At 56.6% G+C, this 57,524-nt stretch carries 51 protein-coding genes, 3 tRNA genes and 1 pseudogene (1 of these 55 cut by a window edge); 43 read left to right on the top strand and 12 right to left on the bottom strand.

Annotation, left to right across the window (positions count from 1 at the left end):
• From flgC to secF, 16 genes are all read left to right on the top strand, one after another.
• On the top strand, positions 1-172 hold the 3' end of the coding sequence (gene flgC / locus EDB94_RS13680; protein WP_014576884.1) for a flagellar basal body rod protein FlgC. Its footprint begins 278 nt before the window's first position; the window shows 172 of its 450 coding nt (coding positions 279-450); its start codon lies off the left edge, out of view; its stop codon occupies positions 170-172.
• Positions 173-190: 18 nt separating this feature from the next.
• Entirely contained in the window at positions 191-868 is a 678-nt protein-coding gene (locus EDB94_RS13675; protein WP_108018868.1) for a flagellar hook assembly protein FlgD, read from the top strand.
• A gap of 27 nt (positions 869-895) precedes the next feature.
• Positions 896-2,794, top strand: coding sequence for a flagellar hook protein FlgE (locus tag EDB94_RS13670; RefSeq protein WP_014576886.1), 1,899 nt, complete (start codon positions 896-898; stop codon positions 2,792-2,794).
• Positions 2,795-2,870: 76 nt separating this feature from the next.
• On the top strand, positions 2,871-3,623 hold the full coding sequence (locus EDB94_RS13665; protein ID WP_014576887.1) for a flagellar basal body rod protein FlgF: 753 nt from the start codon (positions 2,871-2,873) through the stop codon (positions 3,621-3,623).
• An 82-nt stretch (positions 3,624-3,705) separates the two neighbouring features.
• Positions 3,706-4,494: a flagellar basal-body rod protein FlgG gene (gene flgG / locus EDB94_RS13660; protein WP_014576888.1), complete on the top strand. Its 789-nt coding sequence runs from the start codon at positions 3,706-3,708 to the stop codon at positions 4,492-4,494.
• A gap of 28 nt (positions 4,495-4,522) precedes the next feature.
• The gene (flgH, locus tag EDB94_RS13655; protein WP_373274848.1) at positions 4,523-5,215 is read left to right on the top strand and encodes a flagellar basal body L-ring protein FlgH; all 693 of its coding nucleotides are present in this window, start codon (positions 4,523-4,525) and stop codon (positions 5,213-5,215) included.
• A complete protein-coding gene (locus tag EDB94_RS13650; RefSeq protein ID WP_014576890.1) occupies positions 5,212-6,309 on the top strand; it encodes a flagellar basal body P-ring protein FlgI in 1,098 nt (365 codons plus the stop codon). Before flgH ends, EDB94_RS13650 begins: the two co-directional genes overlap by 4 nt.
• Before the next feature lie 8 nt (positions 6,310-6,317).
• Positions 6,318-7,304 carry a flagellar assembly peptidoglycan hydrolase FlgJ gene (gene flgJ, locus EDB94_RS13645; protein WP_108018869.1) on the top strand — a complete coding sequence of 329 codons (987 nt, stop codon included), beginning with the start codon at positions 6,318-6,320 and terminating at the stop codon, positions 7,302-7,304.
• 5 nt (positions 7,305-7,309) lie between these two features.
• On the top strand, positions 7,310-9,340 hold the full coding sequence (gene flgK, locus EDB94_RS13640) for a flagellar hook-associated protein FlgK (RefSeq protein WP_062784675.1): 2,031 nt from the start codon (positions 7,310-7,312) through the stop codon (positions 9,338-9,340).
• A gap of 18 nt (positions 9,341-9,358) precedes the next feature.
• Complete coding sequence (flgL, locus tag EDB94_RS13635; protein WP_108018870.1) at positions 9,359-10,582, top strand: flagellar hook-associated protein FlgL; 1,224 nt, start codon at positions 9,359-9,361, stop codon at positions 10,580-10,582.
• An 82-nt stretch (positions 10,583-10,664) separates the two neighbouring features.
• Positions 10,665-10,751: transfer RNA gene (locus EDB94_RS13630), tRNA-Leu, on the top strand.
• A gap of 35 nt (positions 10,752-10,786) precedes the next feature.
• Positions 10,787-11,890, top strand: coding sequence for a tRNA preQ1(34) S-adenosylmethionine ribosyltransferase-isomerase QueA (gene queA, locus EDB94_RS13625; protein WP_108018871.1), 1,104 nt, complete (start codon positions 10,787-10,789; stop codon positions 11,888-11,890).
• A 14-nt stretch (positions 11,891-11,904) separates the two neighbouring features.
• Positions 11,905-13,026 (top strand): tRNA guanosine(34) transglycosylase Tgt, encoded by a 1,122-nt coding sequence (gene tgt, locus EDB94_RS13620; RefSeq protein ID WP_108018983.1) that lies wholly within the window; start codon positions 11,905-11,907, stop codon positions 13,024-13,026.
• A gap of 29 nt (positions 13,027-13,055) precedes the next feature.
• The gene (gene yajC / locus EDB94_RS13615; RefSeq protein ID WP_053115014.1) at positions 13,056-13,418 is read left to right on the top strand and encodes a preprotein translocase subunit YajC; all 363 of its coding nucleotides are present in this window, start codon (positions 13,056-13,058) and stop codon (positions 13,416-13,418) included.
• Positions 13,419-13,513: 95 nt separating this feature from the next.
• A complete protein-coding gene (gene secD / locus EDB94_RS13610) occupies positions 13,514-15,388 on the top strand; it encodes a protein translocase subunit SecD (RefSeq protein WP_014576897.1) in 1,875 nt (624 codons plus the stop codon).
• Entirely contained in the window at positions 15,381-16,334 is a 954-nt protein-coding gene (gene secF / locus EDB94_RS13605) for a protein translocase subunit SecF (protein ID WP_108018872.1), read from the top strand. Before secD ends, secF begins: the two co-directional genes overlap by 8 nt.
• An 83-nt stretch (positions 16,335-16,417) precedes the next feature.
• On the opposite strand, the gene EDB94_RS13600 is transcribed toward secF, so the two are convergent.
• On the bottom strand, positions 16,418-17,218 hold the full coding sequence (locus tag EDB94_RS13600) for an inositol monophosphatase family protein (RefSeq protein WP_053115017.1): 801 nt from the start codon (positions 17,216-17,218) through the stop codon (positions 16,418-16,420).
• A 183-nt stretch (positions 17,219-17,401) separates the two neighbouring features.
• Here EDB94_RS13600 and trmJ point away from each other — a divergent pair, with 183 nt between their 5' ends.
• The 13 genes and pseudogenes from trmJ (at position 17,402) to der (ending at position 30,122) form a co-directional block, all read left to right on the top strand.
• The gene (gene trmJ / locus EDB94_RS13595) at positions 17,402-18,265 is read left to right on the top strand and encodes a tRNA (cytosine(32)/uridine(32)-2'-O)-methyltransferase TrmJ (protein ID WP_014576900.1); all 864 of its coding nucleotides are present in this window, start codon (positions 17,402-17,404) and stop codon (positions 18,263-18,265) included.
• Positions 18,258-19,031: a serine O-acetyltransferase gene (gene cysE / locus EDB94_RS13590; protein WP_053115569.1), complete on the top strand. Its 774-nt coding sequence runs from the start codon at positions 18,258-18,260 to the stop codon at positions 19,029-19,031. Before trmJ ends, cysE begins: the two co-directional genes overlap by 8 nt.
• Positions 19,032-19,109: 78 nt before the next feature.
• Positions 19,110-19,607, top strand: a complete 498-nt coding sequence (iscR, locus tag EDB94_RS13585) for a Fe-S cluster assembly transcriptional regulator IscR (protein WP_008174321.1) — start codon at positions 19,110-19,112, stop codon at positions 19,605-19,607.
• Positions 19,608-19,629: 22 nt separating this feature from the next.
• The gene (locus tag EDB94_RS13580) at positions 19,630-20,778 is read left to right on the top strand and encodes an IscS subfamily cysteine desulfurase (protein ID WP_062784577.1); all 1,149 of its coding nucleotides are present in this window, start codon (positions 19,630-19,632) and stop codon (positions 20,776-20,778) included.
• A 68-nt stretch (positions 20,779-20,846) separates the two neighbouring features.
• Positions 20,847-21,275, top strand: a complete 429-nt coding sequence (ndk, locus tag EDB94_RS13575; protein ID WP_008174325.1) for a nucleoside-diphosphate kinase — start codon at positions 20,847-20,849, stop codon at positions 21,273-21,275.
• Between the two features lie 63 nt (positions 21,276-21,338).
• Positions 21,339-22,451, top strand: a complete 1,113-nt coding sequence (gene rlmN, locus EDB94_RS13570) for a 23S rRNA (adenine(2503)-C(2))-methyltransferase RlmN (RefSeq protein WP_108018874.1) — start codon at positions 21,339-21,341, stop codon at positions 22,449-22,451.
• 74 nt (positions 22,452-22,525) lie between these two features.
• Positions 22,526-23,299, top strand: a pseudogene (gene pilW / locus EDB94_RS13565) (type IV pilus biogenesis/stability protein PilW).
• Positions 23,289-24,326 carry a RodZ domain-containing protein gene (locus EDB94_RS13560; RefSeq protein ID WP_108018875.1) on the top strand — a complete coding sequence of 346 codons (1,038 nt, stop codon included), beginning with the start codon at positions 23,289-23,291 and terminating at the stop codon, positions 24,324-24,326. Before pilW ends, EDB94_RS13560 begins: the two are co-directional and overlap by 11 nt.
• Before the next feature lie 35 nt (positions 24,327-24,361).
• Complete coding sequence (gene ispG, locus EDB94_RS13555; RefSeq protein ID WP_008174332.1) at positions 24,362-25,480, top strand: flavodoxin-dependent (E)-4-hydroxy-3-methylbut-2-enyl-diphosphate synthase; 1,119 nt, start codon at positions 24,362-24,364, stop codon at positions 25,478-25,480.
• Between the two features lie 49 nt (positions 25,481-25,529).
• Positions 25,530-26,810, top strand: coding sequence for a histidine--tRNA ligase (gene hisS, locus EDB94_RS13550; protein ID WP_108018876.1), 1,281 nt, complete (start codon positions 25,530-25,532; stop codon positions 26,808-26,810).
• 52 nt (positions 26,811-26,862) lie between these two features.
• Positions 26,863-27,519: a tetratricopeptide repeat protein gene (locus EDB94_RS13545; protein WP_108018877.1), complete on the top strand. Its 657-nt coding sequence runs from the start codon at positions 26,863-26,865 to the stop codon at positions 27,517-27,519.
• Complete coding sequence (gene bamB / locus EDB94_RS13540) at positions 27,519-28,691, top strand: outer membrane protein assembly factor BamB (protein ID WP_014576907.1); 1,173 nt, start codon at positions 27,519-27,521, stop codon at positions 28,689-28,691. Before EDB94_RS13545 ends, bamB begins: the two co-directional genes overlap by 1 nt.
• 9 nt (positions 28,692-28,700) lie before the next feature.
• Positions 28,701-30,122, top strand: a complete 1,422-nt coding sequence (gene der, locus EDB94_RS13535; protein WP_041645184.1) for a ribosome biogenesis GTPase Der — start codon at positions 28,701-28,703, stop codon at positions 30,120-30,122.
• 21 nt (positions 30,123-30,143) lie between these two features.
• Here the strand turns inward: der and pta are convergent, their stop codons facing one another.
• From pta to EDB94_RS13520, 3 genes are read right to left on the bottom strand one after another with little or no spacing between them, the layout of a single operon-like run.
• On the bottom strand, positions 30,144-32,306 hold the full coding sequence (gene pta / locus EDB94_RS13530) for a phosphate acetyltransferase (protein ID WP_108018878.1): 2,163 nt from the start codon (positions 32,304-32,306) through the stop codon (positions 30,144-30,146).
• A gap of 27 nt (positions 32,307-32,333) precedes the next feature.
• Positions 32,334-33,530 (bottom strand): acetate/propionate family kinase, encoded by a 1,197-nt coding sequence (locus EDB94_RS13525; RefSeq protein WP_108018879.1) that lies wholly within the window; start codon positions 33,528-33,530, stop codon positions 32,334-32,336.
• Positions 33,531-33,556: 26 nt separating this feature from the next.
• Entirely contained in the window at positions 33,557-35,968 is a 2,412-nt protein-coding gene (locus EDB94_RS13520) for an EAL domain-containing protein (protein WP_041646184.1), read from the bottom strand.
• 239 nt (positions 35,969-36,207) lie between these two features.
• Here EDB94_RS13520 and ccoM point away from each other — a divergent pair, with 239 nt between their 5' ends.
• Positions 36,208-36,360 carry a cytochrome c oxidase subunit CcoM gene (gene ccoM / locus EDB94_RS21020; RefSeq protein WP_169702149.1) on the top strand — a complete coding sequence of 51 codons (153 nt, stop codon included), beginning with the start codon at positions 36,208-36,210 and terminating at the stop codon, positions 36,358-36,360.
• Positions 36,361-36,411: 51 nt separating this feature from the next.
• Here the strand turns inward: ccoM and EDB94_RS13515 are convergent.
• The 3 genes from EDB94_RS13515 to EDB94_RS13505 form a co-directional block, all read right to left on the bottom strand.
• Positions 36,412-36,487: transfer RNA gene (locus tag EDB94_RS13515), tRNA-Glu, on the bottom strand.
• A gap of 115 nt (positions 36,488-36,602) precedes the next feature.
• Entirely contained in the window at positions 36,603-37,529 is a 927-nt protein-coding gene (locus EDB94_RS13510) for a TIGR01777 family oxidoreductase (protein WP_108018880.1), read from the bottom strand.
• A gap of 53 nt (positions 37,530-37,582) precedes the next feature.
• Positions 37,583-37,957: a sirohydrochlorin chelatase gene (locus EDB94_RS13505; RefSeq protein ID WP_108018881.1), complete on the bottom strand. Its 375-nt coding sequence runs from the start codon at positions 37,955-37,957 to the stop codon at positions 37,583-37,585.
• A 103-nt stretch (positions 37,958-38,060) separates the two neighbouring features.
• Between EDB94_RS13505 and EDB94_RS13500 the strand changes: the two genes are divergently transcribed.
• The 6 genes from EDB94_RS13500 to EDB94_RS13475 all read left to right on the top strand — a co-directional run bounded on the left by EDB94_RS13500 (position 38,061) and on the right by EDB94_RS13475 (position 43,215).
• Entirely contained in the window at positions 38,061-38,663 is a 603-nt protein-coding gene (locus tag EDB94_RS13500) for a DUF924 family protein (RefSeq protein WP_108018882.1), read from the top strand.
• A gap of 145 nt (positions 38,664-38,808) precedes the next feature.
• The gene (locus tag EDB94_RS13495) at positions 38,809-39,525 is read left to right on the top strand and encodes a murein L,D-transpeptidase catalytic domain family protein (protein WP_108018883.1); all 717 of its coding nucleotides are present in this window, start codon (positions 38,809-38,811) and stop codon (positions 39,523-39,525) included.
• A gap of 58 nt (positions 39,526-39,583) precedes the next feature.
• Positions 39,584-39,659, top strand: a tRNA-Gly gene (locus EDB94_RS13490).
• Positions 39,660-39,794: 135 nt separating this feature from the next.
• The gene (locus tag EDB94_RS13485; RefSeq protein ID WP_108018884.1) at positions 39,795-40,589 is read left to right on the top strand and encodes an MOSC domain-containing protein; all 795 of its coding nucleotides are present in this window, start codon (positions 39,795-39,797) and stop codon (positions 40,587-40,589) included.
• Between the two features lie 8 nt (positions 40,590-40,597).
• On the top strand, positions 40,598-42,550 hold the full coding sequence (locus EDB94_RS13480; RefSeq protein ID WP_108018885.1) for an ATP-binding cassette domain-containing protein: 1,953 nt from the start codon (positions 40,598-40,600) through the stop codon (positions 42,548-42,550).
• Positions 42,547-43,215: a DUF6901 family protein gene (locus EDB94_RS13475; protein ID WP_108018886.1), complete on the top strand. Its 669-nt coding sequence runs from the start codon at positions 42,547-42,549 to the stop codon at positions 43,213-43,215. The genes EDB94_RS13480 and EDB94_RS13475 overlap by 4 nt, the downstream gene beginning before the upstream one ends.
• Before the next feature lie 61 nt (positions 43,216-43,276).
• On the opposite strand, the gene EDB94_RS13470 is transcribed toward EDB94_RS13475, so the two are convergent.
• The 3 genes from EDB94_RS13470 to EDB94_RS13460 all read right to left on the bottom strand — a co-directional run bounded on the left by EDB94_RS13470 (position 43,277) and on the right by EDB94_RS13460 (position 44,965).
• Positions 43,277-43,708, bottom strand: a complete 432-nt coding sequence (locus tag EDB94_RS13470) for a universal stress protein (RefSeq protein WP_008174363.1) — start codon at positions 43,706-43,708, stop codon at positions 43,277-43,279.
• Positions 43,709-43,860: 152 nt separating this feature from the next.
• The gene (locus EDB94_RS13465) at positions 43,861-44,679 is read right to left on the bottom strand and encodes a hypothetical protein (protein ID WP_008174364.1); all 819 of its coding nucleotides are present in this window, start codon (positions 44,677-44,679) and stop codon (positions 43,861-43,863) included.
• 70 nt (positions 44,680-44,749) lie between these two features.
• Positions 44,750-44,965, bottom strand: coding sequence for a hypothetical protein (locus tag EDB94_RS13460; protein WP_008174365.1), 216 nt, complete (start codon positions 44,963-44,965; stop codon positions 44,750-44,752).
• Between the two features lie 150 nt (positions 44,966-45,115).
• On the opposite strand from EDB94_RS13460, the gene fadB reads away from it, so the two are divergent.
• The 3 genes from fadB (at position 45,116) to topA (ending at position 51,387) form a co-directional block, all read left to right on the top strand.
• The gene (fadB, locus tag EDB94_RS13455) at positions 45,116-47,263 is read left to right on the top strand and encodes a fatty acid oxidation complex subunit alpha FadB (RefSeq protein WP_008174367.1); all 2,148 of its coding nucleotides are present in this window, start codon (positions 45,116-45,118) and stop codon (positions 47,261-47,263) included.
• Between the two features lie 33 nt (positions 47,264-47,296).
• Positions 47,297-48,472 carry an acetyl-CoA C-acyltransferase FadA gene (gene fadA / locus EDB94_RS13450; protein WP_062784509.1) on the top strand — a complete coding sequence of 392 codons (1,176 nt, stop codon included), beginning with the start codon at positions 47,297-47,299 and terminating at the stop codon, positions 48,470-48,472.
• A 272-nt stretch (positions 48,473-48,744) separates the two neighbouring features.
• Positions 48,745-51,387, top strand: coding sequence for a type I DNA topoisomerase (gene topA / locus EDB94_RS13445; protein ID WP_108018887.1), 2,643 nt, complete (start codon positions 48,745-48,747; stop codon positions 51,385-51,387).
• A gap of 60 nt (positions 51,388-51,447) precedes the next feature.
• On the opposite strand, the gene EDB94_RS13440 is transcribed toward topA, so the two are convergent.
• Both EDB94_RS13440 and gltA read right to left on the bottom strand, forming a co-directional pair.
• On the bottom strand, positions 51,448-52,320 hold the full coding sequence (locus EDB94_RS13440; protein WP_108018888.1) for an NAD(P)-dependent oxidoreductase: 873 nt from the start codon (positions 52,318-52,320) through the stop codon (positions 51,448-51,450).
• Between the two features lie 116 nt (positions 52,321-52,436).
• Positions 52,437-53,711: a citrate synthase gene (gene gltA / locus EDB94_RS13435; protein ID WP_008174375.1), complete on the bottom strand. Its 1,275-nt coding sequence runs from the start codon at positions 53,709-53,711 to the stop codon at positions 52,437-52,439.
• Between the two features lie 478 nt (positions 53,712-54,189).
• Between gltA and sdhC the strand changes: the two genes are divergently transcribed.
• The 4 genes from sdhC to EDB94_RS13415 are packed head-to-tail and all read left to right on the top strand — an operon-like array spanning position 54,190 to position 57,400.
• Complete coding sequence (gene sdhC, locus EDB94_RS13430; protein WP_014576924.1) at positions 54,190-54,567, top strand: succinate dehydrogenase, cytochrome b556 subunit; 378 nt, start codon at positions 54,190-54,192, stop codon at positions 54,565-54,567.
• On the top strand, positions 54,558-54,905 hold the full coding sequence (sdhD, locus tag EDB94_RS13425) for a succinate dehydrogenase, hydrophobic membrane anchor protein (RefSeq protein ID WP_014576925.1): 348 nt from the start codon (positions 54,558-54,560) through the stop codon (positions 54,903-54,905). Before sdhC ends, sdhD begins: the two co-directional genes overlap by 10 nt.
• A 3-nt stretch (positions 54,906-54,908) precedes the next feature.
• Positions 54,909-56,681 carry a succinate dehydrogenase flavoprotein subunit gene (sdhA, locus tag EDB94_RS13420; protein WP_008174382.1) on the top strand — a complete coding sequence of 591 codons (1,773 nt, stop codon included), beginning with the start codon at positions 54,909-54,911 and terminating at the stop codon, positions 56,679-56,681.
• 14 nt (positions 56,682-56,695) lie between these two features.
• Positions 56,696-57,400, top strand: a complete 705-nt coding sequence (locus tag EDB94_RS13415) for a succinate dehydrogenase iron-sulfur subunit (protein ID WP_008174383.1) — start codon at positions 56,696-56,698, stop codon at positions 57,398-57,400.
• Positions 57,401-57,524 lie beyond the last annotated feature (124 nt).

The following is a 57,524-nucleotide window of genomic DNA, read 5'->3' as shown; positions in this document are numbered from 1 at the left end:
GCCCCATCACCCGGCGGCCAACGAAGACGGTTATGTCTTCTACCCGAATGTGAATGTGGTCGAAGAGATGGCGGACATGATGTCGTCGTCCAGAAGTTTCCAGATGAATGTGGATGTCATGAACACAGCCAAGTCCATGATGCAGCGCATTCTGACTCTTGGTCAGCAGTAACAGGGTGAGGAGCACAACATGACTGCAGTAAATGCAACAGACGCGTCGGATGTTCTGAGCCAGTACCAGCTGAAGCAACAGAATGGCGGCCAGGGCACCAGCGAGCTGGGCCGGAACGAATTCATGGAATTGATGCTGGCGCAATTGAAAAACCAGAACCCGCTGGAGCCCCAGGACAACGGCGAGTTTATCTCCCAGCTTGCACAGTTCAGCTCACTGGAGGAGATGCAGAATCTCTCCGGCACGGTTGAGGATGTGGTTGGCCAGTTCCGATCCACCCAGGCGCTACAAGCGTCGGCCATGGTGGGTAAAACCGTGCTGGCACCTTCCCAGATCGGGATCCTTGGTGCCGAAGGTGAAATTACCGGAACCATTCAGGTGCCAGCTTCGACAGGTGGGCTCCGCCTGTCCATCGAAGGGCAGAATGGCGAGCGGGTGCGGCAAATCGACATGGGCAGCAGCCAGGCAGGTGTTGTGTCCTTCCGCTGGGACGGCCAGGACGGTAACGGCAATGCCTTGCCGCCTGGGCCCTACCGCATTGTGGCAGAAGCCTCCTATCCAGATGGCCCGCAGCAGCTGGGCACTATGGTGAGCGCTAATGTGGACAGCGTATCCCTGGGCCAGGGCGGCTCGATAACCCTGAATCTTGCAGGCATGGGCTCCATCGCCTTGTCTGACGTGAAACAAATTAACTGAGACCGGTGAAACACCAAGGGGTGAACCATGGCATTTAATACAGGTTTGAGCGGCCTTCGTGCGGCATCGGTGGATCTGGACGTCACCGGCAACAATATTGCAAACGCCAGCACCGTCGGCTTCAAAGGCAGCAAGGCGCAGTTTGGCGATCTATACGCAAGCGGGTTCCTGAGCGCAGGCACCAACCCGATCGGCGACGGTGTCCGGGTTCAGGACGTTAAGCAGTCTTTTGGGCAGGGCAACATCAGCTTCACTGACAATGGCCTGGACATGGCGATTGCCGGCGATGGTTTCTTTATCCTGAACAACGGCGGCGAGATTCGTTATTCCCGCGCAGGACAGTTCGGCATTGATAAGGAAGGCTATGTAACGAACAACCAGAATATGCGGGTACAGGGATACACCGCGGACGAGGACGGCAACTTGTCTGGCATCCGGGGAGATTTGCAGATTGCAACAGACAACCTGGCTCCGAGAAGGACGACAAACCTCGACTCCGATCTGAATCTTGATTCCAGGGAGTCCGTGCTGGAAACCCGTGTTCGGGATGTCGGGCCTCTCACTCTTGCTTCCATACAGGGCGAGAGCTTTGATGTGCAGTATTCGGACGGCTCGCCCGCCTTCAACGTGAATATTGACCCTGCAGCCAGTGCCCGTGAAGCGGCCTCCACTATAAACGATGCGCCTGGATTGAGTGCTTCGGCCACGACGACGGCGACTTTCGACGGCACGCCGGCTCTTGATGACGCCTTCATCTCCGGCGCCAGTTCGTTTTCATTCAGCCTCGATATCAATGGTTCGCCGCTGACCCTGGACACGTCAAATATCAATTCCCTGCAGGATCTGGTTGATTCAATCAACAACTCCAGCGAGACCGCAATTTCCGCCTCGATTGTCACCGGAGGCGGGGGCAGCGATGTTCTGCGAGTGATTCATAACCAGGGTGAGACGCTCGACTTTACCTTTGCCGACGGCAATGGCAACGGCGATACCGGCACCGTCGAAGGTGATGTTAACGTGACTGCGGACCGGTCGGTGGCGGGAATCACATCAACCACCGCTGACAATGATTTTGAGGTTGCGTTCAACGCGTCGCCAATCCGCGTCACCAATCAATTCAATCCGCTGGATCAGCGTACCTATAACCACGCTACATCCACCACGATCTACGACAGCCTGGGTAATTCCCACGAACTCACACAGTTCTTTGTGAAGAATCCGTCCCCAGGCAATGGTGTCGGGGTGAGCGAATGGTCGGTGTATGCCCAGATTGATGGCGAGTTTGTTGGTGGCACCGACGTGACTCCCTACACTGCAAGATTCGATCAGGACGGTGCTCTTCAGTCGATCGATGGCGACCCCAGTGGCGAAATCGTTATTGATGACTGGATACCCAAAGACAGCGACGGCCAGCCAAATGGGGCGGATGGCCCTCCTGCTGCCGGCGAGGTGGTAGTAACACCCATTCCTGAGCCACCGACAACATCGGCTTTTGTGATCAATCTCAGTGGCACAACGCAATATGGCGCTGCGTTTGGCGTGAACGACCAACAGCAGAATGGCTATACTACTGGCCGGCTTTCTGGTCTGGACGTATCGGATCAAGGTGTTCTGTTTGCCCGATACACCAACGGCCAATCCCAGGCTCTGGGCCAGGTCGCGTTGGCCTCGTTCAATAACACCAACGGTCTGTCTCCCGTAGGCGATACGTCCTGGGTGGAAACGTTCGAATCCGGTCAGCCGATCATTGGTGCCCCGGATACCGGCACGCTGGGTTCTATCAAGGCCAGCTCTGTGGAGGAATCCAACGTGGACTTGTCGGCGGAACTGGTTAACCTGATCATCGCTCAGCGGAACTATCAGGCCAACGCCAAGACCATAGAAACCTCTGATGCGGTCACCCAGACCATCATCAACCTCCGTTAATCCCGCAATCTAGCGAAAATGGCATGACTCCTGCAGGAAGACTGGAAACAGTCAAAATTCCGGCAGGAGTTTTCCCATGGACAAAGCCCTCTACATCGGTATGTCTGGTGCCAAGCAGAATATGCTGGCCCAGCAGGCCCATGCCAATAACCTGGCGAACGTCAGTACCACCGGCTTCAAGAAAGACTTCGCCCAGGCCCGCAGTATGCCTGTCTACGGGGAACACCACCCGACTCGTGCCTATGCCATGACAGAGAGGCCCGGCACGGACCTGTCCGCCGGGGCATTGATGGAAACCGGGCGCAAACTGGATGTGGCTGTGGAAGGTGAGGGATGGCTTGCCATTCAGAACGATCAGGGCGAGGAAGTCTTCACCCGTAGTGGCAGTCTCCAGGTGGATGTCAACGGACTGGTGCGCCTTGCCAATGGCGAACTGGTGCTTGGCAACGGTGGGCCGGTCGCGCTGCCTCCTTTTGACAATGTCGAGATTGGCGCCGATGGCACTGTCTCAATTGTTCCTGTCGGTGGGCCACCGGACCAGCTGGTTGAAGTGGACCGGCTGAAGCTGGTCAGCCCGCCGCCGGAAGCCCTCGAGAAAGGTCTTGACGGACACATGCGCCGAAAGCCGGATCAGGCTCTGGATGGGCCCGAGCCACCGGATGCAAACCAGCGGGTTGCCTCAGGATTCCTTGAAAGCTCCAACGTGAACGCGGTGGAAGAGATGATCTCCAACCTCCAGCTGTCCCGGCAATACGAGATGCAGGTGAAGGTAATGACCACCGCGAACGAGAATTCCGAAGCAACGGCACGGCTGTTGCAGAACCTTTAAGTAACGACTGAACACATTGGCCTGGCGGGCCTGAAGCGGCAAAAAATGGCCGCCTGACAGCCCCCGGCAAGGAGTAAGCAGCATGCATCCAGCACTATGGGTCAGCAAGACCGGGTTGAGCGCTCAGGACACCAACATGTCCACCATTTCCAACAACCTGGCGAACGTCAACACCACTGGCTTCAAGCGGGACAGAGCCGTGTTTCAGGATCTTCTGTACCAGATCAACCGGCAGCCGGGTGGCCTGACAACCCAGAACTCGGAACTGCCTTCCGGCTTGCAGTTGGGCACCGGTGTGCGGGTTGTGGGTACGGCCAAGCAATTTTCCCAGGGCAACCTGCAGATTACCGAGCAGCCCCTGGATATGGCCATCAATGGCCGTGGCTTCCTGCAGGTGCAGTTGCCTGATGGCCAGATCGCCTACACCCGCGACGGCCAGTTCCAGCTCAACGCTGATGGCGATGTGGTGAACCCGGATGGCTACCCTCTGGAGCCCGCCATCAACGTGCCGGAGAACGCCACCAATATCACCATTGGTAAAGATGGCACCGTGACGGCGGTAACGGACGATCAGGCAGCACCGGTAAACCTTGGCCAGATTACGTTGGTGGATTTCATCAACCCCCAGGGCCTGCAGGCCATCGGCAACAACCTGTTCAAGGCGACCAACGCGAGTGGCGATCCTGCCGAAGGTGAACCCGGGCTGGCCGGACTCGGCAGTATCGAGCAGGGCTCCGTGGAGTCGTCCAACGTTGAGGTGGTGGAGGAGCTGGTGAACATGATTACCACCCAGCGTGCCTACGAGATGAACTCGAAAGTGGTTTCCACAACCGACCAGATGCTCCAGTTCATCACTCAGAACATCGGCTAATGCGGCCAGAGGTGAGGTCATGAAACTGATGACAACCCATCGGACAGTTCGAAGCGCCAGCACTCTGGTGATTGTGATGCTTCTGATCCTGTTGCAGGGGTGCACAGCGATGAGTCGCCCGCGGGCAGTTCCGGATGACCCGGAGTTTGCGCCGGTTCGCCCCCAGGCCATGATGCAGCGTGATAGCGCTTCGGGGTCTATTTACCAGGTCTCCCGAAACTACAACTTCTACGGCGATACCGTGGCGTTGAACGTGGGTGATGTGCTGACCGTGAATCTGCAGGAATCCACCAGCGCCAGCAAAAATGCCGAGACCAGCATCACCAAGGACAATGAAACGACCTTGCCGAACCCGACCATTCTGGGCAAGGACAACTTTGGGATAAACACGTCGTTCAACCACGAGCGGGATTTCCAGGGCGCGGCAGAAGCAGATCAGAGCAACAGCCTCGCCGGCAGCATCACGGTGACGGTGACCGAAGTATTGCCTAATGGTGTTCTTCGTATTCGTGGCGAGAAATGGCTGTCGTTGACCAATGGTGATGAATACATCCGCCTGACGGGTCTGGTTCGCCCCCAGGACATCCAGCCTGATAACACGGTGGCATCCAATCGCATTGCGGACGCCCGGTTCGCCTATGGAGGCACTGGTGATTTTGACCAGGCAAACCAGATGGGCTGGCTGGCTCGCTTCTTCAACAGTGAGTGGTGGCCGCTATGAGCTTGCGCCGTGTCATTGTCTGGGTTCTTGCCCTGGCTGTGGTTTCTGCCCCGGTTTTGGCAGACCGCCTGAAGGATCTTTCCCGAATCAAGGGTGTCCGCAACAACCAGTTGGTGGGATATGGCCTTGTGGTTGGTCTTGATGGAACCGGTGACAAGGCGCCGTTTACCAATCAGACCTTCAGGAACATGATGAACCAGTTTGGCGTGACGCTTCCGGAAGGCGTCAATCCGAATCTTGCCAATGTCGCGGCCGTTACGGTGAGTGCGACATTGCCGCCCTTCGCCAAAGCGGGGCAGGAAATCGACATCACTGTGTCGTCCATCGGCAACGCCGACAGTCTGCGCGGCGGAACCTTGCTGATGACGTCACTGAAAGGTGCTGATGGACAGGTCTATGCCATGGCCCAGGGCAGTCTGGTGGTGGGTGGCTTCGGCGCACAGGGGCAGGACGGTTCCCGAATCACCGTGAACGTTCCCAGCGTTGGGCGGATTCCCAATGGCGCCACGATTGAGCGGGAGGTGGCTTCGCCATTCAGTCAGGGCGACACCATCACCTTCCATCTGCTGCGCCCGGATTTTACAACGGCTCGCAGGGTGGTCGAGGCTGTCAATGATCGTCTCGGCCCGGATATGGCTTATGCCCACGACGCCACGTCGATTTCCGTCCGCGCACCGCGAGACCCTTCCCAACGGGTCAGCTTTTTGTCGATTCTCGAAAATATCGAGGTTGATCCGGCTCAGGATGCCGCGAAAGTGGTCATCAACAGCCGTACCGGCACCATCGTGGTTGGCCAGAATGTTCAGGTCAGTGCAGCAGCCGTTACTCACGGCAATCTGACGGTGACCATTCAGGAAAACCCCAACGTGGAGCAGCCGAATCCCTTTGCCGGTGGAGACACCGCCATTGAGCAGGATTCCCAGATTGCCATTACCGAGGAGCCGGCACGGATGTTCAAGTTCGGCCCCGCCGTCACCCTGAACGAGATCGTTCAGGCCGTGAACCAGGTGGGTGCGGCGCCTGGTGATGTCATGGCGGTACTTGAAGCCTTGAAACAGGCCGGTGCACTGCGCGCCGAACTGATTGTTATCTAGGTGGCGTGATGCAGGACTACAAGGTTCAACAGGCCCAGGTTTACACTGACTTCAACGGTCTTAATGCGTTGAAGGCCCAGGCTCGCACTGATAAGGAGTCCGCTCTTCGAGAGGTGGCGCGCCAGTTCGAGAGTCTGTTCCTGTCTGAAATGTTGAAGTCCATGCGCAAGGCCGGCGATGTCTTTGCTGAGGGCAACTACCTGAAGAGCAATCAGTCCGAGCTTTACCGGGATATGTTCGACAGCCAGATGAGTCTGACCATGGCTGGGGGCAAGGGCAGTGGCCTTGCGGAGGCACTGGTCCGGCAGTTGAGCAAACAGATTCCCGGCATGAACGATGAAGGAGGCAGGCTCGCTGGCCACAAGGCGAGCCTTGCGGATTACGACCGAAGCCTGCCCGCCCTGAATGCCGAGCTACCCGAGCGGGTTCGGGAGGTAACGTCGGTTGCACAGAAAGCGCCTTCAGCAGTGACGTCGACACCGTCGGACTTGCCGCATCAATTCGAATCTCCGGAGCATTTCGTGGCAGAGCTGCTGCCGGTGGCCGAACGGATTGCCCGGGACTCGGGGATAGACCCGAAACTGATGGTAGCCCAGGCGGCCCTGGAAACAGGCTGGGGCCGGCATATGATCCGTGGGGAGCAGGGCGAGCCCAGTTTTAACCTCTTCGGCATCAAGGCGGACAGCCGCTGGCAGGGTGATGCGGTCTCCATTACCACCACGGAATATCGGGAAGGGCTGCCCATGAAAGAGCAGGCCAGCTTCCGGGCCTACAGGGATTACGAATCCAGCTTCCGGGATTATGTCTCTTTCCTGGAATCCAATCCCCGATACCGGGACGTCCTGTCGGTAGCAGACCAGCCTGAGGTTTTCGCAGAGAAGCTGCAGGAAGCCGGCTATGCAACCGACCCCAACTACGGCAACAAGATCCGCCAGATCATGAACCGTGACTCACTGATGACGCTGTCCATGGGCAGTGACGGGATGAAGGAGTAAAGCTTATGGCAGGGCTCATAGGTATTGGTCTGACCGGCATCCTCAGTCACCAGGCCGCACTGAACACCACTGGCAACAATATAACCAACGCCAACACGCCGGGTTACAGCCGCCAGGAAGTGCTGTTTGAAACCCAGGAAGGCCAGCGCACTGGTGCCGGCACCATAGGCAGCGGCGTGAACGTGGCGGACATTCGCCGCCTGGCCAACGAATACCTGGTTCAACAGGTGCGTGAAGACAGCACCCTGTACGGAGAGCAGGAGGCCCTTAATTCGGAGCTGACCAGGCTTGATAACCTGCTCGGGGGTGAATCTACCGGCCTCAGCAATGCACTGAACAACTTTTTTGCGAGCCTTCAGAATGCCGCGGAAGATCCGACTTCCTTGCCACAGCGCCAGTTGGTCCTGAGTGAGGCACAGCAGGTTGTAAACCGTTTCCAGGCGCTGAACCAGGAATTCATCCAGCAGCGGGAATCCATCAAGACCCAGATGCAGCAGGGTGTGAAAGACGCGAATACCCTGCTGAAAAGCATTGCGGAGCTGAACCTGGCGATTTCTGAATCACCCGGCATTGCCCAGGGGCAAATGCCCAATGAATTGTTGGATAAGCGGGATGAGAAACTGCGGCAGCTGTCGGAGCTTATTAGCATAAAAGTCAGCCCGGCAGACGGTAGCCAGGTTAACGTGTCTCTGTCGAACGGTTTGTCCCTGGTGGTTGGCAGTAACGCTTCGACCCTCGGCACCCGGGAAAATGCCGAAGATCCGACACGTCTGGAGTTCACGCTGAGCAACGGTGGACGCCTCCTCAATATTGATGAACAGATCACCGGCGGCAAGCTGGGCGGTCTCCTGCGTTTCGATACCGAAGGTCTGAAACCGGCATTCGATGAGCTTGGCAGGATTGCCATTGCCCTCTCCGACACCATGAATCACCAGCATGAAATCGGGATGGATTTGGAGGGCGAACTCGGTGGGCTGTTCTTCACAGATATCAATTCGCTCGAGGCGCAACGGAGCCGCGTGGTCCCCAACGGAAATAATGCGCCCTCGACCAACGGACAGTTGGCCGTCGAGATAACCGACAGTTCGGCGCTTCCGGCAGGCCGTTGGACTCTCCAGTTCAGTGGCGATGGGCGAAGCTACGAGTTGATTGATCAGGGTACTGGAAGAACCGTCAATCAGGGCCGGTTGCCCGATCCGCCCCAGTCTGAGATTTCCATGCCCGGTTTCAACATCCGGGTGGAGGGCGGCACGTTCAATGCCGGAGACAAATATCTGATTCAACCAAGCCGGAATGCGGCGGAGAGCATCGGGCTGGTGGTCAATCGGGAGGAGGATCTGGCTTTCGCAAGTCCGGTTCGCGCGACCACCGGCGATGACAATATCGGTACCGGCAAGATTGATCAGGGCACCATGCTTAACGTCAGGAACCCCTTCACCAACTCCCTGTTGCCCGCGTTCCAATCGACCGGGCAACTGGCGAACGGGCCCATTACCGTAACATTCGACGATCCGGGAACCGGCCTGGTGTTCACGGTTACGGACGGCGGTGGAAACCCAATAGGTCCGGCAAACCGGCCCTACACGCCGGGCGTTGCCAATGAGCTGTTCAGCGACAATCCGGCGGATGGTGCCGAGTACCAGGGTTTCCAGTTCAAGATAACGGGCCAGCCGGCTGACGGTGACACCTTCGAGATCAATTACAACTCCAACGGTGTTTCGGACAACAGGAATGCGGAACTGCTGGCGGCTCTTGGCACGGCCAACACTCTGAATGGTGGCAGCCAGAACTTTTCCGAGGGCTATGCCGGGCTTGTTGAAGATATCGGTGTTAAAACACGCCAGAGCCAATTGGATGTGGATGCCGGCAAAACCCTTCTGGAACAGTCGACCAATCAGCGGGAATCTGTATCCGGCGTTAACCTGGATGAGGAAGCCGGCCGCCTGATCCAGTATCAGGCCGCCTACAATGCATCGGCCCAGGTAATGTCGGTAGCCCAGGATTTGTTCAATACCCTGTTACAGAGTTTCCGGTAACGGTTGAGGTGATGTGACATGATCAGAATTTCATCACAGCAGATTTTTTCAGGCGGCATTAATCGGCTCCAGGAGCTCAATACCAGCCTGAATAACACCCAGCAACAGATCTCGACTGGCCAGAGGGTAAACAAACCTTCCGACGATCCGGTCGCTGCGGCGCGCATTCTGAAGCTGGATCAGGAGCTTTCGCGGGTTGAAACCTATCAGCGTAACGTCGACCTGGCGGACAACCGTCTGAAACAGGAAGAAAATGCTCTTTCAAGTTCGATCGATGTGATTCAGCGGATCCGGGAGCTGACGGTTCAGGCGGGTAATGGGTCATTGTCGGCCAACGACCGGCGGTCGATTTCTTCGGAGCTGGAGGAACGCCTGGGCCAGCTCGCCAATATTGCCAATACCCGTGATGCCTCCGGCGAATACATCTTTAGCGGATTCCAGGGCTCGGTAAAGGCCTTTGAGCAGGAGCCCTCAGGCAGTTGGGTTTACCAGGGCGACGAGGGGCAGCGAGTCCTCGAAATCGATGATGGTGTCACCGTTCCGATCAGCGATAACGGCAAGGACATTTTCGTAAGAGTTCCTGCGGCCATCACCGGCGAACACAGCACGGTGAGCACGCCGGGCGCTTCTATTTCAGGCGTCAAGCTGGTTAACGAGGCAGATCTGGCTGCCGCCTACCCCAATTCATTCCCGGACGACATCACGGTTGAGGTTGATGCCGGTGGCAATATTATCGCTACGGACAGCCAGGGTGATGTGTTGACGGTGGATCCAGCAACCTATCAAAGTGGTGAGCCCTTTGAAGTTGCCGGTGTTGAAGTGACTCTGACAGATGCAGTTCCCGGTGCGGGGGATGTGTTTACGCTGAAGATCAACGAAAAACAGTCGGTGTTCGGCACCATTGAGAACCTGATTTCCGGTTTGAACAACATCGACAAGAGCAGTCCGGATGGGCAGGCCCAGTACGACGACCTGATTGCCAATTCCCTGATCAACCTCGATAACGCCCAGGAAAGCATTATCCTCAAGCAGACGGAGTTGGGAGGCCGGATGAACGCGGTGGAATCGACCAAGTCATTCCTGGAGGATTCGTCGGTCTACAGCAATGAAATACGGTCCCAGCTGCAGGATGTGGACTACGCAGAGGCCATCAGCACCCTGAGTTTCCAGAGCTTCGTGTTGCAGGCGGCCCAGCAGTCGTTTGCCCAGGTTTCGCAGCTGTCACTGTTCGATCGATTGTAAAACTCTGAGCCGGCGGGCAGTTGTGTCCGCTGGCTTATTGCTTTCGCGATTTAGCTCAGTATAATCCCCAACACTCTCCGATGGCGGCGTGGTGAAATTGGTAGACACGACGGATTCAAAATCCGTTGGGGTAAAACCCGTGGCGGTTCGAGTCCGCCCGCCGCTACCATCTTCTTTTCTTCGGCGTCGTTAACAGTCCATTCCATGAATGTCTCCGATTTTCATTTTGACCTGCCGGACGAATTGATCGCCCGCTATCCACTCAAGGATCGCAGCGCGTCCAGGCTGCTTTGTCTCGACGGCCTCTCTGGCAAGCTTGACCACCGAATATTCAGTGAACTCCCTGACCTGCTTCAGCCCGGCGACTTGCTGGTTTTTAACAACACCCGGGTGATTCCTGCGCGCCTTTTTGGCAAGAAGGAGACGGGTGGCCAGGTAGAAGTTCTGGTTGAGCGGGTAACCGGAGAACATGACATCATCGCCCATGTCCGTGCCTCAAAAGCATTGAAACAGGGGCAGAAGGTTATCCTTGAAGATGGCACTTCTTTGAGAATGGCGGGGCGGGACGAAGCGCTGTTTCATCTCGTCTGTGAGACTGAGGAACCAGTGCTTGAGGTGCTTGATCGGATTGGCCACATGCCACTGCCGCCCTATGTGGACCGTCCGGACGAATCCACCGATCGGGAACGCTACCAGACCGTTTACGCCCGGGAAGCAGGCGCCGTAGCCGCCCCCACGGCGGGTCTGCATTTCGATGAGGGCTTGCTGGAGAAACTGGCCGCTTGCGGCATTGAAAGTGCCTTTGTGACCCTGCACGTCGGTGCCGGCACATTCCAGCCGGTACGGGTCGATAAAATCGAGGATCACACCATGCACAGTGAGGTGGTGAACGTTCCCCAGGATGCCGTCGACGCCATCGAACGAACCCGTGCAAGGGGAGGGCGTGTGGTTGCCGTAGGTACCACGTCGGTTCGTTCCCTTGAGTCGGCCAGCCGTGGTGGTCGCCTGAGGGCGTTCACGGGCGAGACCGACATCTTCATTTACCCGGGTTACCGGTTTCAGACCGTGGACGCCCTGATCACCAACTTCCATTTGCCGGAATCCACCCTGATCATGTTGGTCAGCGCGTTTGCCGGCTATGACAACGTCATGTCGGCCTACCGGGAAGCGGTAAAGGAACGCTACCGCTTTTTCAGTTACGGTGACGCCATGTTTATCAACGGTCAGGAACCCAGCCGGGGCATGTTGCTCGGGGCGACCGTGGAATCCAATGAAGCCGGTAACGATAATGCCGGGGAGGCTTTGTGACACAAACCTGTTTCATGTCGTTCGAAAAACTGGGCGAGGATGGGCGCGCTCGCCGTGGCCGGCTGACGTTTCCCCGCGGAACCGTTGAGACCCCCGCGTTCATGCCTGTCGGCACTTACGGCACGGTCAAGGGTATGCTGCCCCGCGATATCCACGAAATCGGTGCTGAAATCATTCTGGGGAACACCTTTCACCTGATGCTTCGGCCCGGTACTGAGGTGGTCAAGGCCCATGGCGACCTTCACGATTTCACACAATGGCATGGGCCTATCCTGACCGATTCCGGCGGTTTCCAGGTGTTCAGTCTGGGTGAGATGCGCAAGATCACCGAGGACGGCGTTACCTTCCGTTCTCCGGTAGATGGTTCGCCGGTGGAGCTGTCACCGGAGATTGCGATCCAGGTGCAGCGGGATCTCGGGTCGGACATCGTTATGATATTTGACGAGTGTACGCCTTATCCGGCCACCGAGCGTCAGGCAAAAGATTCCATGGAGCTGTCGCTGCGATGGGCGCAACGAAGCAAAGATGCCCACGAGGGTAACCCTGCGGCGTTGTTCGGCATCGTTCAGGGCGGCATGTACGAAGGCCTGAGGGATCGCTCTCTGGAAGGGCTCACAGAGATCGGCTTCGATGGCTACGCCATTGGCGGTCTGTCGGTTGGCGAGCCCAAGGAAGACATGATCCGGATTCTCGACCACTTGCCGCCGAAAATGCCGGAGGACAAGCCGCGGTACCTGATGGGCGTGGGCCGGCCGGAAGATATCGTCGAGGCGGTACGTCGCGGTGTCGACATGTTCGACTGTGTAATGCCTACCCGCAATGCCAGGAATGGCTATCTATTTACGTCAACCGGGATCGTAAAAATCCGCAATGCCCGGCACCGTCATGACACCGCGCCGCTGGACGATCGCTGCGACTGTTATACCTGTAAGAATTTTTCGAGAAGTTATCTCCATCATCTGGATAAATGTGGAGAAATGCTTGGCTCACAACTGAATACCATCCACAACCTCCGGTTCTACCAGAACCTGATGGCTGGATTGCGTGGGGCCATTGAAGCAGGTACATTGTCGGACTTTGTAACCGACTTCTATGCTCTGCGCGGAGAGACCGTTCCGCCCCTGGGCAATGTTTGATTTATTCGCTAAACCAACGGAGATATTCAATGAAAGCTATTAAAATGCTCGTTGCCGGCCTTTTGGCTCTGATGCCTGCTCTTGCCATGGCGCAGGACCCGGCTGCTCAGGGAATGGGTGTTATGGGCCAGGTGATCTTTTTCGCCGGCTTCATCCTGATTTTCTACTTCCTGATCTGGCGCCCGCAGTCCAAGCGTGCGAAAGAGCACAAGGCTCTGATGTCCGGCCTGAATAAAGGTGATGAAGTTGTGACCTCTGGTGGTGTTGCCGGCAAAATTACCAAGGTGACTGACGATTTCATCGTTGTGGAAGTTGCTGACAACGTAGAGATCAAGGTCCAGAAAGTAGCCGTTGCTGCGGCGCTGCCGAAGGGCACGCTCAAGGACATCTGAGCGGGGGCCATTTAGCCGGCCATCCCTGGTGGCCGGTTTGAATCTTCCTGGCTGAAACACCAAGTCTGGCCGCTAGGCCGGCTACAAGGGATCCCATGCTGAACAAGTATCCGCTTTGGAAAAACCTGGTTATCCTGGTCGCGCTCGTGATCGGGTTTATCTACGCTTTGCCCAACCTCTTCCCCGACGACTACGCCATCCAGATTACCGGCGCCCGCAGTAGCACCGAGGTGAATGCCGGTGTGCTCGACAGGGCCGTTGGTGTGCTGGAAAGCCGGGGCATCGAGGTGAAAAGCAGTACTCTTCAGGATCGGGATGCTCTGATCCGTCTCACCAACTCTGAAGACCAATTGCAGGCCCGTCCCCTGGTGCAGGCTGCTCTTGGAAACGAATACCTGGTTGCACTGAACATGGCTGCCTCCACACCCGGTTGGCTAAAGAGCCTGGGTGCCGGCCCGATGAAGCTGGGTCTGGACCTTCGTGGCGGCGTCCACTTCCTGTTGGAAGTCGATATGGAAACCGCAGTCAGCCAGCGTCTGGATGCCATGTCTGGCCAGATCAAGCGAGAGCTGCGGGAAGAGCGGATCCGCTATCGTGGCGGAGATGTTCAGGATAACCGCGAGATCGTTCTCAGCTTTCGTGATGAAGCCTCCCGCACCGAAGCGTTCAACATGGTGCGTGACCAGTACAACGAATTCCTTCTCGATGAGCAGACCGAGGGTGATGAATTCCTCCTTGTCCTGACGCTCTCCGAGGCTGAGGTCACTGCGATTCAGGACTATGCTCTGGAGCAGAACCTCACAACGATCCGTAACCGGGTGAATGAGCTCGGTGTTGCTGAGCCCCTCGTTCAACAGCAGGGTGCCGACCGGATTATTGTTGAGTTGCCTGGCGTACAGGACACCGCACAGGCCAAGCGCGTACTTGGTGCAACCGCGAACCTTGAGTTCCGCATGGAGGCCCGCCAGGACGCCCCCAGCAGCGAGACCGAGGAGTTTGGTTTCCGGGATCAGCCACAGCGCACCGCGCGCCTCGAGCAGGAGGTGATCGCTACCGGTAACAACGTGGCCAATGCCCAGCAGGCGTTCGACGAAAACGGCCAACCCCAGGTTAATATCACCATGGATTCCGTCGGTGGCGACCTGATGAACCGGGCCACCCGCAATGCCATTGGCCGCAGGATGGCCGTGCTGTTCATCGAGTACCGCACGGAAACCGAAACCAGAATGGTAGACGGCGAGCCTCAGGAGGTGGAGAACCGCGTTGTGGAGAAAGGCATTATCAGCCTTGCCACAGTGCAATCCGCTCTGGGCAGCAGTTTCCGGATCACCGGGCTTGATTCTATTCCGGAAGCCGCAGAACTGGCGCTGCTCTTGCGCGCCGGTGCACTTGCCGCCCCGATGTACTTCGTTCAGGAGAGGACCATTGGTCCGAGCCTCGGCCAGAAAAATATAGACGCCGGCATGATGTCCGTTGCGCTTGGCTTCGGGCTGGTGCTGCTTTACATGCTTGTCTACTACCGTGGATTTGGCGTGGTAGCGAATATTGCGCTGACACTGAACCTGATGCTGCTCGTTGCGTGTATGTCGATCCTCTCGGCGACACTGACCCTGCCAGGCATCGCCGGTATCGTTCTGACCGTCGGTATGGCGGTGGATGCCAACGTGCTTATCTTTGAGAGGATAAAGGAAGAGCTGAAATCGGGCGTGCCGCCCCAGACGGCCATCAACTCCGGTTATTCCCGGGCCTTTGTTTCCATCTTTGATGCAAACATCACCACATTGCTGGTTGCCGTGATTCTTTTCGCGATGGGTTCCGGCCCCGTGAAAGGGTTTGCGGTGACACTCTGCATCGGGATTCTGACGTCGATGTTCTCTGGCCTGATGGTCAGCCGAAGCATCGTTAACATTGTTTACGGCGGCCGCAGGGTCGAGAAGCTGTCGATCGGAGGAAAGCTCGCTAATGTCTGAAGATCAAAAGCAACCGTTTGATTTCATGGGGTTACGGAAGATTGCTTCCATAATCTCCATTTCACTGATCGTGGTGTCCATTGCGCTGCTCGCAACACGCGGCCTGAATTTCGGGATGGACTTCACCGGCGGCACCTCCGTTGAATTTGAATACGCAGAGGCTCCGCAACTTGATGAAATCCGCTCCAGGCTGACAGAGGCCGGGTACGAGCAGTTTTCTGTTCAGAACTTCGGGGCTGACACGACGGTGTTGGTGCGGATGGCCGAGGCCGACAACGATCAGCTGGCACCGCAGGTTACCCGAACCTTGAAAGAGGGTGGTGCAGATCTTGAACTGGTCAGCTCCGAGTTCGTAGGGTCCCAGGTTGGTGAAGAGCTCAAGGAAGACAGTGGCCTTGGCTTGCTGATCGCCCTTGCCGTGGTGCTGATTTACGTGGGTATGCGCTTCCAGTTCAAATTCGGTATTGCCTCGGTGGTGCCTCTGGCTCACGACGTCATTATCGTTCTGGGTGTATTTGCGTTATTCCAGTGGACCTTCGATCTTACCGTTCTGGCTGCGTTGCTTGCGGTCATTGGTTATTCTTTGAACGATACCATCGTTGTGGCTGACCGCATCCGGGAGAACTTCCGCAAAATGCGTGTGGGTGAGCCCTGGGATATCATCAACGAATCCATTCACCAGACCATTGCGCGGACAATCAACACCTCGGGTACGACGCTCGTGGTCTTGCTTGCTCTCTACTTTCTGGGTGGTGAGGCAATCAACAACTTCGCCCTGGCTTTGATTATTGGTGTGGTCGTCGGTACCTACTCTTCCATATACGTGTCTGCGAATCTGCTGATGGTGATGGGCGTTTCTCGAGATGACCTGATCGTGCCGGCAAAGGAAGGCGCGGAAAATGCCGAAGAAGAAGAGCAGCCGCCGGAGTGGCTGAACCGGATGTAATCGTAGTTGTTCCCCGATTTCCGGGCATAAAAAAACCGCCACATAATGTGGCGGTTTTTTTGTGTCTCAAAGAGCCCGGGAGCTTAGCGAGGCAGACGGCCCCGGAACGGATGCAGGACCTTGAGCACTTCGCGGAACAGCTTCGGGTTTGCAACCACCAGCTGGCGGGCGTTCCCGGTGGACGGATTGCCAGAGAAATCACCGGTCAGGGCACCGGATTCCATGGCCAGAGTGACGCCAAGATCCAGCTCGGCCGCTTCCGGACGGAAGATGATGGCTGCGTCCATCAATCCGGCGGACACACGGGCGATATCCAGCACCACGCAGCCGGAGGTACGGAACATACCGGAATCCCTGGCCAGTACAGCGGCCATTTCGCCCCAGAGCATCGGATCCTCGCTCTTTCGAGCCTGGTCCAGCAGGTTGGTGGCGATGGCGGCTTTCTCCGGCAGCTTGATTTCCGAAGCGCGCACGCGGCGGCTGTTGAGCGCCGCACCATGGCCTCGGCTGGCCGAGTATTCCTCTCCGGTAACGGGGTTAACCAGCAGCAGGTTTTCAGTTCGGTTATTCTTTTTCTGGGACAGGGCCAGAGCGAACTCCGGAATGCCCCGAAGGAAATTTTCACGGCCCAGGACAGGGAAAATGTGCCAGCTCTTTTCGCTGGTTCCGGCATCCGCTTCGTTCAGGGGCGCGATGCTGTGGTCCTTGTAGGCTTTTTCGAGCTGTTCGGCAAAATTGTCATAAATAGATTGCTCAACCCGTTCCAGCTGACGACGGCGTTCTGAGTCGTCCTTGCCGGTAGGTTCCTGGCGCTCGAAATGGGCTTTCAGATAATCAGACCCCTGACGCGCGACGCGCAGGGCCATTTTAATAGCTGGTTGCATCTGAGTGTTCATTATCCGGGTGTGTGAAGGCCGGGTATCATAGCAAAAGATCACCCCGCTTGTATGTTTTTTGACTCAGCAATAGCACGGATAACCAGAGGTTACGGGTACTCCGGAGGGGCAGGGTGCCTTTGCTTTCTGCTATCATTGCCGCCCTGATCAATAACCTTGGGCCTGCTAACAATGCATAAAAGCGCACTTCCACAGGAAGGGACGGAAACATTCCAGGATCAGATCCGGATCGTTCTGGTTGAGACATCCCATTCAGGCAATATCGGCGCAGTCGCCCGTGCCATGAAAAATATGGGGCTCGGCAACCTGTGGCTGGTCAACCCGTCTTCGTTTCCGGACGAGGCTTCATACGCCCGTGCGGCGGGGGCTTCCGATGTGCTTGATAGCGCCCACGTGGTGTCTTCGCTCGATGAGGCGCTGGCGGACTGCGTTCTGGTAATGGGTACCAGTGCCCGGGGCAGAAAAGTCCCCTGGCCGGTGTGCGCCCCGCCGGAGGCTGCGGCCGCGGCTGCAGAGCACGCCGGCAGTGGCCCGGTGGCCATGGTGTTCGGCAGGGAGAATCATGGTCTCAGCAACGATGAGCTGCAGCGTTGTCATTATCATATCCATATTCCCTCCAATCCCGATTACAGCTCTCTCAACCTCGCCATGGCGGTGCAGGTCATGTGCTATGAATTGCGGATGTATTACCTCCGAAGCCTTGAAGGCGGTGAGGGAAGCCCATACTTAAAGTCGATGACCCGGCCCGGGGACGAAGGATGGGATGTGCCGCCGGCGAAAGTCCACGATGTTGAGGGCTTCTTCGGTCATCTTGAGCAGGTGCTTATCGATGTTGATTTCCATCGGCGGGAGAACCCCAGGCAGCTTATGACGCGCTTGCGGCGTCTGTTCCAGCGAGCCAGACTTGATCAGATGGAGATCAATATCCTCCGGGGCATCCTCACCGCTGTGCAGAAAGCGGCGGGCACACGGAACAACAGCAAATCAACCGAGGCCGATACTGCGGCGACGGAACAGGACAATGGCCATGTTTGAGCGTTTGCGGGAAGACATTAACAGCGTGTTCCATCGGGACCCCGCCGCCAGGAATACCTTTGAAGTGCTCACCAACTATCCCGGTTTGCACGCACTGCTTTTCCATCGGTTTTCCCATTGGTTGTGGAGTTTGGGGTTGAAATGGCTTGCGAGGACCATTTCGACGATCGCCCGTTGGCTTACCGGCATTGAGATTCATCCGGGTGCAACCATTGGTCGTCGCTTTTTCATCGACCACGGCATGGGTGTTGTTATTGGTGAGACTACGGTGATTGGCGACGACGTAACCCTCTATCAGGGGGTTACGCTGGGCGGAACCAGCTGGAACAAGGGTAAGCGGCATCCCACGATTGGCAACAGTGTGGTGGTTGGTGCCGGCGCCAAGATTCTGGGGCCTTTTGAAGTAGGCGAGGGTGCCAAGATTGGTTCAAACTCGGTGGTTACCAAGGCAGTGCCAGAGGGTGCAACCGTTGTAGGTATTCCTGGCCGCGTTATTGTCAAACGCCAGGGCGAAGACGATGCCCGCCGCAAGGAGATGGAAGAGCGAATGGGCTTCGATGCATACGGCGTTACGGAAGAAATGCCGGACCCCGTCGCACGGGCCATGCGCTCGTTGCTTGATCACATGCATGCCGTGGATGACCGCATAGAGAATATGTGCAAGGCGTTGCGCAAGGTGAACAGTGAATACCAGAATGGCGAACTGCCTCCGCTCCACGAGGAGGATTTCGATTGCGTCCGAGACGACGAAGAGGTGCGGCGCTGAATACTTGACTGAAATGGTTGGTCAATTCATACTCTGTTCTGCATTTTTGAGATTCAATCCCGCCATGGGGCTGACGCTATGAAGTTGACCACCAAAGGCCGCTATGCCGTTACGGCAATGCTGGATCTGGCTCTGCATGGAGACCAGGGGCCGGTGAGTCTGGCCGATATATCGGCGCGTCAGGAAATCTCACTGTCCTACCTGGAGCAGCTTTTCTCCCGTCTCCGCCGCCAGAAACTGGTTGTCAGTATTCGCGGTCCCGGTGGTGGATACAGGCTCAGTCGTCCTGCGGCTGATCTCTACATTGCCGAAGTTGTTGATGCCGTCAGTGAATCGCTGGATACCACCCGGTGCGGCAACAAAGGCGATTGCCAGAACGGCGAGAAATGTCTGACCCATCACCTCTGGTCTGATCTCAGTGATCAGATTCATCAGTTTCTCAGCGAGATCAGTCTCGGAGACCTGATGAGGAAGCATGAAATTCGCCAGGTTGCGGATCGGCAAAATCGCCGCCAGTCCGACAGTGGCTCTGAAACCATCAATACCGAACGCCTGTCCGATCAGGCGCCGGCCTGACACCAACAAGTTTCCGGAATCCATGAAAAAGCCCGTTTATATGGACTACGCGGCCACCACGCCCGTTGATCCAGCCGTTGCTGATGAAATGATGAAATACCTCACGCTGGATGGTGTATTCGGTAATCCGGCATCCCGCACCCACGCCTATGGTTGGCAGGCAGAAGCCGCAGTGGAAGCTGCACGCAAGAAGGTCGCCAGTCTTGTCCACGCTGATCCGCGGGAGATTGTCTGGACCTCGGGGGCAACGGAATCAGACAACCTCGCCATCAAAGGGGCGGTTGCCGGCCGGCAGGGCGCTCATATCGTTACCTCCAGGATCGAGCACAAAGCGGTTGTTGATACCTGCAAGTGGCTGGAGCATCAGGGTACTGAAGTCACCTGGCTGGAGCCGGCAGCCGACGGAACCATCGGTTTTGATCAGGTGTTGGACGCGCTCAAGGAAAATACCGTGCTCGTCAGCCTGATGTTGGTGAACAACGAGCTTGGAACGATTAATGATATTGCCGCCATTGGTGCCGAATTGCGCCAAAGAGGCATTCTTTTTCACGTGGACGCCGCCCAGGCTGCCGGCAAGATGGCGATTGATGTCGGCTCCATGCCGGTGGATCTGCTGGCGCTTTCCGGCCACAAGGTTTATGGCCCGAAGGGCGTAGGCGCCCTGTACGTCAGGCGGTCGCCGGATGTTCGTATCGAGGCGCAGATTCATGGTGGTGGCCATGAGCGAGGAATGCGCTCCGGAACGCTCCCCACCCATCAGATTGTCGGAATGGGGAAGGCGTTCGAGATCGCCCAGTCAGCGCTTGAACAGGAAGTGGAGAAGCTGGAAGCCCTGCGGGAGGCGTTTCTTTCGGGGCTCGGGCCTCTCGAGGGTGTCACTCTCAACGGCAGTGAATCCCGGCGCGTCCCGGGCATAATGAATCTTTCCTTTGAAGGCGTCGATGCGGAGTCCCTCATGCTCGGCCTTCGGGATCTGGCGGTATCCTCCGGTTCGGCCTGCGCTTCAGCCACGGTAGAGCCCTCATACGTGCTTCGTGGCATCGGGTTGAGTGAACAGCAGGCCCATCGTGCGCTGCGCTTTTCCATCGGCCGCTACACCACGAACGAGGAAGTGGCGTTTGCCAGCGCGCAAATAGTTGATGTTGTTAGTCGCCTCCGCGCAGTGCGGTAGGAAGTTTGCCCCGGACTGCGTATAATCGCAGGCCAGAATTTTAACCATCCACAAACTGGAGAAATACCATGGCAACTGAGCGCACGCTCTCGATTATCAAGCCCGACGCGGTCGCAAAGAACGTGATCGGCGAAATTTACAGCCGCTTCGAGAAAGCTGGGCTGAACATCGTTGCTGCCAAGATGATGCACCTCACCCAGGAGCAGGCAGAAGGCTTTTACGCAGAGCACAAAGAGCGTCCGTTCTTTAACGACCTGGTTGCATTCATGACCTCCGGTCCGGTGGTTGTGCAGGTTCTGGAAGGTGAAGGCGCGATCCTTAAAAACCGTGACCTGATGGGCGCGACCAACCCGAAAGAAGCCGAGGCGGGCACTATCCGCGCTGATTTCGCATCGTCCATCGACGCAAACGCCGTTCACGGCTCTGATTCCGCGGCTTCTGCCGAGCGCGAAATCGCTTACTTCTTCAATGACAACGAGATCTGCCCGAGGGGTTGATTGCGTTGATCGGGGGCGATCATCCGGTCGCCTCCGAATTGATTATCTGATCGAGGTTATGAAATGACAGCGGCCGCTGAAAAAACCAATCTCCTGGGAATGCCAAAAGCAAAGCTCGAGGCCTTCTTCGAGTCCCTGGGAGAGAAGCGTTTCCGTGCCACTCAGGTTTTGCAGTGGGTCCATCAGCGTGGCGCCGATGACTTCGATCAAATGACCAATATGAGCAAGGCGCTTCGGGAAAAGCTGAAGCAGGTTGCCGAGATCCGTGGTCCTGAGGTGGTGTACGACGAAACCTCCAAAGACGGCACCCGCAAATGGGTGATGCGCATGGATAACGGCAACAGCGTGGAGACGGTACTGATTCCCGATGGCGAACGCGGCACGCTCTGCGTTTCCTCACAGATTGGTTGCAGCCTGGATTGCACCTTCTGCTCCACCGGCAAGCGGGGCTTTAACCGTAATCTGACTGCGGCGGAAGTCATTGGTCAGGTGTGGGTCGCGCGCAAGGCCTTCATGCCGTTTGAGCCGGGCCCCGATCGGCCGATTACCAACGTGGTCATGATGGGCATGGGCGAGCCCCTGCTCAATTTTGACAATGTCGTGGACGCCATGAACCTCATGATGGAGGATCTGGCGTACGGGATCTCCAAGCGCCGGGTGACCCTCAGTACCTCTGGCGTGGTGCCGGCGCTGGATCGCCTGTCGGAAGTTACCGATGTTTCACTGGCCATTTCCCTGCATGCCCCGAATGATGAACTGCGTAACAAACTGGTTCCGTTGAATAAAAAGTACCCGATCTCAGAGCTGCTTGCGGCCACCAAGCGGTATTTCGCCCGTTTGCCAGACAAGCGTAAGGCTACAATCGAGTACACCGTTATCGAGGGGATGAACGATCAGCCCGAGCACGCCCGGGAACTGGCGGTGCTGTTGCGGGATCTTCCGTGCAAGATCAACCTGATTCCCTTCAATCCGTTTCCGGAGAGCGATTTCCGGAGACCGAGTATGAATGCCACGCGGCGGTTCCAGAATGTTCTTAACGAAGCTGGCTACATCACCACCATCAGAACCACGCGGGGCGATGACATTGACGCCGCCTGTGGGCAACTGGTCGGGCGGGTCGAGGACAGAACCCGGCGGAGTCAGCGGTATATTCAGGTTCAGCAGGTGAATCCCTGAACCAGATACGTCTTGCAGCCCAATCGAGGAAGGGGACACCCGTGATAACACCACCAGCAAACCGACGTTCATTCGTGTTGGCCACCCTGTTGCTGACCCTGCTGGTTACAGGTTGCGTTACCACTACCGACAGTCGGTTTTCACGGGAAGCAGATCAGCAGGAAGCGCTCGATAACTATGTAAAACTTGCCACGGCCTATATTGGGCAGGGCAATCTTGAACGTGCACGCCATCACCTAGACAGGGCATTGAAACTGGATTCAGATGACCCGGGCGCCAGGGCTGCGATGGGGCTTGTCTATAACGCCGAGGGTGAGCCAGAACTGGCTGAGCGTAATTTCAAACAGGCTATTTCCGAGGATCCAGGGTACACACGGGCGCGGGTTTATTACGGAGCTTTCCTGTTCGGCTAGAACCGGATGGAAGACGCGCGGGATCAATTCCGTGCTGCGTCCCGGGATACCGGTTATCAGGAACGCGGCTCGGTTTTCTTTAACCTGGGCATGACCCAGGAGCGCCTCGGAGAACTGGAAGCTGCGGCCACATCCTATCGCCGCGCAGTGGAGCTGACACGAGGCGATGCACGTTCCCTGCTGGCGCTCTCCCGGGTGTCCGTAGAGACTGGCGACTACGACGACGCGGCACGCTATTACTCGCGACTGATTTCATTGATGCAGCGAAATCAGCGTCTGGTCCACTCACCGGAGAGCCTTCTTACCGGAATCCGCATTGCCCGCTTCTACAGTGATGAAAACCAGGAGGCGAGCCTTGCGCTTCAACTCAGAAACAAATTTCCGGAGTCAGTCGAATACCAACAATATAAGGTGCTGATTTCTAATGGCAACTGAAGAAAACTCACAGCCAGCTATGAAGGAGCCCGTAGGGCGGCAGCTTCAAAAGGCACGGGAGAAAACCGGTCTGAGTACCGGCGATGTCGCAGCAGCGCAGCATTTGCGTCCTTCGGTAATCCAGGCGATCGAGTCGGGAGATTACAGCCAGATTGACAGTGAACTCTTTCTGAAAGGGTATGTCAGGGCTTATGCAAAACAGGTTGGGCTGGACGCAGATGCAGTGATTGCCGACCTCGACCAGGAACTGGAACCCATTCGGCAACAGCGGGAACAGGAGCAGGAAGCCAATCCGCTGGTAGACATCGAACGTCGCAGACGTCGTAAACGTCAGCTTGCCAAGGCTCTGTTTTTCCTGGTGGTGCTGGGCATTGCCGGATACCTTGCTTTCACCTTTCTGGCTCCTGCACAGGGCCCGGCGCCTTCCGAGCCGACGACAGAACCGGAATCAGTGCCGGAGGAGCCTGCTCCTGCTGAAGCCGAGGAATCGGCTGCGTTGGCCGAGCCAGAGCGCTCCGAACCTGTGCTTGTTGCCAGTGCTGAAGAGTCGGAATCGGCAGTTATGGAGGCGGAGGCGCCTACCGTGCAGCAGTCTGAAACAGAAACTGAGGCTCAAGCGCCTGAAACTGTTGTTGGTGAAAATCAGGTGCCTGAAAACACACTGGCTACGGACGATGGCGCGGCTGATGCAACCGAGCCTGTTACCGATCAGATTCCTGCGGTCGTCCAGACCCCCGAGCCGGTTCTGGAAGACCCGAATGGGCTGTCGGATGCTTCGGACAACGGTCGACTCCAGATTCGCTTCAGTGACGATTGTTGGGTGCAGATCAGTGACGCAGCCGGTAACCGCCTGGTGAATTCGCTCCAGCGTAACGGGGATCTGATTGATATCGAGGGGCCGACGCCCTTGAGGGTTGTGATTGGCGCAGTCGATGCGGTTGAATCCATCCGTTTCCAGGGCGAGCCAGTGGATATCGGTGGCTACCGGGTTGTTAACAACCGGTCAGAATTCACCCTGACAATCTGAAATTTGATCAAATTTTCCATATCGGTCAGTAAGACATGAAACAGGATTCCCCGATTATCAGACGCAAATCCCGCCAGATCATGGTGGGCAATGTTCCTGTGGGTGGTGACGCGCCGATTGCGGTGCAGAGCATGACCAACACCGAAACCTGTGACGTAGAGGCCACCGTTGGCCAGATCAAGGCATTGCAGGAGGCAGGTGCGGACATAGTGCGTGTTTCCGTTCCGTCCATGGACGCCGCTGAGGCGTTCGGGAAGATTCGGGAGCAGGTTTCCCTGCCGTTGGTTGCCGACATCCACTTCGATTACAAAATCGCTCTTCGGGTAGCGGAACTGGGTGTTGACTGTCTCCGGATCAATCCTGGCAATATCGGCCGCGATGACCGCGTCAGTGCCGTAATCAGTGCGGCCCGGGACGGCAATATCCCCATTCGCATTGGTGTGAACGCCGGTTCGCTGGAGAAGTCTCTCCAGCGCAAATATGGCGAACCCACGGCAGACGCGCTGGTGGAGTCCGCCATGCGCCACATCGATATTCTGGATCGTCATGACTTCCAGGATTTCAAGGTGAGCCTGAAAGCGTCGGAAGTGTTTATGACGGTCGATGCCTACCGTAAGATTGCCCAGCAGATTGAGCAGCCCCTGCACCTTGGCATCACCGAGGCCGGTGGGTTGAGATCTGGAACCGTGAAGTCCTCCATTGGCCTTGGCATGCTGTTAATGGACGGCATCGGTGACACCATCCGGGTATCGCTTGCAGCGGACCCCGTGCAGGAAATCAAGGTGGGCTTCGATATCCTGAAGAGCCTGCGCCTGCGCAGTCGCGGTATAAACTTCATCGCCTGTCCCAGCTGTTCCCGGCAGAATTTCGATGTCATCCAGACCATGAATGATCTGGAAGCTCGTCTGGAGGATGTAAACGATTCTCTGGATGTGGCGATCATCGGGTGCATCGTAAACGGTCCGGGTGAGGCGAAAGTGGCGGATCTCGGACTTACCGGCGGGAGCCCCAAGAACCTCTTCTACATGGCGGGAAAGCCGAACCAGAAGCTGGACAACGCGACATTGACGGATGATCTGGAGCGCCTGATTCGCGAGGAAGTGGCACGGCGCAAGGAACAGGAAGATTCGATTATTGCCCGGTCAGACAACTGATTGTTTCCAGTTCCCGGCATAAACATCCAGAAAAAGTTAAGGGTTAACATTGGCAAAGATTCAGGCAATTCGCGGGATGAACGATATCCTGCCGGAGCAGACGCCGGTTTGGCAGTTTGTGGAATCCACGGTTCGCAGGGTACTGGCCCAGTATGGCTACCAGGAAATCCGCATGCCGATTGTGGAGCAGACCGATCTGTTCAAGCGTTCGATTGGTGAAGTAACTGACATCGTCGAAAAGGAAATGTACACCTTTGAAGACCGCAACGGTGACAGTCTGACCCTTCGCCCGGAGGGCACCGCCGGTTGTGTTCGGGCCGCCGAAGAGCACGGTCTTCTGTTCAATCAGACCCGCCGTCTCTGGTACACCGGCCCGATGTTCCGGCACGAACGTCCTCAAAAAGGCCGCTACCGCCAGTTTCATCAGATTGGCGTGGAATGTTTTGGCATGAACGGTCCGGACATTGATGCCGAACTGCTCATCTTGACGGCAAGGCTCTGGAAAGAGCTTGGGCTTGCCGAGCATACCCGGCTTGAGATCAATTCCATCGGAACGTTGGAGTCCCGTCGGGTATACCGGTCCGCCCTCGTGGATTACCTCGGTCAGTTCAAGGCAGACCTGGATGCCGATAGCCGGCGTCGCCTCGAATCGAACCCCCTGCGCATTCTGGACAGCAAGGATCCTTCCACTCGGAAAATCCTCGAAAACGCGCCCAGCCTTGACGACTATCTGGACGAAGAATCCCGCGAGCACTTCGAGCGCCTGAAGGCGCTTCTTGAGGCCGCAGGGGTGAATTATTCAGTGAATCCAGCGCTGGTGCGGGGCCTCGATTACTACGGCAAGACGGTGTTCGAGTGGATTACCGACAGCCTCGGCGCCCAGGGTACGGTGTGTGCAGGTGGTCGATACGATGGCCTGGTGGAGCAACTGGGTGGCAAGCCGACCTTCGCAGTGGGCTTTGCAATGGGCCTTGAGCGCCTTATCCTGCTGCTGGAAACGCTGGAACTGGTTCCAGAGCACGTAAACAGCAATGCCGATGTCTACGTAACGGCGATGGGCGAGGGCGCATTGGCGCCTGCACTCGTTTTGGCTGAAAAGCTCCGGGCAGCCTTGCCAGAGCGCGTGATTATTTCCCATTGCGGCGGTGGCAGTTTCAAAAGCCAGATGAAAAAGGCAGACCGCAGTGGTGCGAGGTACGCGGTGATTCTGGGCGAGAACGAAGTGGCCAACGGCACGGTCGGGCTCAAACCCTTGCGAGCCGACGAGCCGCAGGCGGAGATCGCCCAGGACAAGCTTGCGGACACGCTGGCAGCAGCCCTGGCCGGCTGAGCCTGAACAAATTTACTGATATAAAAGCAAAAATTCGACTACAGGAGTCCTCATGGCAGAGTTGCGCACCGAAGAAGAACAGATCCAGGCGATCAAGGACTGGTGGAAAAAGAACGGCAGCTCACTGCTCATCGGTATTGGTGCGGCCCTGGCCATTGTGTTCGGCTGGCAGGCTTGGCAGAACCATCAGGCCCAGCAGCGTACCGAAGCGGCCAATCAGTTTGCCAACCTGCTGAATGCCTTCAGCGATCAGGCCGATGAAACCAGTGGCGAGACTGTCGCTTTTGTGGCGCAGACCCTCCGGGAAGACTACACGGACAGTGCCTATGCGGTTTACGGCAACCTGATCCTGGCCCGTCAGCAGCTGATGCAGGATGGCAACGCCGAGGCCGCCATTGATTCCCTGAAGTGGGCCCTTGAAAACACCGGTGAACACGAAGCACTGGCACTTGTCGTGCGCAATCGTCTGGCGCGCGCCCAGTTTACCGCAGGCCAGTACGAGGATGCTCTGGCCACCATCGACGGAGCCGGTAATGCCGATGCGTTTGATTCCATGTATTCCGAGCTTCGAGGCGATATCTTGCTTGCCCAGGGCGATCGCGAGGGTGCGCGTGAGGCCTACCTGGCTGCCCGTGAGCAGAGTCAGCAGGGCCGTAGCGGTATTCTGGAACTGAAACTGGCAGACCTTGGCGTCGGGGAGGATGCCTGATGCCGGTTCTCCGCGACAGGATTCCGAGACGCGGATTTTTCCTGGGGCTGGCGCTTCTGGCTGCGCTTTCCGGCTGCAGCAGCACGGATACGTTCGAGCAACCTGTACCGGTTCCCGAGATTGAGGCGTCCGTCGAATTCGAACGCGTCTGGAGCATGTCTGTTGGCGATGGCCATGATGGTGATTTTCTCTACCTTGCGCCACTGGTTACCGGGGATCTGATCTACGCTGCCTCCGCAGACGGTGAGCTTTATGCGGTAGCGACGGAGACCGGAGAGGTTGCCTGGGAGTCCGAATTTGAAGATCGCATCTTCTCGGGGCTTGGTGGTGATGGACAGAATCTGTACCTGACCACCGAGAATGCCGACCTGGTGGCCCTGTCCCGGGAGGATGGCTCTGAGGTGTGGCGTACGTCTTTGCCGACGGAGGTGCTGTCTTCGCCACAATCCAACGGTTCTCTGGTTGTAGCCCAGACGACAGATGGCAAGGTACTAGGCTTCAGTGCCACCGATGGCGAGAAGCTCTGGCAGTATGATGGCTCCGTTCCGGTGCTGTCCATGCGCGCTGCCGCGGCTCCACTGGTGGGCGGTGATGTGGTTATTGCGTCTTTTGCCAGTGGCAAGCTGATCGCGCTGACGGCAGCATCGGGCCAACCCATGTGGCAATATGAGGTGGGTCAGCCGCAGGGACGCACTGAGCTCGAGAGACTGGTAGACGTAACCGGCCAGCCGCTTGTCATTGAGACTGCCGTCATGGTGGTTGGTTACCAGGGCAAACTGGCCCTTGTTGATATTCGTACCGGGCAGGAAATCTGGAGCCGGAAGGCCTCCAGCCTCTACTCTCCGATGATTGGTGGCGGTCAGATCTATCTTGCCGCTGCTGATGGCGAGATCATTGCCCTCAGAGGCTCGGACCGTCGCGAGGTCTGGACCCAGGATCGTCTTGCCTGGCGCCAACTGACCCAGCCGATGGTTTATGAAGACTACCTTGTGGTGGGCGATTTTGAAGGCTACCTCCATGCGTTGGACCGTGAAGATGGCAGCCTGGTTGGGCAGCGCGAATTCGACGATGAGGGTATCCGCGTACCGGCACAGCGCCTCGCCAATGGTAACCTGCTGGTTTTTGGCAACAGCGGAAAGATGGCCGTATTCCAGGTTAAGCCGCAGGATTGATCCCCAATTATGACCCCAGTTATTGCCCTTGTCGGACGCCCTAACGTCGGCAAATCGACATTATTTAATCAGATGACCCGTTCCAGGGATGCCCTGGTTGCGGACTTTCCGGGGCTTACCCGAGACCGCAAATACGGTGAGGGTAGCTATGAGGGCCAGCGTTTCATCGTTATAGACACCGGTGGCCTTACCGGTGACGAGCAGGGCCTTGACCTGGAAATGGCCCGACAGTCCATGCAGGCGGTAGAAGAAGCCGACATCGTGCTATTCCTGGTGGACGGCAGGGCCGGCCTTACTGCAGGCGATGAGCTGATTGCAGACAGTCTTCGCCGCTCGGGCAAGCAGGCGCATCTGGTCGTGAACAAGACCGATGGACAAGATCCGGACATCGCCGCGTCGGATTTCTACAGCCTTGGCTTTGAATCCACGTTCCTGATCGCAGCTTCCCACAACCGCGGAATCCGCTCCATGCTTGAAATCCTGCTGCCCTCTGAAGAGGAGCGGGAGGAAGAGGACCGGGCAGATCGCTACCCCGGCATCCGCATCGGTGTGGTGGGCAGGCCGAACGTGGGCAAGTCCACACTGGTCAACCGCATGCTCGGTGAGGACCGTGTGGTGGTTTATGACATGCCCGGCACTACCAGGGACAGCGTTTATATACCCTACGAGCGGCAAGGCAGCCAATACACGTTGATTGATACCGCCGGTGTCCGTCGAAGAAAAAATGTCAGCGAAGTGGTGGAGAAGTTCTCCATCATAAAAACGCTGCAGGCGATCGATGACGCCCATGTGGTTATCCTGGTTATTGATGCCCGGGAAGGTCTGGTTGATCAGGATCTTCACCTGATCGGCTTTGTGTTGGATGCCGGCCGCTCGCTAGTCATTGCCGTCAACAAGTGGGACGGCATGGACCCGGAAGACCGCGCCCGGGTGAAAGAACAGGTTCAGCGTCGCCTGGACTTTCTGGATTACGCTGATAAGCACTATATCTCGGCGCTTCACGGCTCCGGCGTCGGCGTGATGTATGAGTCGGTGCAAGCCTGCTATGAGTCCGCGATGGCGAAATGGCCAACCAACCGCCTGACTGCGATTCTGCAGGATGCTATTGCCCAGCATCAGCCACCCATGGTGCACGGTCGCAGGATCAAGCTGCGTTACGCGCACCAGGGCGGTTCCAACCCCCCTGTGATTGTGGTTCACGGTAACCAGGTGGATTCCCTGCCGGGCGCATACAAACGATATCTTGAGAATACCTTCCGTAAGGTTCTGAAGGTAACGGGTTCACCAATCCGCTTCGAGTTCAAATCGGGTGAAAATCCGTTTGCCGGCAAAGTGGATCGGCTAACTCCGCGTCAGAAGGTCAAGAAGGACAACGACGAGAAGAAAGGCCGTCGTCCGAAAAAACAGCGTCAGAAGAGCCTCAAGCGCTGAGTGAGTGGCCGGGCTCAGGACTTATTCCTGGTCCGGCCCCGCACTTTCCACCTGCTTGGCCTGCACAGCGGTTAACGCAACCGTAAACACGATATCCTCCACCAGAGCCCCACGTGAAAGGTCGTTCACCGGCTTCCGCAAGCCCTGAAGCATTGGCCCGACACTGACCACATTGGCACTTCGCTGAACCGCCTTGTAAGTGGTATTGCCGGTGTTCAGATCCGGGAATACGAAGACCGTTGCCTTGCCTGCAACTTTGCTGTCCGGCGCCTTGCTTCTTGCGACGCTTTCGATGGCCGCTGCATCGTATTGGAGTGGTCCGTCTATCAGCAGATCCGGCCTGCGCTCGCGAGCGATCCTAGTCGCCTCCCTGACTTTCTCGACATCCTGACCGCTGCCCGACTCTCCGGTGCTGTAACTGATCATGGCGACCAGCGGCTCAATACCAAAGGCTTCCGCAGACTCCGCACTCTGGATGGCGATGTCGGCCAGTTCCTCGGCATTGGGGTCTGGATTGATGGCGCAGTCCCCGTAGACCACCACCTGTTGCGGCAACAACATGAAGAACACGGAAGAGACTACCTTTGCATGCTCATGGGTCTTGATCAGTTGCAGGGCAGGGCGCACCGTATTCGCCGTCGTGTGAATGGCACCGGATACCAGTCCATCAGCTTCATCCAGAGCCACCATCATGGTACCGAGAACCACGTTGTCTTCGAGCATGGCTTCCGCCATGTCTGATGTCAGTCCTTTATGCTTGCGAAGTTCTACCATCGGAGCGACGTAGCGTTGTCGCACCTCCCCTGGATCAATGATCTCGATATCCCCGGGCAGTTCCAGATCCTGGGAATCCGCTACCCGTTTTATCTCTGCCGCATTCCCGATCAAGGCACACCTTGCCAACCTGCGTTGATGGCAGATGATGGCGGCCTGTACGGTTCTTGGCTCGCTGCCCTCCGGCAATATGATGCGCTTATTCGCGGCCCGGGCCCGCTCGGACAGCTGGTATCGGAAGGCAGGAGGGGAAAGCCTGTCCTGCCGGGCAACCTTGAGATGCTGTTGCAACCAGTTGGTGTCGATACGGGTTGCAACCGCTTCCATCGCCTTTTCAATCCGGTTGGGGTCATCAATCGGGATGGCCGCCGACAGGTTGGCCAGCATATGAGCAGTTTCATAGGTATTGGCGTCTGACCCCAGAACTGGAAGGCCTGTTTCCAGGGCCCTGTGGCACAGGGTGATCACTCGCTGGTCGGGTATCAGGCCACCGGTCAGCATCAGGCCGGCGAGGGGAACCCCGTTGAGAGCGGCAACAGCTGTGGCCACCACGATGTCTTCGCGATCTCCGGGCGTGACCAGAAGAGTGCCAGGCCTGAGGGTTTCCGTCATGTTCCGAATGCTACGGGCGCAAACCGATACCTTCTGGACCCGCCTGGCGTGCATCTGCCCCTCATTGAGGACCGGTAACCCGAGTTCCCTGGCAATGTCGGATACCCTGGGGGCCAGCAAATCCGCCTGCCATGGAATCTCGGCTAAGAGGTGAAAGCGGCCCTCGCTGAATACCGTGCACTCGGTCTGGTAGTCGACAGTGACGGGGGCAGGGTGGTTGTTGTTGGAGCGAGGCTCAAGGCCCGATTGCTCGGGCTCCCCAACCTTGTTCAGGATGACGCCAATAACGTCCGGATCACTGGGATTGGCAAACAGGCGCGACGAGAAGTCCAGTTCTTCATCCAGTTGCCTGGCGTCCAGGTCTTTGGGCGTGCTCACCAGGATTACCTCGGAACCCAGGTTGCGGGCAACTTCCACGTTCAGCCTGGCGATGTAGGCTTCGCTGCGGTCTGGGACGAGGCCTTCGATGATCACGACATCCACATCCCGGGCAACCTTCTGGTATTCACCCACGACTGTTTCGAGGAGGTAGTCGGCTTTGCCTCTGTTGAGCAGTTGTTGCGCTTCCTTGAGGGCAATCGGGTCTGGCGGGTTCAGGTGGCTGCTGGCCCTCACAAACGCCACCGACGAGTCCTGGCCAGCGTTGTGCATGGATTCTGCGCGGTGAACCGCCTGGCAGAAGGGTTTGTAGAAGCCAACGCTGACGCCTACCCGTTCAAGGGCGCGCAACAGACCCAGGCAAACGGAGGTCAGGCCTGAGTCCATGGAAGTCGGTGCAAAAAAGAGACTCTTTGCCATAGTGGTATTCCTGATGATGCGTTTGGGTCAGGCCTGAATGTCAGAGCCTGCAAGCCGAGCTGCTTCCCGGGCAATGACCAGCTCTTCGTTGGTGGGAATCACCAAAACCGGAAATCGCGAGTCGGGGCTTTCAATATGTCCGTCGCTGAATTGGCCATGATGGATGTTGAGGTCCCGGCTGAGCTCGAATCCCGTCAGTTTGAGATGGCGAATGGTCTCTTCCCTGATCCGCGGGCTGTTTTCCCCGATGCCGCCGGTGAAAACCAGAGCGTCCAGCTGGCTCAGGGACGCCATCATCGCGCCAACGTAGCGGGCCAGGCGGAAGCAGAACACATCAATAGCGGTTTGTGATGGTTCATGGCCATGGTCCGCGAGTTCACAGAGTGAGCGCATGTCGTTCGTCTGGCCGGACAGTCCAAGGAGGCCACTCTCCTGATTCAGAACCCGATGAACCTCATCCGCGGCGATGCCCTTGCTGCGGAGAAAGTCGAAAAGGCCGGGGTCGACATCCCCGCTACGGGTGCCCATTACCAGACCCTCAAGTGGCGTCAGGCCCATGCTGGTATCCACACTGATTCCGTCACGGATGGCGGTAATGCTGCACCCGTTGCCCAGATGGGCCGATATGACCGAGGTGGTTGCCGGCGTTTTGCCCAGCAAACGGGCGGCTTCTGATGCCATAAAGGCGTGACTGGTACCGTGGAATCCGTATCTCCGGATCCCCCAGTCGCGGTACCACGCCTCTGGAAGCGCATAGAGGAAGGCCCGTCTGGGCAGGGTCTGATGAAACGCGGTGTCGAAAACGGCCGTCTGCGGTACATCGGGAAACTGTGCCAGGGTTGCCCGAATCCCGGACAGGTTGACCGGGTTGTGAAGAGGGGCAAGGCCTGCGCAGCTTTCAATGGCCTTGAGCACATCGCCATCAATGAGTACGGCCTCATGGAAGGTCTCACCACCATGAACGACCCTGTGACCTATGGCCGAGGGAGCCGTTGTCATCAGTCCCAGGTCCCGGAAAGCCGTGACCAGTGTATCTAGAGCCTGATCATGGCCGGCGCCAGCGTCCAGAGGGATCGTTCCTTCCTGGCCGTCAATGTGGGCAAATGCATCGTTCTGGCCCAGGCGCTCGGCCAGAGCGGACACCAGTTTCCTGTGTTGGTTGTTGAACAGTGCGAGTTTCAGGGATGAGCTGCCGCAGTTCACGACAAGTACGGTGTCTTCCATGGGAATGGGCGTCCAACGGTTTCAAGTTATACGCGGCGATTGTTGGCCAGCCAGGCATCAAAGTCCGCCGCCGGCAGCGGACGACTGTAGAAATACCCCTGGGAGAAGTCACAGCCTTCCTTCTTCAGGAAGTGGGTCTGAGCCTCTTCCTCAACCCCCTCGGCGATAACACGCAGGCCCAAACTATGAGCCATATTGATGATGGCTCTTACCAGTGAGGCGTCCTCAGGCTCCTTCATGACGTCCTGAACAAACGACTTGTCAATTTTCAGGGTATCAAACGGATAGCTCTTGAGGTAACTGAGCGCTGAATAGCCCGTGCCAAAATCGTCTACCGACAACCGGATGCCGGCTTTGTCCAGTTGGCGCAGGATTTCGGCGGTTTCGATCGAGTTGTCCAGAATGAGCCGTTCGGTAATTTCGAGTTCCAGCTGTTCCGGCGCCAGGCCACTGGTCGCCAGGGCGTGCATAACAGCCTCGGTAAAACCGGGATCGCGGAACTGACGGGGCGAGACGTTGACGGAAATGCCAATGTCTTTCCCGGTGGCTTCCTTCCAGCCCATGGCGGCTCGACAGGCCTCCAGGAGAACCCACTCACCGATCGGTGTAATCAGGCCGGTTTCCTCGGCCAGGGGAATGAATCGATCCGGCATTACCATGCCCATGGCCGGATTGTTCCACCGCAGCAACGCCTCAACCGAGCAAAGCGTGCCCGAGTCGGTATTAACAATTGGCTGGAAATACAACTCGAACTCCTTCAGCTCCAGAGCCCTGCGCATGCTGGACTCCATCTTCAGGCGTTCATGGGAGACTTCGGTCATTTCCGGCGCAAAGTGGGCAAACGAGCTCTTGCCCTTGTGTTTGGCCTGGTACATTGCGGCATCAGCGTGCTGCAGGAGCGTACCGCTGTTGTCGGAGTCCGTCGGGAAAATGGCGATGCCGATACTCGTGGTTACGAACACCTCCTGCCCATTCAGTATGTATGGTGGCGAGAAGGTCTTCAGGATACGCTCGGCGACCTGCGAGGATGCCTCGGGACCAGTCAGGCCAGGCAGGATCACGAGGAACTCATCGCCACCCAGGCGGGCAACGGTGCTGGTTCCGCGAAGGCAACTGGAAATTCGACGGGCCGCCTCAATCAGCAGGTTATCGCCGGCATCGTGGCCAAGGGTGTCGTTAATGTGCTTGAAGTTGTCGAGATCCAGGAACATGACGCCCACAAGCGTGCTTTCCCTACGTGCCTGGGCCAGTGCAAGCTTCAGCCGGTCGAGGGCAAGCATCCGGTTAGGCAGCCCTGTAAGGATGTCGTAATTGGCCTGACGCAGAAGTTGCTGTTCATAGCGTTTCCGGATGCTGATGTCCTCACCGAGGATGAGGTACCCGGTGGTGCCGCCGGCCTCGTCCTTGATCGGGGTAACAATCAGTTGCTCCCAGAAGCGTTCTCCGTTCCGGCGCACACTGTTCACTTCACCCTGCCAGACTCCGACTCGTTGCACCTGCAAGCGGATGGACTGCCACAAGTGTCGGCTATCACGGTTCTCTATGTCGTTGTCACCCAGTGCGCCAGGGTGTTTGCCGATGATGGAGGCAGCCTCATAACCGGTTAACTGGGTGAATTTCTGGTTGGCAAACTCGATACGCCATTGGCGGTCGCAGATCAGAACCGAAGAGGGGCTCTGCTCAATGGCCTTGGAAAACTTGCGGATTTCCGCAGCATCCTTTTGTTGGCGTTCCATGTCTGCGTTGAGACGTTCACGCATCTGGTTGATGGCGTCCGTGACACGGCCGAGCTCATCATTCCGGTTAGACGGCGTGTTGGGCCTTTCCAGGGTAAGTGGCTTCGACGTTGTTGTCAGTGAGAAGTCGCGGGCGTAGTTCGCCATGGTGGTCAGATGGCGCGCAACGAAATGCTGGAATATCCAGATAATCAGTATCGAAACAAAGAACGTCTTCAGGAACTGGGTCAGCAGAATGACGCCTACCTTGCGCTTCAGTTCGTCGTAGACGCGATCAAGGTCTGCGGTCACCGTCAGTTCGCCCAGCTTGAACATTTCATCGCCCTGATGGACAAGGCTGAAGCTGTGAGATGTGGTTTTCGCGTCCCTGGGTATCTCGCCCATCACCAGTTCGGAATCGGGTTCTATTCGCAAGCGAAGGTGCACCACATCCGGCAAGCTGAGTATGCCTTCCATCTGGGTTTGCAGGAGCTTCTGGTCCAGGGCCCACAAGCTTCTGGCAAGGCTGGAGGCGTAGCCCGACTCCACAACCTGCATGCGGTTGTCGATTTGCGAGAGATCTTTTCGATAATCGGAGTAGATCTGGAGCGCGGATGCCACCAGTGTAAAGGCCGAGCTGAATAGCAGAATCCACGCCAACAGCCTGAAAGACAGGGGCGAGCCTGTGCGAAAACGTTGAAGACGCGTCGACAGTTTTGGCATGTCTTGAACTTCAGCCACCCAGACCGGTTAGGAGATCGGACACTTCCTTTGTTTCCGACTATAGCAGCAGTTTCTTTCGAATGCCTTGCAAATACAGGAAAAATCGAAGGAAATGTGTTGTGGTTCAGTATTTATGCGTACATGCGGTCTGACAAATACGTTGACCTGGATCAATACCTTGCGGGCGGCCCGGGCGTAACCTGAGTTTAATCAAGTTAATTGTCGGAAGGAGAAACAAAATGTATATGGACGCCGTTGTGATCGCAGGTATTGCCACTGTACTGCTGATGCTTGGCTTTTTTGTGGGTGTTGGCATCTTCGTGATGAAAGATCAGAAGGAGCACGGACACCAGGATAGAAAAGAAGGGAAGCACGGACATAAGCCGGTCTGACGATGAAGTCGGGAAACTTCGGTTTCCCTGACCCATCAGCGCAGAAAAAATTGGCGTCCCCTAGGGGGTTCGAACCCCTGTTGCCGCCGTGAAAGGGCGGAGTCCTAGGCCACTAGACGAAGGGGACGCAACGTTTTCAACACCTTGCCTCGTCGAGGTGGCGCGTATATTAAGAAAGCTTCGAAACGCTGTCAACGTCTTTTGTGAAAAAAATCAGGGGAGCTTGATAAGGCCCCCTTGGGTCATCCTTTTTGTCCGGCTGCCCCTGGAGCAACGGATTGGGTCAATGCCTGATCCAGGTCCGGATACCGGAACTGGAATTGCTGGCTGACCAGCTTCTCCGGAATAGCCCGCTGGCCCGTCAGAAGAAGCCTCGCCATTTCACCCAGAGCCACCTTGAGCACCGGAGCAGGTGCCGGAAAGAGGGTGGGACGGTGTAAAACCCTCCCCAGGCTCCGGGTGAATTCTGCGTTCGTTACCGGGTTCGGGCTTACGACATTGTATGGGCCTGATGCGTCCGGGTTTTCCGTCATCCATATAAGTGCGCTGACCACATCGTCCCTGTGGACCCACGGCATGTACTGAGTACCGCTACCCAGGCGTCCGCCCAGTCCCAGTTTGAAGGGCAGGAGCATCCGCTCCAGGAAGCCACCATCCGGGCCTGCCACGACGCCTGTCCGGGAGAAGCACAGGCGAACGCCGTCATCGCAAAGTGGTTTGGCGGCGTTTTCCCAGTCGCGGCACAGCCGATGCGTAAATTCGTCATTCGGGCTGGTGCTTTCGGTGACCGTGGCTGATCCCTGATCCCCGTAAAAGCCAACAGCCGATCCCGAAACGACGACATTCGGCGCTTGATCCCAACTTCGGATGACCTCGACCAGGGTTTTGGTGACGCCAATGCGGCTGTCACGGAGTTCCTGCTTTCGGGACTCCGACCAGCGTTTATCCGCGATACCTTCTCCGGCAAGGTTGATAACGGCATCGTATCCGGGGTGAGAGCGAAGCTGCTGCAGATCACGGATTGCCTCGACCCGTCCGCAGCTTGATTTGACCGTTTCGGCCGGTTGCCGGCTGAAAACCGTCAGTTCGTAATCCCGTGCCAATAATTCACGGCAGAGCACGTGGCCAATAAACCCGGTTCCTCCGGTAATCAGAATCCTTTTCGACATAATCGATACTCCTGTCGCGCACGGGCCTGTGGTGCTGTCTCAGAACGCCCGGTTCAGGCGGGTGTCTCTTCCAGTTGAAGCATAACAACATCGCGAATTGCCTCTCCCAGGAGAGGGTTTTCCCCAATCGGAGGCGCCAGCTGAATGGATACGCTGTGGGCTTTTTCGAGTTCTTCGATCATTGCCGGAACATCCTTTCGCAAGTGGCGGCCGGCCGCCAGGAACAAAGGAACGATTGTAAACTCGGTGATGCCCTCAGCCACACCTTCCATGATGATCGTATCAATGGAGGGTTCCGCCAGTTCCATATAGGCGACCCTGGCGTTGTCGACAGACGCGAGAGTCGGCGCTGCAAGCTTTTCGAAGGTTTCACACCAGCGCTTGTCACTGCTTCCATGTGCCAACAGAATAATGCGGGGGCTGCTCATTGACGCTCCTGAAGTAGTCAATTTGTTAGGGCCTGTCGTAAGTCGGGAAAGCCGGCCTCATGAGAGAGGGCCGGTACCATATAAAGTAACAGGGTGACGGTGAATGTTCGATTGGAAAGAGATTCTGGATTTCTGGTTTGGCGAACTTGACGAACATGGGCTGCCAGACAGCGACCACCGGAACAAGTGGTTCCGATCGGACCGCAGGTTTGACCAGGAGATACGCCGTCGTTTCCTTTCAATGGTGTTGTTTGCTTCCGAGCAGGGATTGGACCATTGGCGGAGTGAGGCCGGCGGTATACTTGCCGAGATCATTCTGCTTGACCAGTTTTCGCGGAATATCTTCCGCGGCGGTGCCATGGCGTTTGATCAGGATCGCCAGGCGCGCAAGCTATGCCGGCAAGCGATGAAGAAAGGGCAGGATACGATGCTACCGCCCGTGCACCGAGCGTTTCTCTACATGCCGCTCCAGCATTCGGAACTCAAGGACGACCAGGACATGTCCGTGGAATGCTACGAGCAACTGGCGCGATCAACTGAAGGAATCCTTTCCGATTTCATGGGTAGCTTTCTGCAGTCCGCAAAGGATCACCGGGCGATCATTCAAAAGTACGGACGATTCCCTCACCGCAACAAGGCACTCGGCAGAACCTCAACGGCGGAAGAGCGGGAGTACCTGGCCGGTGGTCGCCGTTTCGGCCAGTAGCGCAATCGTGCTTTCCTTAAAGTTTTGTATAGAAAACGTACATTCGGACGGGGTTGGCACTTTTCCCTGATAAACTGCGCAACACTGAGATTGCACGGGATAGCGATCCTTCTTTGGCTTGCAATCATTTTACCGGGGATCTGGAATGAAAAAGATGCGGCGGCTTTTATCCGCAGGCCTGCTACTGGCTTTTTGGGCGTGGCTACCACTCTCATCGTTTGGCGCCTCTCTGGACGACGACCTTTTAGGTCGCCTGAGTGCCGCCGCTCCAAAACTCGATACAAAGGTCCTCAGGACCGCAATCAGCGCCTCTCGCTGCGCTGTCTCCAGTGGTGTTCAGATGCCCGAGCGGCTTGCGGTGATTGATTTCTCGTTGCCGTCCAGTCAGGAAAGGCTATGGATTTTCGATCTGGAGAAGGGCGAGCTGTTGCTTCGGGACCTGGTTGCTCACGGCAAAAATTCCGGGAATTTCAAATCGACCGCTTTCTCCAACGTGGAAGGTAGTTACCAGTCCAGTATCGGGCTTTTCCAGGCCCGGGAATCCTATTACGGCAAGCACGGCTATTCGCTCAGGCTGGATGGTCTCGAGCCCGGGATCAACGATCTTGCCCGGCAGCGCGCCATTGTTATACATGGGGCGGATTACGTGAATGATGATTGGGTCAGTAAATACGGCCGCATCGGGCGGAGTCACGGGTGCCCGGCCGTTGATAACCAGATCATCAAGCGTGTTGTCGACAACCTTAAGGGGGGGCAATTGGTGTTCAAGTACTATCCGGATCAGGAGTGGCTGCACAGTTCCGGATTCCTGAAATGTGATAACCGGACACTGGCAGGAAAAAACCTTAAAAAAAGTGGTTGACGGTTCCGTCGGGATCCGTAGAATACGCCTCCGTTGTCGGCAACAGCCGAACAGCATTGCGGGAATAGCTCAGTTGGTAGAGCACAACCTTGCCAAGGTTGGGGTCGCGAGTTCGAATCTCGTTTCCCGCTCCAGATTTCGAAAACCCGGTCCTGAAAAGGTCCGGGTTTTTTCGTTTTCGGGCACCTGCAACCTCGGCGCCGGGGGTTGCGGTCAGGTATACTCATCAGCCTGTTTCGAGTCCCGATTCTCTGTGGGAGGTTGCCTCCATGAAGGTCCATTCGCTGTTCGTATACCCTGTCAAATCCCTTTCCGGTATTGAGGTGACCAGTTTTCATACCGACGATTTCGGTCCAGTCGGAGACAGGCGATGGATGATCGTTGATGATGAGCGGCGTTTTGTCACCCAGAGAGAGCATCCCGAACTCGCCCGCGTGGAAACGCAGTTGGATGGAGATCAGGTTGTTATCAACATTCCCGGTGAAGGTGAGTTTGGTCTGACAGCCTCCAATGACGAGCTTCGCGTACTGGTGTGGCGGGACTGGGTGAAGGCTCTGGCCGGCTTGCCAGAAGCCAGTGATGCTCTCAGTCGGTTTTGCCGCAAGCCTGTTAGCCTGGTATTCATGCCGGACAGCTCCTTCCGCCGCGTTGATGCGGGCAGGGTCGATGAGTACCGGCGTGTGGGCTTTGCTGATGGTTTTCCTTTCCTGGTTACCAACACTGCCTCGTTGGCAGAGCTCAACACCCGGCTGGAGGTGCCCGTGGAGATGCGGAGGTTCCGTCCCAACATCGTCGTTGAGGGCGCGGACGCCTGGGATGAGGACCATTGGCAGAGCTTGAGCATTGGCAATAACCGTCTGAGCATCGTAAAGCCCTGTTCACGCTGCGTAATGACGACCGTCGACCCCTCGACCGGCCTGAAGGATGCTGCCGTGCAGCCGCTCAGAACCCTGTCCCGCTATCGCAGGACCGGTGAGGGCGTGATCTTCGGCCAGAACGCGATTCATGAATCACCAGGACTTATCCGGGTTGGTGAACCCGTTACTGTCAATCAATCGGAGTAAAACCAAACGTGCCACTGTTAACGCTGGACTCAGTCTCCCTGGCTTATGGAATGCATCCGCTGCTTGATCAGGCCTCATTGGTTATCGATGCCGGAGAGCGTGTGTGTTTGCTGGGACGAAACGGCGAGGGAAAATCGACCCTGCTGAAGATTGTCAGTGGCGAAGTGACACCCGATGGTGGCGTGGTTCGTCTCGAAGATGGCGCTGTTCTGGCGGTGCTGCCGCAGAACCTGCCCTCCGAGGACACCCGCACGGCCTATGAAGTGGTTGCCGGGGCCTTTCCTGAAACCGGCAAGTTGCTGGCAGAGTTCCACCAGTTGTCCCAGCAGGGCGACGAGGCGAGCCTGGACCGGTTGATGAAAGTCCAGGAGCGTCTTGAAGCCCTGGACGGTTGGCGACTGGATCAGAAGGTAACCACCATTCTTGGTCAGTATGGCGTTGATCCCGATCAAACCCTCGATACCCTCTCGGGAGGCTGGCAGCGCCGTGTTCTCCTGGCAAAAGCTTTGGTTGCCGACCCGGATATTCTGTTGCTGGATGAGCCTACAAACCACCTGGACGTCCCCGCGATCGCCTGGCTGGAAGAGGCCCTGGGCCAATTTCGCGGCGCCATGTTGTTTGTCAGCCATGATCGGGCGTTTATCCGGCGGATGGCGACCAGGATTGTAGAGCTGGACCGCGGGAAGCTGGTGAGCTTCGCTGCCACCTACGACCGCTACCTGGACCTCAAGGAAAAAGCGCTGGAGGAAGAAGAACGGCAGAACGCGCTGTTTGACAAGCGCCTCAAGCAGGAAGAGGCCTGGATTCGGCAGGGCATCAAGGCTCGCAGGACTCGTAATATGGGGCGTGTTCGTGCCCTGAAGGCCATGCGTGAGGAGCACAGGCAGCGTCGTGTGCGGGGCGGAACTGCAACTTTCGCGGTGGAGGACGCGGCGCGCTCAGGAAAGCTTGTGGTTGAAACCCGGGATGCGGGCTTTGCTTATCCCGACGGCACTCCGGTCATCAGAGACATGAATCTCACCATTCTGAGAGGGGACAAGATCGGGCTTGTTGGTGAAAACGGCACAGGCAAGACCACGCTTGTTCGACTCCTGTTGGGGGATTTGGAACCAACCGAGGGATCCATTCGTCTGGGTACCAATCTGCAGGTTGCCTATTTCGATCAGTTGCGCGGAGAGCTCGATCTGACGCGTAACGCTTTGGACAACCTCTCCGAGGGTAGGGAGTTCATCGACATCAATGGCCAGAGCAAACACGTTCTCGGCTATTTGCAGGAGTTCCTGTTTACCCCGGAGCGAGCCAGATCACCGGTCAGTGTTTTTTCTGGTGGCGAACGGGCCCGGTTGCTTCTGGCCAAGCTCTTCAGCAAGCCCGCGAATATCCTGGTGCTCGACGAACCGACGAATGATCTGGACGTTGAGACACTGGAATTGCTGGAAGAACAGCTGGCGGAATTTGCCGGCACAGTTATCGTGATCAGTCACGACCGTGAGTTTCTCGATAATGTGATCACCGAAACGGTTTTCCTGGACGGTTCGGGCAAAGTGCGTGAGTACGTTGGCGGTTACACGGACTGGCGTCGGCAGGGCGGTTGCTTCCCCTCAGAAGCCACGGGTAACCGGCCGGACAAGCAGGATAAAAACGGCAAGACATCCGGTAGCAACGAAAAGGTCGTATCAAAGAAACCGGCAGAGAACGCAAAACCGCGGGCAGAACCTGAAAAGGGCAAGCCCGTGAAACTGAGTTACAAGCTCAAGCTCGAGCTGGAGCAGTTACCAGGGCAGATCGAGGAGCTTGAGCAGGAAGTCGCTGGCCTGCAGGAAAAAATTTCGCAGGCTGATTTTTATTCAGGCCCACCGGATGAAGTCTCGGCCACTCTGGAAGCATTGACGGAAAAGGAAAACCGTCTGGAGCAGGTCATTGAGCGGTGGATGGAGCTGGAAGAACAGGCAAATCAATGAATGTACATTACGATTTCAGATTTCAGGACGGCCGTAGGGTTGAGTTTAAAGTAACGGACAAGCCGTCACGGCCTTCCGGGAAACTTCCGTCCTGGACACAGCTGGAACATTGCCAGTGTAGCAACTGTCCTTTGAAGGCTTCCGAATCCTCCCACTGTCCCGCGGCAACCGAGATATTGCCGGTCGTGGAGGCCTTTCGGGATGAGGATGCCTACCAGAAGGTGGAAGTGAAGGTAACCGATGATCGTCGAAGCTATGAGAAGCAGACGGCGCTTGAGGAGGCACTTCGATCGTTGCTGGGGCTGAAAATGGCGACCAGCGGGTGCCCGGTTCTGTCAGAGCTCAAGCCCATGGCGGTTCATCACCTGCCGTTTGCAAACACCGATGAATTCATTATGCGCAGCGTTTCTCATTACCTGTTGCAGCAATACTTCGCGAAACGGAATCATCAGACCCCAGACTGGGAATTGAAGGGGCTAGTGGAGAGGAATCAGAGGCTGCAACTGGTGAATCAGGCCCTGTGGCAGAGAATACACTCAGTCTGCAAGGGTGACAGCAATCTGAAGGCACTACTGAACTTCTTCTCGATGGCCTCGAGTGTCAGTTTCTCGCTGGAAAGTCAGCTTCGCAAACTTGAGGCGAAAATGGAGGGGGAAGGGGGCTGATCGCGGCTTTCGTTCTCAGCAGGCCCGGGTCCACGCCCCGGGCCTTTTTGTTGGTCAAGCCTTAGTGAATGCGAACGGCCAGAACATCGCATTCGGTTCCATGCAGAACCCCGTTTGCGGTGGAGCCCAGCAAAAGCTGAAAACCCTTCCGGCCATGACTGCCAACGATCACAAGGTCTACTTCCTGTTCCTTCGCAAGCCTGTGGATTTCGGACTCGGGGCGCCCGACTGTCACTACCTGATTGTTTTTGGCCACACCGTATTTGTCGCCGTAGGTTCCCAATTGCTCGCGAGCTGCTTTGTCGAGTTGGTCCTGTAGCTCGGTCAGATCCATCGGAATATCGCCACCATAGGCATAGCCGACAGGCTCAACCACATGAACCAGCATCAGCTCCGCACCATGGGCTTCGCTTATGGCCTTTGCCTTGTCCAGTACCTGTGGGGCTTCTTCTGTCAGGTCAATCGCAACAAGCATCTTTTTATAGGCAGACATCGTATCGCTCCTTCGCACACGGGATATTATTCTGAGGATAGTACCTTAAATCGGGTCGGGAAAGTGTAGCGGGAAACTGACGGGTATCAAAAACAGAGGCGGAAAAGTGCTTTTCTGGCAGGCAATTAGGCCTGCCAGAAAGAGCAGGGCGGTCAGGCGTTGCCCTTGAGCAGCTCAATGGTTGTCGCAAGTCCTTTGAGGATACCCTTGGAATAGCGATCGATTACAAAGCCCACGTTGTTTTCGTTGTAGTTAATGTAGGAGCCACGGATAAACTGCCATTTGGCGGAAATGTCGTTAAGCGCGTCCTTGAGCTCCGGTGTTCCCTGGCCCTGTATTACGGATGCCAGCAACTGGTCCAGCTCCCGGGCCTGTTCATCCAGCGGGGTCTCGGTTGAGGAGCCCTGGAAGGTCTGGGCGACAGAGGAGTTTGTCCTGACCGAGTATTTCGCCATCATCTGGGCCATTTTTACGGCAGCCGAACGGGCCGCTTCGACCCTTGGGTTGGTCTCGGTCTGTGAGCTTTCCTGGGCCACCTTGTATAGCTCGGTGGCTTTCTCGTTCATCGTGAGTGCCTGGTTGGCCATGTCTGAGACCAGCCGCAAATCGGGGTAGCCCTGGTTGCGCACATCGTTGATGTTATCCCGCATCAGGTTCTTGAACTTGTCGAATTCCTGGTTCAGCCCCTCAACTTCCTCGGCTGACAGTACGCCTGAATCGCTGCCCGCGATGGAGTTCATGGAATCGTTGGCCGAGTTGATGCCCTGCACAATCTCGTTCAAGGTGCCGGTATCACCGGTTCCGCTGAAACGGTAGTAGGCGTCCAGAGCCATGTAGTTGCTGACCCGGAAATTGTGAAGATCGGAGAGAAATCCGTCGGCACTGTCCTGAGCGCGGGCACCCATGGACGTGAGTGCAAGGAGAATCAGTGCGGCTACAAGGGAACGTATCCGCAGGTTTGCGTCTTTCATCGGATGGGTCTCCGTAATGCGGTTTTATTATTGTGGACCAAAGTCGTAGATCGAAGGTAAAGTAACTCCGTCAGCCAATCAAGCAGTTTTGGCGGCGGTGTAGCCCGTAAATGTAAATAACTTTGAAATTTGCGTGACGAAGTTCCGGTTTTTTCTGAGCAGTGGCTTCCAGTTCACTGAAACATAACAATTCCGCTCCAATTTTCTTCGGTTGCCCCCGGTATTTCGGGGACTTTTGCAGCCCTCCCGAAAGAAACAAATTGACAAATGCGCCGTTTTTTTTCATCGTGTGCCCTCACGATTCAAACGACTGTATGAATTTTTGGATCGGATGATCGGGCAGTGACCGAAATCTCGCTGCACAAACAGCCGCGCCGGTAAATCAAAAGTACCGCCCGGTTGGAAGCAGTTCCAAACACAGACTGGAGATCAGTTGATGATTTACGAAGGTAAAGCCATCACGGTTAAAGAGATCGAAGGCGGGATCGCTCAGTTGAACTTCGACTTGCAGGGCGAGTCAGTAAACAAGTTCAACCGTCTTACTATTGAAGAGCTCCGCGCCGCGACTGACGCACTGAAAGCGCAGAAGAATCTGAAGGGTCTGGTAGTTACCAGCTCCAAGGACAGCTTCATTGTTGGTGCCGACATTACCGAATTCACCGAGCTTTTTGCGGGCTCGGAAGAGGATCTGGTAGCCAACAACCTCAAGGCCAACGAAGTCTTCAACGCTGTTGAAGATCTGCCGTTCCCCACCGTTACCGCGATCAACGGTATGGCGCTGGGTGGCGGTTTCGAAATGTGTCTTGCAACCGACTACCGCGTGATGGACAAGAAGGCCAAGGTTGGTCTTCCGGAAGTGAAGCTTGGCATCTTCCCGGGCTTTGGCGGTACCGTGCGTCTGTCCCGTCTGGTTGGCGTGGACAATGCCGTCGAGTGGATCAGCGGTGGTACCGAGAACCGTGCTGATGTCGCTCTGAAAGTCGGCGCTGTCGATGCCGTGCTCGAGTCCGACAAGCTGGTCGATGCTGCTGTTGCCATTATTAACCAGTGCAACGAAGGCAAGCTGGACCACGAAGCCCGTCGTGAAGAGAAGAAGGGCAAGATCAAGCTCAATGCCATGGAAAGCATGATGGCATTCGAGATTTCCAAGGCGTTTGTTGCTGGCAAGGCTGGCAAGAACTACCCGGCTCCTGTCGAGGCCATCAAGGTCATGCAGAAGCATGCCGGCATGACCCGCGACAAGGCAATCGAAGTCGAAGCCAAAGGCTTCGCCAAGATGGCCAAGACCAATGTGGCGGCCTGCCTGGTTGGCCTGTTCCTGAACGATCAGGAACTGAAGAAGAAGGCCAAGGCCTGGGAAAAAGAAGCTAACGACGTGAACCTGGCTGCCGTTCTGGGTGCCGGTATCATGGGTGGTGGTGTTGCATTCCAGTCTGCCCTGAAAGGCACGCCGATCATCATGAAGGACATCAACCAGGACGGCATCGCCCTGGGTCTGAAAGAAGCCAAGAAGCTTCTGTCCAAGCGTGTTGAAAAAGGAAAGATGAAGCCGGATCAGATGGCCGACGTGCTCAACAGCATCACGCCGACCCTGAACTATGGCGACTTCAAGAATGTAGACCTGGTGGTTGAAGCGGTTGTTGAAAACCCGAAGGTGAAAGATGCGGTTCTGCGTGAAACCGAAGATGCGGTTCGCGAGGACACCATCCTGACCTCCAACACCTCGACGATTTCCATCGACCTGCTGGCCAAGAACCTGAAGCGTCCGGAAAACTTCTGCGGCATGCACTTCTTCAACCCGGTGCACATGATGCCGCTGGTTGAGGTAATCCGTGGCGAGAAGACCAGTGATCGCGCCATTGCAACCACGGTTGCCTACGCCAAGGCCATGGGCAAGACCCCGATCGTTGTAAACGATTGCCCGGGCTTCCTGGTCAACCGTGTTCTGTTCCCGTACTTCGGCGGCTTTATCGGCCTGGTACGTGACGGTGCTGACTTCCAGCACGTTGACAAGGTTATGGAAAAGTTCGGCTGGCCCATGGGTCCTGCGTACCTGCTGGACGTGGTCGGCATGGATACCGGCAAGCACGCTGGCGAAGTAATGGCAGACGGCTTCCCGGATCGGATGAAGCACGAAGGTACAACCGCCATTGACGTAATGTTCGATAACAACCGTTACGGACAGAAGAACGACAAGGGCTTCTACAAGTATGAACTGGACCGCAAGGGCAAGCAGAAGAAGGTTGTCGACGAAGAGACCTACAAGCTGCTCGAGCCTGTTGTTCAGGGTAAGAACGAGTTCAGCGAAGAAGACATCATCGCCCGTATGATGATTCCTCTTTGCCTGGAAACCGTTCGCTGCCTGGAAGACGGCATTGTCGAAGATCCGGCAGATGCTGATATGGGCCTGATTTTCGGTATCGGCTTCCCGCCGTTCCGTGGTGGTGCCCTGCGCTATATCGACGATATGGGTGTAGACAAGTTCGTCGAACTGGCAGACAAGTTTGCAGATCTTGGTCCTCTTTATCACCCGACCGAGAAGCTGCGTGAAATGGCCAAGACTGGCAAAAAGTTCTTTGGCTAACCCTGAACGAGATTTCCGAACGGAGAAAGATCTATGAGCCTTAATCCGAGAGACGTTGTCGTCGTCGATTGCGTGCGGACTCCGATGGGTCGTGCCAAAAACGGTTGTTTCCGGAACGTGCGTGCAGAGACCCTGTCCGCCAATCTGATCGAAGCACTGTTTGAGCGCAACCCGAAGCTCGACCCGAAAGAAGTTGAAGATGTTATCTGGGGCTGTGTAAACCAGACCAAGGAGCAGGGCTTCAACGTGGCGCGTCAGATTTCCCTGCTGACCCGCATTCCCCACGAGTCTGCCGCTCAGACCGTGAACCGCCTGTGTGGCTCTGCCATGAGCGCGATTCACACTGCAGCCCAGGCCATCATGACCGGCAACGGTGATGTGTTCTTCGTGGGTGGTGTTGAGCACATGGGGCACGTACCCATGACCGAAGGCTTCGACCACAACCCGGCTGCGTCCAAGTACTCCGCAAAAGCGTCCAACATGATGGGCCTGACCGCGGAAATGCTGGCCAAGATGCACGGGATTACCCGTGAGCAGCAGGACGAGTTCGGCGCTCGGTCCCACCGTCTGGCCCATGAAGCGACCGTAGAAGGTCGTTTCAAGAACGAAATCGTGCCCATTGAAGGTCACGACGAGAACGGTTTCAAGGTGCTGATCGAGGAAGACGAGACCATTCGTCCCGAGACCACGGCCGAGTCCCTGAGCCAGCTCAAGCCGGCGTTCGATCCGAAGAACGGTACCGTAACAGCCGGTACGTCTTCCCAGCTGACCGACGGTGCGGCAGCGATGGTGCTGATGTCTGCAGAGCGTGCAGAGGCACTTGGTCTCAAGCCGATTGCCAAGATCCGCAGCATGGCCGTTGCCGGCTGTGATCCCGCGATCATGGGTTACGGCCCGGTGCCGGCCACTAAGAAAGCCCTGAAGCGCGCAGGCCTGAAAGTCGAGGATATCGACTTCTGGGAACTGAACGAGGCTTTCGCCGGCCAGTCCCTGCCTGTCCTGAAGGACCTGAAACTTCTGGGCGTTATGGAAGAAAAAGTGAACCTGAACGGCGGCGCGATTGCCCTGGGCCATCCGCTGGGCTGCTCTGGTGCACGTATCTCTACAACCCTGCTGAATGTAATGCAGGCCAAAGGCGGTAAGCTTGGTGTTTCCACCATGTGTATCGGTCTGGGCCAGGGCATTGCAACGGTCTGGGAGCGTCTGTAATCCAGCAACCGGATTGCATTTCGCGGTTTCAGAAGGCCCGGCAAATGCCGGGCCTTTCTGTTTCAGCAGGCGGGCCCAACAGGGTTCCCGAATGTGAAAAAAAGCAGGATTGAAACCAAAGAATGGGTTGTCTTGCTATTCTTGACCCTGTAAAACAGTGAGCCTATACAAAATAGCGGCGTATTTGTGTTTTCTAGCCGACTGATTTTACAGCGAGTTTACGGTTTGCTGATTTATTGACCGATTTATCGCCAAGGATACAGAACTCCGATATGGGTAAAAGTCTCGTAATTGTCGAGTCACCAGCGAAAGCGAAGACCATCAACAAGTACCTGGGCTCTGACTTCATCGTCAAATCGAGCGTCGGGCACATTCGTGATCTTCCCGTCAGTGGCAGCGGATCCCAGTCCGATCCCAAAGAGCGTGCCAAGCAGGCTGCTATCACCCGGAAGATGAGCCCTGAAGAGAAGGCGGTTCATAAAAAGCGCAAGTCCCGCGAACAGCTGGTTGCCCGGATGGGTGTCGACCCGGACCAGGACTGGAGTGCTCGTTACGAGATCCTTCCCGGCAAAGAGAAGGTGGTCAGCGAACTCAAGCGTTTGGCCAAATCAGCAGACCATATCTATCTGGCAACGGATTTGGACCGTGAAGGGGAGGCCATCGCCTGGCACCTTCAGCAGACCATTGGTGGCAAACCTGAGAAGTACCGGCGCGTGGTGTTCAACGAAATCACCAAGCGTGCGATTCAGGAAGCGTTCAAGGATCCAGGCACTCTCGACAATAACCGGGTTAACGCACAGCAGGCCCGTCGCTTCCTCGACCGGGTTGTTGGCTATATGGTGTCGCCCCTGCTTTGGGCCAAACTTGCCCGCGGCCTCTCCGCCGGCCGTGTTCAATCCGTTGCGGTGCGGCTGATAGTCGAGCGTGAGCGTGAAATCCGGAAGTTCGTTCCGGAGGAGTTCTGGCAGTTACACGCCGATCTGGCGTCTGCCAAGGCCGATCAACCGGTCCGTTTCGAGGTGACTCGCCACGAGGACAAGCCGTATCGTCCGGTCAATGAGCAGCAGAGCAGTGACCACGTCAGCCGGCTAAAGGCCGGTACGTTCAAGGTTGCCAAGCGGGAAGACAAGCCGACCCGTTCGCGGCCGTCTGCGCCGTTTATTACGTCTACGCTGCAGCAGGCTGCCAGTAACCGGATGGGGTTCAGCGTCAAGAAGACCATGATGCTGGCCCAGCGTCTTTATGAGGCCGGTTTCATTACCTACATGCGTACGGACTCCACCAACCTGAGTCAGGATGCGATCAACAGTTGCCGTGCGTATATCGAAAAGCAATTCGGCGACAAATACCGGCCGGAAAAGCCCCGTGTCTACGGCAGCAAAGAGGGCGCCCAGGAGGCGCACGAGGCCATTCGCCCAACCGAAGTCAGCCGTCGTCCGGCGGATATCAGTGGCCTTGAGAAGGATGCCGAGAAGCTCTACGACCTCATATGGCGTCAGTTTATTGCCTGCCAGATGTCCGACGCCGAATTCCTGAGTACGTCCATCGTGGTGGCCAACGGCGATTATGAACTCCGTACCCGGGGCCGGATCATCAAATTCGATGGCTTCCTGAAGGCAGCACCCCAGGCCGCTAAGAAAGACGAAGACATTGCTCTGCCTGACATTAAGGTGGATGAAGTGCTGGATCTCAAGAAACTGGATCCTACGCAGCACTTTACCAAGCCGGCGCCCAGGTACACCGAGGCCAGCCTGGTCAAGGAGCTCGAAAAGCAGGGCATTGGCCGTCCGTCGACCTACGCATCGATTATTTCCACGATTCAGGATCGCGGCTATGTGAGGCTGCAGAACCGTCGGTTCTACGCCGAGAAGATGGGCGAGATCGTTACCGAGCGCCTGTCGGAATCTTTTCCGAACCTGATGGACTTCGACTTCACCGCGAGGATGGAAGATGAGCTCGACGAGATTGCCGAGGGCGAGGTCGAGTGGAAGAAAGTCCTGAATGATTTTTACGGTCGGTTCCGGCAGCAGCTGGAAAAAGCCGAGAGTGGTGAAGACGGCGGCATGCGGGCCAACACGCCGACTGAAACGGACATTCCATGCCCGAGCTGTGGCCGGAACATGCAGATCCGGGTTGCCAGCACCGGTGTTTTCCTGGGTTGCTCTGGTTATTCCTTGCCGCCGAAAGAGCGTTGCAAGACTACCATTAACCTCGTATCCGGTGATGAGGTTGTCAGCGCCGACGATGACGTAGAGGGTGAGGGCGAAACCCGTCTGCTGCGCAAGAAACGTCGCTGCCCCAAGTGTGGCACCGCCATGGACAGCTACCTGGTGGACGAAACCCGCAAGCTGCATGTTTGCGGTAACAATCCGGATTGCTCTGGCTACGAGGTGGAAAAGGGCACCTTCCGCATCAAGGGCTACGATGGGCCGACTCTTGAGTGCGATAAGTGTGGCTCCGAGATGCAGCTTAAAACCGGGCGTTTTGGCAAGTATTTCGGATGCACCAATGCCGAGTGCAAGAATACCCGCAAGTTGCTGAAAAATGGCGAGCCCGCTCCGCCCAAAATGGATCCGGTGCCAATGCCCGAGCTCCAATGTCAGAAAGTCGATGATACTTACGTTCTCAGGGACGGTGCGTCCGGTTTATTCCTGGCTGCCAGCAAATTCCCGAAAAACCGGGAAACGCGGCCACCGCTGGTGATGGAGATTAAACCGCACCGCAAGGAGATTGATCCGAAGTACGATTACCTGATGGATGCGCCCGAGCGTGACCCCGAGGGTAATCCGACGGTGATTCGCTACAGCCGTAAGAGCAAGGAGCAGTACGTCATGTCTGAAAAGGATGGCAAGGCGACGGGCTGGTCTGCGTGGTATGTGAACGGTAAGTGGCAACCACAGGACAAGAAAAAGTAACGTCTGCTGGTTTCCGGGGTCGTGGGCTGATTGCCGTCAAACGACCCCGGATTCAATACCTTAGCGGAATTTCCTCAGTCTCTGTATGAGAGATGACGTATCCCATCGTTTGCCGCCCATCGACTGGACATCTGCATAGAATTGATCGACCAGTGCAGTCACCGGCAGAGACGCGTTCACTTTTCTCGCCTCCTCAAGGCAAATCCCGAGGTCCTTGCGCATCCAGTCAACGGCGAAGCCGTGTTCGAACTCTCCTGCAATCATGGTTCCCGAGCGGTTTTCCATTTGCCAGGATTGGGCTGCGCCTTTTGAAATCACGTCCACCACTTTCGCCACATCCAGTTCAGCCTGCTCGGCAAAGTGCAGGGCCTCTGAAAGCCCCTGGACGAGACCGGCAATCGCGATCTGGTTCACCATCTTGGTTTTCTGGCCACTGCCAGCTGGGCCCATTCGATTGAGTGCCCGCGCATAGTGCTCCATAACCGGCTCGGCTTTCGCATAGTCCTGTTCCGAGCCGCCGCACATGATGGTCAGTTTGCCGTTTTCAGCGCCTTGCTGGCCGCCGGATACAGGCGCGTCCACAAATCCCATGTTGTTTTTACTGGCAGCTTCAGCGAGATACTCGGCAATGCCGGCAGAAGCCGTGGTGTGATCGACCAGCACAGCGCCTTCAGAGGCGTTGGCGAGAATGCCTTCATCACCCTCGTAAACGGCCATAAGGTCGGTATCGGCCCCAACACAGGTCAAAACAATATCCGCGCCCCTCACGGCCTCAGCAATGGTGGTGCAGCTGGTTCCCGAGTATTCGCTTCCCCACTGCTCGGCTTTGGCATTGGTCCGGTTCCAGACCCTGACGTCGAGCCCCGCCTTCGCCAGGTGGCCGGCCATCGGGTAACCCATGACGCCCAGGCCAATAAATGCTGCTGTAGTCATCGCTTTCTCCTCTTATGTTTTTATCGGGTTAACTTAGCACATTAGGGCAGGGCAGCACGCAATAAAAAAGGCCGCTGAATCAGCGGCCTTTACGTGCTTTACCCGGCAAGTCAGACTTATTTGGCCGGATAATCCCGGGAATCCGAGCCGGTGTAGAGCTGACGCGGACGGCCGATGCGATAGTCGCCGCTTACCATTTCGTTCCAGTGCGAGAACCAGCCAATGGTGCGCGACAGAGCGAAGATAACGGTGAACATCGACGTCGGGATTCCGATTGCCTTGAGGATCAGGCCGGAATAGAAATCCACGTTGGGGTAGAGCTTGCGCTTGACGAAGTATTCGTCTTCCAACGCGATCTTCTCGAGACGCTGGGCGATCTTCAGCAGCGGGTCGTTTTCCAGGCCCAGCTCGGTCAGCACTTCGTGGGCAGTTTCAGCCATTACTTTGGCGCGCGGGTCGAAGTTCTTGTATACCCGGTGGCCGAAGCCCATCAGGCGGAACGGATCGTCTTTGTCCTTGGCCTTGGCAATGAATTTCTCGATGTTGGATTCGTCGCCGATCTCGGCCAGCATGTCCAGAACCGCTTCGTTGGCGCCGCCGTGGGCGGGTCCCCACAGAGCCGCGATGCCGGAGGCAATGCAGGCGTAGGGGTTGGCGCCGGTAGAGCCGGCGAGGCGCACCGTAGACGTTGAGGCGTTCTGTTCATGATCCGCGTGCAGGATGAAAATCTTGTCCATGGCCTTGGCCAGGATCGGGTTCGGCTTGTACTCCTCGCAAGGAACGCCAAACATCATCTGCAGGAAGTTCTCGGAGTACGAGAGGTCATTGCGCGGATAAATGAAAGGTTGACCAATGGCGTACTTGTAACACCAGGCGGCAATGGTCGGCATCTTTGCAATCAGGCGATGCGCGGTAATTTCCCGCTGCTCCTGGCTGGCAACGTCCATCTCACCGTGGTAGAAGGCGGACAGAGCGCCGACCACACCACACATGATCGCCATCGGGTGTGCATCACGACGGAAACCCTGGAAGAAGTTCCGCATCTGGTCGTGGAGCATGGTGTGGTTTTTGATGGTGTCGTGGAACTTCTGGTTTTCCTCGGCGCTCGGGAGTTCGCCGTGAAGGAGGAGGTAGCAGACTTCAAGGTAGTCAGAATGTTCGGCCAGTTGCTCAATCGGGTAGCCGCGGTGCAGGAGAACGCCGTTTGCTCCGTCGATGTAGGTAATGGCCGATTCGCAGGCTGCTGTGGATACGAATCCGGGATCGTATGTGAAAACGCCTTCCTGGACTAGGCCTCGTACGTCGATAACGTCAGGGCCGACGGTGCCTGAATAAACCGGTAGCTCAATGGACTTGTCCCCCACCGAGAGCGTGGCTTTCCTGTCGGTCATGGTGCTCTCCTATTTATCAGCTTTGACAGCTTTATCTACAGTTATAGATGCGCTAGAAGGCGCGTATTATCGCAAAACTGGCGGCAAAATATAGGGCGTTGGCTTTTTTTGTCAATGGAAGAGTCGGGAAAACCCATAATTTGACATTGGCTGTAAATCAGGGATATCCCGAATGACAACGGATTCGGGCAGGAAAAGAATTTGTCAATCCTCCTTATAGCTGGCTTAACCCCCTGAAATACGCGGCCTGAGCGACGTTGCACGTTTGTAATTGGTTAGGGTACTCCTTATAATCCCTAGCCCGGAATCGGGGATAAACCTTTTATGGCAGCTTTCTAGACAGGCGGTTGTGGAAAAGGTTTCTTCTCTTCCAAGCCAATCGTATGCCGGTTTCGTAGCGGCATGCCGATCCTTACATACCAACCATCCGCACCCGGTTTTCCGGTCCCGCGGAACTAAGAGAGAGTGTGAGAGCGCTGTGAATAGCAAACGACCAGTAAATCTCGATCTCGGCAAGTTTCATTTTCCGCTGCCAGCCATTACGTCCATATTGCACCGCATCAGCGGCATCATCCTGTTTGTTGCTGTTGCGTTCATGCTTTACGGGCTCCAGCTTTCCCTGTCCGGGGAAGAGGGCTTCAGTCGCGTAAGTGAACTGCTGGACAGCTTCCTTGCCAAGCTGATTACCTGGGGCATCTTGTCTGCTCTGTTGTACCACCTGGTTGCAGGCATCAAGCACCTGTTCATGGACATGGGCATTGGTGAAGAGCTGGAAAGCGGCCGCCTGGCATCAAAGATCACGGTTGCGGTTTCCGTCATTCTCATCCTTTTGGCAGGAGTTTGGGTATGGGCATGAACAGTGTCACGAATATCGGTCGTAACGGAATTCAGGATTGGATCATCCAGCGCGTTTCGGCCTACGTATTAGCCCTGTACACGCTGTTTTTACTCGGCTTTTTCATCTCCACCGACGTCGACTACCAAACTTGGTCTGCTCTGTTCGATCAGGCATGGGTGAAGATATTCACGCTTCTGGCTTTGTTGTCGATTGCGGGGCATGCATGGGTCGGGTTGTGGACAGTTACAACGGATTACATGAAATCCGCTGGACAACGGTTGCTGGCCCAGGCAGTGGTTATCCTCGGTGTTTTTGTGTACGTCGTCTGGGGTATTCAAATTATTTGGGGGCTTTAATCGATGGCTAATATTAAGACCATGTCCTTTGACGCAATTGTTATCGGTGGCGGCGGCTCCGGCATGCGTGCCGCGCTTCAGCTGACCGAATCCGGCGTCAATACCGCGTGTATCACCAAGGTTTTCCCCACGCGGTCTCATACGGTCTCTGCGCAGGGCGGTATTACCTGTGCTATTGCCAGTGCTGATCCGAACGACGACTGGCGCTGGCACATGTATGACACGGTAAAAGGCTCGGACTACATTGCCGACCAGGATGCCGTCGAGTACATGTGTTCTGTAGGCCCTCAGGCGGTGTTCGAGCTTGAGCACATGGGTCTTCCTTTCTCCCGTACCGAGCAGGGTCGTATCTATCAGCGTCCTTTCGGTGGTCAGTCCAAGGGCCCGGATAACCCGACTCAGGCAGCTCGTACCTGTGCAGCTGCCGACCGTACCGGTCACGCGCTTCTGCATACCCTGTATCAGGCCAACATCAAGGGCGGCACAACGTTCCTGAACGAGTGGTACGCGGTTGATCTCGTCAAGAACAGCAAGGACGAAGTCGTTGGTGTGGTCGCCATCGAAGTCGAGACCGGCGAAGTTGCTTACATCAAGTCCAAGGCAACCGTTCTGGCTACCGGTGGCGCGGGTCGTATCTACGCCTCCACAACAAACGCCCTGATCAATACGGGTGATGGTATCGGCATGGCGCTGCGCGCTGGTTTCCCGATGCAGGACATGGAGATGTGGCAGTTCCATCCGACCGGCATCTACGGTGCTGGCACGCTGGTAACCGAAGGTTGCCGGGGCGAGGGTGGTTATCTGATCAACGCCGAGGGCGAGCGTTTCATGGAGCGCTATGCGCCGAACGCGAAAGACCTGGCAGGCCGGGACGTTGTTGCCCGCGCCATGGTTATCGAGATCCTGGAAGGTCGTGGCTGTGGTCCCGACAAGGATCACGTGCTGCTGAAGCTTGATCATCTGGGCGAAGAAACCCTGAACCTGCGTTTGCCGGGCATCTGTGAGCTGTCCCGCACCTTTGCACACGTTGATCCGGTGAAAGAGCCGATCCCGGTTGTTCCGACCTGTCACTACATGATGGGCGGTATTCCGACCAACGTTGGTGGCCAGGCGCTGACCCAGGACGAAAATGGCAAGGACAAGCCGATCCCCGGGCTGTTCGCCTGTGGTGAAGCAGCCTGTGTATCGGTACACGGTGCCAACCGTCTGGGTGGTAACTCTCTGCTGGATCTGGTGGTCTTCGGTCGCGCAGCGGGTCTGCACATCGAGGAGCAGCTTCGTGGCGGCTTTGAAGTGGACGGTGCCAGCGAAGACGACATCAAACGCGCGATGGCGCGGCTTGACCGCCTGAACAACGCCTCCGAAGGCGAGAGTGTTGCGGAAGTTCGGAAAGATCTCCAGAACTGTATGCAGTTGTACTTCGGTGTATTCCGTGACGGCAAGAGCATGGAAGAGGGTCTCAAGAAGCTGGAAGCCATTGGTGAGCGCGTTCGCAACACCAAGCTGGCTGATACCAGCAACGCCTTTAACACTGCTCGTATCGAGGCGCTCGAACTGGACAACCTTTATGAGGTTGCCCTGTCCACAGCGATTTCCGCGTTCGAGCGTAAGGAAAGCCGTGGTGCCCACGCCAGGAACGATTTCACCGAGCGTGATGACGAGAACTGGCTCAAGCACTCCATGTACTTCCCGCTGGAAAAGCGTGTGGGCAAGCGTGATGTGAACTTTGCACCGAAGACGGTGGACAAGTTCGAGCCGAAGGTCCGGACTTACTAAGGGGGATTCCGAAAATGTTAGTAAGCCTTTATCGTTATAACCCGGAGACCGACAACGCGCCTTATATGCAGGACGTGGATGTCGAAATTCCGGAAGGCAAGGATCTCATGGTTCTTGACGTGCTGAACCTGGTCAAAGAGCGGGATCCTTCAATGGCCTATCGCCGTTCCTGTCGGGAGGGCGTTTGTGGCTCCGACGGCATGAACATGAACGGCAAGAACGGGCTGGCCTGTATCACGCCTGTTTCCCAGGTGGTGAAGGGCGATAAGCTGGTTCTGCGCCCGCTGCCGGGCCTGCCGGTTATTCGTGATCTGGTTGTAGATATGAGTCTTTTCTATAAGCAGTACGAAAAGGTCATGCCGTACCTGATTAACGACAAGCCTGCGCCTGCGATCGAGCGGCTGCAGTCTCCGGAAGACCGCCAGAAGCTGGACGGCCTGTACGAGTGTATTCTCTGTGCCTGCTGCTCCACGTCCTGCCCGTCGTTCTGGTGGAACCCTGACAAGTTTATAGGTCCTGCCGGCCTGCTTCAGGCCTACCGTTTCCTGGCTGACAGCCGGGATACAGCCCAGGAAGAGCGACTTGCCAACCTTGATGACCCGTTCAGCGTATTCCGTTGCCGGGGCATCATGAACTGTGTAAGTGTCTGCCCGAAAGGCCTGAACCCCACAAGGGCTATCGGCCACATTCGGAATCTTCTGCTGCAAAGGGCTACTTAAGCAGCAGGATTTGCGACAGACGCTATACTGTTCTGATCAGGTTAGTACCCGGAAGGCCTCGCAAGTTTGCGGGGCCTTCAACCAAAGGCTTATAGTCAAAGGTCTTACCCGGGTGCACACTACG

Source organism: Marinobacter sp. 3-2, from assembly GCF_003751355.1.
In the GTDB taxonomy this organism is placed as follows: domain Bacteria; phylum Pseudomonadota; class Gammaproteobacteria; order Pseudomonadales; family Oleiphilaceae; genus Marinobacter; species Marinobacter adhaerens.
The sequence above is the reverse complement of the archived record's forward strand: the minus strand, read 5'-3'. Positions and strand labels throughout refer to the sequence as shown.

Bases quoted from the DNA above. Each gene is read 5' to 3' on its own strand.
- EDB94_RS13415 (WP_008174383.1), top strand. From the start codon at position 56,696: ATGTTAGTAAGCCTTTATCGTTATAACCCGGAGACCGACAACGCGCCT.
- EDB94_RS13470 (WP_008174363.1), bottom strand. From the start codon at position 43,708: ATGTCTGCCTATAAAAAGATGCTTGTTGCGATTGACCTGACAGAAGAA.
- bamB (WP_014576907.1), top strand. From the start codon at position 27,519: ATGCCGGTTCTCCGCGACAGGATTCCGAGACGCGGATTTTTCCTGGGG.
- queA (WP_108018871.1), top strand. From the start codon at position 10,787: ATGAATGTCTCCGATTTTCATTTTGACCTGCCGGACGAATTGATCGCC.
- EDB94_RS13600 (WP_053115017.1), bottom strand. From the start codon at position 17,218: ATGCAACCAGCTATTAAAATGGCCCTGCGCGTCGCGCGTCAGGGGTCT.
- EDB94_RS13665 (WP_014576887.1), top strand. From the start codon at position 2,871: ATGGACAAAGCCCTCTACATCGGTATGTCTGGTGCCAAGCAGAATATG.
- secF (WP_108018872.1), top strand. From the start codon at position 15,381: ATGTCTGAAGATCAAAAGCAACCGTTTGATTTCATGGGGTTACGGAAG.
- EDB94_RS13670 (WP_014576886.1), top strand. From the start codon at position 896: ATGGCATTTAATACAGGTTTGAGCGGCCTTCGTGCGGCATCGGTGGAT.
- yajC (WP_053115014.1), top strand. From the start codon at position 13,056: ATGAAAGCTATTAAAATGCTCGTTGCCGGCCTTTTGGCTCTGATGCCT.
- EDB94_RS13505 (WP_108018881.1), bottom strand. From the start codon at position 37,957: ATGAGCAGCCCCCGCATTATTCTGTTGGCACATGGAAGCAGTGACAAG.
- EDB94_RS13485 (WP_108018884.1), top strand. From the start codon at position 39,795: ATGAAGGTCCATTCGCTGTTCGTATACCCTGTCAAATCCCTTTCCGGT.
- gltA (WP_008174375.1), bottom strand. From the start codon at position 53,711: ATGACCGACAGGAAAGCCACGCTCTCGGTGGGGGACAAGTCCATTGAG.
- topA (WP_108018887.1), top strand. From the start codon at position 48,745: ATGGGTAAAAGTCTCGTAATTGTCGAGTCACCAGCGAAAGCGAAGACC.
- rlmN (WP_108018874.1), top strand. From the start codon at position 21,339: ATGACAGCGGCCGCTGAAAAAACCAATCTCCTGGGAATGCCAAAAGCA.
- EDB94_RS13475 (WP_108018886.1), top strand. From the start codon at position 42,547: ATGAATGTACATTACGATTTCAGATTTCAGGACGGCCGTAGGGTTGAG.
- EDB94_RS13525 (WP_108018879.1), bottom strand. From the start codon at position 33,530: ATGGAAGACACCGTACTTGTCGTGAACTGCGGCAGCTCATCCCTGAAA.
- sdhD (WP_014576925.1), top strand. From the start codon at position 54,558: ATGGGCATGAACAGTGTCACGAATATCGGTCGTAACGGAATTCAGGAT.
- tgt (WP_108018983.1), top strand. From the start codon at position 11,905: ATGTCGTTCGAAAAACTGGGCGAGGATGGGCGCGCTCGCCGTGGCCGG.
- EDB94_RS13495 (WP_108018883.1), top strand. From the start codon at position 38,809: ATGAAAAAGATGCGGCGGCTTTTATCCGCAGGCCTGCTACTGGCTTTT.
- EDB94_RS13675 (WP_108018868.1), top strand. From the start codon at position 191: ATGACTGCAGTAAATGCAACAGACGCGTCGGATGTTCTGAGCCAGTAC.
- flgG (WP_014576888.1), top strand. From the start codon at position 3,706: ATGCATCCAGCACTATGGGTCAGCAAGACCGGGTTGAGCGCTCAGGAC.
- sdhA (WP_008174382.1), top strand. From the start codon at position 54,909: ATGGCTAATATTAAGACCATGTCCTTTGACGCAATTGTTATCGGTGGC.
- flgK (WP_062784675.1), top strand. From the start codon at position 7,310: ATGGCAGGGCTCATAGGTATTGGTCTGACCGGCATCCTCAGTCACCAG.
- fadB (WP_008174367.1), top strand. From the start codon at position 45,116: ATGATTTACGAAGGTAAAGCCATCACGGTTAAAGAGATCGAAGGCGGG.
- EDB94_RS13510 (WP_108018880.1), bottom strand. From the start codon at position 37,529: ATGTCGAAAAGGATTCTGATTACCGGAGGAACCGGGTTTATTGGCCAC.
- ispG (WP_008174332.1), top strand. From the start codon at position 24,362: ATGAAACAGGATTCCCCGATTATCAGACGCAAATCCCGCCAGATCATG.
- der (WP_041645184.1), top strand. From the start codon at position 28,701: ATGACCCCAGTTATTGCCCTTGTCGGACGCCCTAACGTCGGCAAATCG.
- EDB94_RS13560 (WP_108018875.1), top strand. From the start codon at position 23,289: ATGGCAACTGAAGAAAACTCACAGCCAGCTATGAAGGAGCCCGTAGGG.
- trmJ (WP_014576900.1), top strand. From the start codon at position 17,402: ATGCATAAAAGCGCACTTCCACAGGAAGGGACGGAAACATTCCAGGAT.
- ccoM (WP_169702149.1), top strand. From the start codon at position 36,208: ATGTATATGGACGCCGTTGTGATCGCAGGTATTGCCACTGTACTGCTG.
- fadA (WP_062784509.1), top strand. From the start codon at position 47,297: ATGAGCCTTAATCCGAGAGACGTTGTCGTCGTCGATTGCGTGCGGACT.
- ndk (WP_008174325.1), top strand. From the start codon at position 20,847: ATGGCAACTGAGCGCACGCTCTCGATTATCAAGCCCGACGCGGTCGCA.
- EDB94_RS13650 (WP_014576890.1), top strand. From the start codon at position 5,212: ATGAGCTTGCGCCGTGTCATTGTCTGGGTTCTTGCCCTGGCTGTGGTT.
- EDB94_RS13440 (WP_108018888.1), bottom strand. From the start codon at position 52,320: ATGACTACAGCAGCATTTATTGGCCTGGGCGTCATGGGTTACCCGATG.
- EDB94_RS13500 (WP_108018882.1), top strand. From the start codon at position 38,061: ATGTTCGATTGGAAAGAGATTCTGGATTTCTGGTTTGGCGAACTTGAC.
- flgH (WP_373274848.1), top strand. From the start codon at position 4,523: ATGACAACCCATCGGACAGTTCGAAGCGCCAGCACTCTGGTGATTGTG.
- pta (WP_108018878.1), bottom strand. From the start codon at position 32,306: ATGGCAAAGAGTCTCTTTTTTGCACCGACTTCCATGGACTCAGGCCTG.
- EDB94_RS13465 (WP_008174364.1), bottom strand. From the start codon at position 44,679: ATGAAAGACGCAAACCTGCGGATACGTTCCCTTGTAGCCGCACTGATT.
- EDB94_RS13545 (WP_108018877.1), top strand. From the start codon at position 26,863: ATGGCAGAGTTGCGCACCGAAGAAGAACAGATCCAGGCGATCAAGGAC.
- flgJ (WP_108018869.1), top strand. From the start codon at position 6,318: ATGCAGGACTACAAGGTTCAACAGGCCCAGGTTTACACTGACTTCAAC.
- secD (WP_014576897.1), top strand. From the start codon at position 13,514: ATGCTGAACAAGTATCCGCTTTGGAAAAACCTGGTTATCCTGGTCGCG.
- EDB94_RS13460 (WP_008174365.1), bottom strand. From the start codon at position 44,965: ATGAAAAAAAACGGCGCATTTGTCAATTTGTTTCTTTCGGGAGGGCTG.
- EDB94_RS13520 (WP_041646184.1), bottom strand. From the start codon at position 35,968: ATGCCAAAACTGTCGACGCGTCTTCAACGTTTTCGCACAGGCTCGCCC.
- EDB94_RS13580 (WP_062784577.1), top strand. From the start codon at position 19,630: ATGAAAAAGCCCGTTTATATGGACTACGCGGCCACCACGCCCGTTGAT.
- cysE (WP_053115569.1), top strand. From the start codon at position 18,258: ATGTTTGAGCGTTTGCGGGAAGACATTAACAGCGTGTTCCATCGGGAC.
- iscR (WP_008174321.1), top strand. From the start codon at position 19,110: ATGAAGTTGACCACCAAAGGCCGCTATGCCGTTACGGCAATGCTGGAT.
- flgL (WP_108018870.1), top strand. From the start codon at position 9,359: ATGATCAGAATTTCATCACAGCAGATTTTTTCAGGCGGCATTAATCGG.